At 36.3% G+C, this 57,671-nt stretch carries 54 protein-coding genes (1 of these 54 running past the window's edge); 27 read left to right on the top strand and 27 right to left on the bottom strand.

What is annotated here, in order from left to right; translation table 11 throughout:
* From ACAM30_RS07665 to ACAM30_RS07645, 5 genes are all read right to left on the bottom strand, one after another.
* Positions 1-111, bottom strand: partial view of an NAD-dependent epimerase/dehydratase family protein gene (locus ACAM30_RS07665; protein WP_369617956.1) — the 5' end (the start) only. 714 nt of this gene lie to the left of the window's left edge; 111 of the gene's 825 nt are visible here — the first part of the coding sequence; the start codon lies at positions 109-111; its stop codon lies beyond the left edge, outside the window.
* A gap of 77 nt (positions 112-188) precedes the next feature.
* Positions 189-608, bottom strand: coding sequence for an SRPBCC family protein (locus tag ACAM30_RS07660; protein ID WP_369617955.1), 420 nt, complete (start codon positions 606-608; stop codon positions 189-191).
* 12 nt (positions 609-620) lie between these two features.
* Positions 621-3,026, bottom strand: a complete 2,406-nt coding sequence (locus ACAM30_RS07655) for a M28 family peptidase (protein WP_369617954.1) — start codon at positions 3,024-3,026, stop codon at positions 621-623.
* A 12-nt stretch (positions 3,027-3,038) separates the two neighbouring features.
* Positions 3,039-3,386, bottom strand: a complete 348-nt coding sequence (locus ACAM30_RS07650) for a hypothetical protein (protein WP_369617953.1) — start codon at positions 3,384-3,386, stop codon at positions 3,039-3,041.
* Positions 3,383-4,912 (bottom strand): GNAT family N-acetyltransferase, encoded by a 1,530-nt coding sequence (locus ACAM30_RS07645; protein WP_369617952.1) that lies wholly within the window; start codon positions 4,910-4,912, stop codon positions 3,383-3,385. Before ACAM30_RS07645 ends, ACAM30_RS07650 begins: the two co-directional genes overlap by 4 nt.
* Positions 4,913-5,087: 175 nt before the next feature.
* Here ACAM30_RS07645 and ACAM30_RS07640 point away from each other — a divergent pair, with 175 nt between their 5' ends.
* The gene (locus ACAM30_RS07640; RefSeq protein ID WP_369617951.1) at positions 5,088-5,417 is read left to right on the top strand and encodes a single-stranded DNA-binding protein; all 330 of its coding nucleotides are present in this window, start codon (positions 5,088-5,090) and stop codon (positions 5,415-5,417) included.
* A 61-nt stretch (positions 5,418-5,478) separates the two neighbouring features.
* On the opposite strand, the gene ACAM30_RS07635 is transcribed toward ACAM30_RS07640, so the two are convergent.
* The 11 genes from ACAM30_RS07635 to metG all read right to left on the bottom strand — a co-directional run bounded on the left by ACAM30_RS07635 (position 5,479) and on the right by metG (position 15,702).
* On the bottom strand, positions 5,479-6,171 hold the full coding sequence (locus tag ACAM30_RS07635; RefSeq protein WP_369617950.1) for a DUF2461 domain-containing protein: 693 nt from the start codon (positions 6,169-6,171) through the stop codon (positions 5,479-5,481).
* A gap of 657 nt (positions 6,172-6,828) precedes the next feature.
* On the bottom strand, positions 6,829-7,017 hold the full coding sequence (locus ACAM30_RS07630) for a hypothetical protein (protein ID WP_202702635.1): 189 nt from the start codon (positions 7,015-7,017) through the stop codon (positions 6,829-6,831).
* Between the two features lie 82 nt (positions 7,018-7,099).
* Complete coding sequence (locus ACAM30_RS07625) at positions 7,100-7,618, bottom strand: ferritin (protein ID WP_369617949.1); 519 nt, start codon at positions 7,616-7,618, stop codon at positions 7,100-7,102.
* A 95-nt stretch (positions 7,619-7,713) separates the two neighbouring features.
* Positions 7,714-9,159 (bottom strand): hypothetical protein, encoded by a 1,446-nt coding sequence (locus ACAM30_RS07620; protein ID WP_369617948.1) that lies wholly within the window; start codon positions 9,157-9,159, stop codon positions 7,714-7,716.
* 51 nt (positions 9,160-9,210) lie between these two features.
* A complete protein-coding gene (locus tag ACAM30_RS07615) occupies positions 9,211-9,840 on the bottom strand; it encodes a CatA-like O-acetyltransferase (protein WP_369617947.1) in 630 nt (209 codons plus the stop codon).
* A complete protein-coding gene (locus ACAM30_RS07610) occupies positions 9,840-10,547 on the bottom strand; it encodes an HAD family hydrolase (protein ID WP_369617946.1) in 708 nt (235 codons plus the stop codon). Before ACAM30_RS07610 ends, ACAM30_RS07615 begins: the two co-directional genes overlap by 1 nt.
* 324 nt (positions 10,548-10,871) lie before the next feature.
* Positions 10,872-11,759, bottom strand: a complete 888-nt coding sequence (locus ACAM30_RS07605) for a DMT family transporter (RefSeq protein WP_369617945.1) — start codon at positions 11,757-11,759, stop codon at positions 10,872-10,874.
* 117 nt (positions 11,760-11,876) lie between these two features.
* Entirely contained in the window at positions 11,877-12,152 is a 276-nt protein-coding gene (locus ACAM30_RS07600; protein WP_369617944.1) for a hypothetical protein, read from the bottom strand.
* Positions 12,153-12,356: 204 nt separating this feature from the next.
* Complete coding sequence (locus ACAM30_RS07595) at positions 12,357-13,274, bottom strand: hypothetical protein (RefSeq protein WP_369617943.1); 918 nt, start codon at positions 13,272-13,274, stop codon at positions 12,357-12,359.
* 30 nt (positions 13,275-13,304) lie between these two features.
* Positions 13,305-13,493 carry a hypothetical protein gene (locus ACAM30_RS07590; protein WP_369617942.1) on the bottom strand — a complete coding sequence of 63 codons (189 nt, stop codon included), beginning with the start codon at positions 13,491-13,493 and terminating at the stop codon, positions 13,305-13,307.
* A gap of 151 nt (positions 13,494-13,644) precedes the next feature.
* Positions 13,645-15,702 (bottom strand): methionine--tRNA ligase, encoded by a 2,058-nt coding sequence (gene metG, locus ACAM30_RS07585; RefSeq protein ID WP_369617941.1) that lies wholly within the window; start codon positions 15,700-15,702, stop codon positions 13,645-13,647.
* 460 nt (positions 15,703-16,162) lie between these two features.
* Here metG and ACAM30_RS07580 point away from each other — a divergent pair, with 460 nt between their 5' ends.
* Positions 16,163-16,390, top strand: coding sequence for a CDGSH iron-sulfur domain-containing protein (locus ACAM30_RS07580; RefSeq protein ID WP_070906333.1), 228 nt, complete (start codon positions 16,163-16,165; stop codon positions 16,388-16,390).
* A 149-nt stretch (positions 16,391-16,539) separates the two neighbouring features.
* Positions 16,540-17,670: a DinB family protein gene (locus ACAM30_RS07575; protein ID WP_369617940.1), complete on the top strand. Its 1,131-nt coding sequence runs from the start codon at positions 16,540-16,542 to the stop codon at positions 17,668-17,670.
* 45 nt (positions 17,671-17,715) lie between these two features.
* Here the strand turns inward: ACAM30_RS07575 and ACAM30_RS07570 are convergent, their stop codons facing one another.
* Both ACAM30_RS07570 and ACAM30_RS07565 read right to left on the bottom strand, forming a co-directional pair.
* Positions 17,716-18,618: a PhzF family phenazine biosynthesis protein gene (locus ACAM30_RS07570; RefSeq protein WP_369617939.1), complete on the bottom strand. Its 903-nt coding sequence runs from the start codon at positions 18,616-18,618 to the stop codon at positions 17,716-17,718.
* A gap of 75 nt (positions 18,619-18,693) precedes the next feature.
* On the bottom strand, positions 18,694-19,251 hold the full coding sequence (locus tag ACAM30_RS07565; RefSeq protein WP_369617938.1) for a YdeI family protein: 558 nt from the start codon (positions 19,249-19,251) through the stop codon (positions 18,694-18,696).
* 185 nt (positions 19,252-19,436) lie between these two features.
* Between ACAM30_RS07565 and ACAM30_RS07560 the strand changes: the two genes are divergently transcribed.
* From ACAM30_RS07560 to proC, 11 genes are all read left to right on the top strand, one after another.
* A complete protein-coding gene (locus ACAM30_RS07560) occupies positions 19,437-19,607 on the top strand; it encodes a hypothetical protein (protein ID WP_369617937.1) in 171 nt (56 codons plus the stop codon).
* 70 nt (positions 19,608-19,677) lie between these two features.
* Positions 19,678-20,220 (top strand): hypothetical protein, encoded by a 543-nt coding sequence (locus tag ACAM30_RS07555; RefSeq protein ID WP_369617936.1) that lies wholly within the window; start codon positions 19,678-19,680, stop codon positions 20,218-20,220.
* 325 nt (positions 20,221-20,545) lie between these two features.
* Positions 20,546-21,817 (top strand): serine--tRNA ligase, encoded by a 1,272-nt coding sequence (serS, locus tag ACAM30_RS07550; RefSeq protein ID WP_369617935.1) that lies wholly within the window; start codon positions 20,546-20,548, stop codon positions 21,815-21,817.
* 123 nt (positions 21,818-21,940) lie between these two features.
* The gene (gene lgt, locus ACAM30_RS07545) at positions 21,941-22,765 is read left to right on the top strand and encodes a prolipoprotein diacylglyceryl transferase (protein WP_369617934.1); all 825 of its coding nucleotides are present in this window, start codon (positions 21,941-21,943) and stop codon (positions 22,763-22,765) included.
* 105 nt (positions 22,766-22,870) lie between these two features.
* The gene (locus tag ACAM30_RS07540) at positions 22,871-24,652 is read left to right on the top strand and encodes a tetratricopeptide repeat protein (RefSeq protein ID WP_369617933.1); all 1,782 of its coding nucleotides are present in this window, start codon (positions 22,871-22,873) and stop codon (positions 24,650-24,652) included.
* A gap of 76 nt (positions 24,653-24,728) precedes the next feature.
* Positions 24,729-25,040, top strand: a complete 312-nt coding sequence (locus tag ACAM30_RS07535; RefSeq protein WP_369617932.1) for a DUF4286 family protein — start codon at positions 24,729-24,731, stop codon at positions 25,038-25,040.
* Between the two features lie 77 nt (positions 25,041-25,117).
* Positions 25,118-25,303, top strand: coding sequence for a hypothetical protein (locus tag ACAM30_RS07530; protein ID WP_369617931.1), 186 nt, complete (start codon positions 25,118-25,120; stop codon positions 25,301-25,303).
* 1 nt (position 25,304) lies between these two features.
* Entirely contained in the window at positions 25,305-25,781 is a 477-nt protein-coding gene (locus ACAM30_RS07525) for a nucleotidyl transferase AbiEii/AbiGii toxin family protein (RefSeq protein WP_369617930.1), read from the top strand.
* Positions 25,782-25,855: 74 nt separating this feature from the next.
* On the top strand, positions 25,856-26,641 hold the full coding sequence (gene rsmA / locus ACAM30_RS07520) for a 16S rRNA (adenine(1518)-N(6)/adenine(1519)-N(6))-dimethyltransferase RsmA (protein WP_369617929.1): 786 nt from the start codon (positions 25,856-25,858) through the stop codon (positions 26,639-26,641).
* Positions 26,625-27,974, top strand: coding sequence for a magnesium transporter (gene mgtE, locus ACAM30_RS07515; protein ID WP_369617928.1), 1,350 nt, complete (start codon positions 26,625-26,627; stop codon positions 27,972-27,974). Before rsmA ends, mgtE begins: the two co-directional genes overlap by 17 nt.
* Before the next feature lie 100 nt (positions 27,975-28,074).
* Positions 28,075-28,851: a pyrroline-5-carboxylate reductase gene (gene proC / locus ACAM30_RS07510; RefSeq protein WP_369617927.1), complete on the top strand. Its 777-nt coding sequence runs from the start codon at positions 28,075-28,077 to the stop codon at positions 28,849-28,851.
* Between the two features lie 108 nt (positions 28,852-28,959).
* Here proC and nhaA read toward each other — a convergent pair whose 3' ends face one another.
* Together nhaA and ACAM30_RS07500 are read right to left on the bottom strand one after the other, a co-directional pair.
* Complete coding sequence (nhaA, locus tag ACAM30_RS07505) at positions 28,960-30,105, bottom strand: Na+/H+ antiporter NhaA (RefSeq protein ID WP_369617926.1); 1,146 nt, start codon at positions 30,103-30,105, stop codon at positions 28,960-28,962.
* Positions 30,106-30,267: 162 nt separating this feature from the next.
* Complete coding sequence (locus ACAM30_RS07500; RefSeq protein ID WP_369617925.1) at positions 30,268-30,957, bottom strand: alpha/beta hydrolase; 690 nt, start codon at positions 30,955-30,957, stop codon at positions 30,268-30,270.
* A 334-nt stretch (positions 30,958-31,291) separates the two neighbouring features.
* On the opposite strand from ACAM30_RS07500, the gene ACAM30_RS07495 reads away from it, so the two are divergent.
* The 4 genes from ACAM30_RS07495 (at position 31,292) to ACAM30_RS07480 (ending at position 33,576) form a co-directional block, all read left to right on the top strand.
* On the top strand, positions 31,292-32,239 hold the full coding sequence (locus ACAM30_RS07495; RefSeq protein ID WP_369617924.1) for a 2-hydroxyacid dehydrogenase: 948 nt from the start codon (positions 31,292-31,294) through the stop codon (positions 32,237-32,239).
* 180 nt (positions 32,240-32,419) lie between these two features.
* Positions 32,420-32,803, top strand: a complete 384-nt coding sequence (locus ACAM30_RS07490; RefSeq protein WP_369617923.1) for a DUF4234 domain-containing protein — start codon at positions 32,420-32,422, stop codon at positions 32,801-32,803.
* The gene (locus ACAM30_RS07485) at positions 32,778-33,242 is read left to right on the top strand and encodes a DUF2752 domain-containing protein (protein WP_369617922.1); all 465 of its coding nucleotides are present in this window, start codon (positions 32,778-32,780) and stop codon (positions 33,240-33,242) included. Before ACAM30_RS07490 ends, ACAM30_RS07485 begins: the two co-directional genes overlap by 26 nt.
* 58 nt (positions 33,243-33,300) lie before the next feature.
* Entirely contained in the window at positions 33,301-33,576 is a 276-nt protein-coding gene (locus ACAM30_RS07480; RefSeq protein ID WP_017495912.1) for a TM2 domain-containing protein, read from the top strand.
* 105 nt (positions 33,577-33,681) lie between these two features.
* On the opposite strand, the gene ACAM30_RS07475 is transcribed toward ACAM30_RS07480, so the two are convergent.
* On the bottom strand, positions 33,682-35,484 hold the full coding sequence (locus ACAM30_RS07475; RefSeq protein WP_369617921.1) for a GNAT family N-acyltransferase: 1,803 nt from the start codon (positions 35,482-35,484) through the stop codon (positions 33,682-33,684).
* A 118-nt stretch (positions 35,485-35,602) separates the two neighbouring features.
* Here ACAM30_RS07475 and ACAM30_RS07470 point away from each other — a divergent pair, with 118 nt between their 5' ends.
* The gene (locus tag ACAM30_RS07470; protein ID WP_369617920.1) at positions 35,603-36,364 is read left to right on the top strand and encodes an exodeoxyribonuclease III; all 762 of its coding nucleotides are present in this window, start codon (positions 35,603-35,605) and stop codon (positions 36,362-36,364) included.
* Between the two features lie 109 nt (positions 36,365-36,473).
* Entirely contained in the window at positions 36,474-37,418 is a 945-nt protein-coding gene (locus tag ACAM30_RS07465; RefSeq protein ID WP_369617919.1) for an OmpA family protein, read from the top strand.
* 81 nt (positions 37,419-37,499) lie between these two features.
* On the opposite strand, the gene ACAM30_RS07460 is transcribed toward ACAM30_RS07465, so the two are convergent.
* Positions 37,500-38,108 (bottom strand): GEVED domain-containing protein, encoded by a 609-nt coding sequence (locus ACAM30_RS07460; RefSeq protein WP_369617918.1) that lies wholly within the window; start codon positions 38,106-38,108, stop codon positions 37,500-37,502.
* A 312-nt stretch (positions 38,109-38,420) separates the two neighbouring features.
* On the opposite strand from ACAM30_RS07460, the gene ACAM30_RS07455 reads away from it, so the two are divergent.
* Positions 38,421-39,458: an NADP(H)-dependent aldo-keto reductase gene (locus tag ACAM30_RS07455; protein WP_369617917.1), complete on the top strand. Its 1,038-nt coding sequence runs from the start codon at positions 38,421-38,423 to the stop codon at positions 39,456-39,458.
* 137 nt (positions 39,459-39,595) lie between these two features.
* Here ACAM30_RS07455 and ACAM30_RS07450 read toward each other — a convergent pair whose 3' ends face one another.
* The 5 genes from ACAM30_RS07450 to panC form a co-directional block, all read right to left on the bottom strand.
* On the bottom strand, positions 39,596-41,560 hold the full coding sequence (locus ACAM30_RS07450) for a transglycosylase domain-containing protein (RefSeq protein WP_369617916.1): 1,965 nt from the start codon (positions 41,558-41,560) through the stop codon (positions 39,596-39,598).
* 156 nt (positions 41,561-41,716) lie between these two features.
* A complete protein-coding gene (radA, locus tag ACAM30_RS07445) occupies positions 41,717-43,078 on the bottom strand; it encodes a DNA repair protein RadA (RefSeq protein ID WP_369617915.1) in 1,362 nt (453 codons plus the stop codon).
* A complete protein-coding gene (locus ACAM30_RS07440) occupies positions 43,078-44,232 on the bottom strand; it encodes an alpha/beta hydrolase (protein ID WP_369617914.1) in 1,155 nt (384 codons plus the stop codon). Before ACAM30_RS07440 ends, radA begins: the two co-directional genes overlap by 1 nt.
* Before the next feature lie 204 nt (positions 44,233-44,436).
* A complete protein-coding gene (panD, locus tag ACAM30_RS07435) occupies positions 44,437-44,787 on the bottom strand; it encodes an aspartate 1-decarboxylase (protein WP_017495920.1) in 351 nt (116 codons plus the stop codon).
* Positions 44,788-44,801: 14 nt separating this feature from the next.
* The gene (gene panC, locus ACAM30_RS07430) at positions 44,802-45,680 is read right to left on the bottom strand and encodes a pantoate--beta-alanine ligase (protein WP_369617913.1); all 879 of its coding nucleotides are present in this window, start codon (positions 45,678-45,680) and stop codon (positions 44,802-44,804) included.
* A 78-nt stretch (positions 45,681-45,758) separates the two neighbouring features.
* Here panC and ACAM30_RS07425 point away from each other — a divergent pair, with 78 nt between their 5' ends.
* The 6 genes from ACAM30_RS07425 (at position 45,759) to ACAM30_RS07400 (ending at position 57,604) form a co-directional block, all read left to right on the top strand.
* Complete coding sequence (locus ACAM30_RS07425; protein WP_369617912.1) at positions 45,759-46,565, top strand: glycogen/starch synthase; 807 nt, start codon at positions 45,759-45,761, stop codon at positions 46,563-46,565.
* A gap of 21 nt (positions 46,566-46,586) precedes the next feature.
* Positions 46,587-48,209 carry a DUF4270 domain-containing protein gene (locus tag ACAM30_RS07420; protein WP_369617911.1) on the top strand — a complete coding sequence of 541 codons (1,623 nt, stop codon included), beginning with the start codon at positions 46,587-46,589 and terminating at the stop codon, positions 48,207-48,209.
* A 10-nt stretch (positions 48,210-48,219) separates the two neighbouring features.
* Complete coding sequence (gene glmS / locus ACAM30_RS07415) at positions 48,220-50,070, top strand: glutamine--fructose-6-phosphate transaminase (isomerizing) (RefSeq protein WP_369617910.1); 1,851 nt, start codon at positions 48,220-48,222, stop codon at positions 50,068-50,070.
* Positions 50,071-50,197: 127 nt separating this feature from the next.
* A complete protein-coding gene (locus ACAM30_RS07410) occupies positions 50,198-50,653 on the top strand; it encodes a T9SS type A sorting domain-containing protein (protein WP_369617909.1) in 456 nt (151 codons plus the stop codon).
* Positions 50,654-50,660: 7 nt separating this feature from the next.
* Positions 50,661-57,092, top strand: a complete 6,432-nt coding sequence (locus ACAM30_RS07405; RefSeq protein ID WP_369617908.1) for a polymorphic toxin type 23 domain-containing protein — start codon at positions 50,661-50,663, stop codon at positions 57,090-57,092.
* Positions 57,086-57,604, top strand: coding sequence for a hypothetical protein (locus tag ACAM30_RS07400; RefSeq protein WP_369617907.1), 519 nt, complete (start codon positions 57,086-57,088; stop codon positions 57,602-57,604). The genes ACAM30_RS07405 and ACAM30_RS07400 overlap by 7 nt, the downstream gene beginning before the upstream one ends.
* The last annotated feature ends 67 nt before the right edge of the window (positions 57,605-57,671 follow it).

The raw sequence follows: 57,671 nt of genomic DNA, 5'->3' as shown, positions 1-57,671 counted from the left end.
AATTTTACTGTCAGAAGTTGTCGATCCGTTTACCAGATGTCCTTTTGCTATTAGTTTTTTAGCCAGGGGTAACCCTAGCCAGCCACAGCCCAGAATACTTATTTGTGTCATTTTTTGTTTAAAGCTGCAAAGCTATAAGAATTAGAATTTACCGAAATCTTTTTTGCTGTGTCGATAAATTGTCGTCTTTACGATTCGATTAAAGCTTTTAAGGCTTGTAAAATTGGGTTTTCTTCACCCTGAGGTTTTTCCTGAACTGCTCCGGGACGGTTGTCTTCCTGAACAATCTCGAGCTTTGTTTTTTGATTTTCTTCTGTTAAGACATAACTCATTAGGAAGTAATTCTCGGGTTTGTCTTCTAATTCCGGTCGGGGGAAGAATAAAGAATATTTGATTTTCTGATTGGGGATCATCTCCAAAACAGTTCCCCATTGCTCAAAAACCTGACCTTCCCATTCGTTTCTGAATCTGATTTCATTACCAATTTTCCAATCCGTGATTAAGTCACTGCCGTATTGCCATTGTTTGACCAACTCAGGCTGAGTGAGTGTATTCCAGACTTTTTCTGCCGGAGCATTTAAAAGTACTGTAGAGATATTTGTTGCCATAATAAGTGTTTTTTATTGTGGTTTTACAATTGGCTTTGCAATAGGTTTTAAGCTGTCTTTTTTTATAGCACTACTGTCTTTCACTATTGCTGCGGGTGAAGGAACAGCTGCGGGTGCTGTGTAGCGTTTTATTTTTTGCTGAATGAGTACTGCGTCATTCAATACAAAAGGTGTTGGCATCATCCAATCGCTTCTTGGTTTTACTTTAAGCAGCGGATTCGTCATCAAATCAAAAGAACTTTCAATTAAGTCCATATCCATAACAGCCGATTTGTTGATATAGAATTCCATCACAAGAGGTTCATTGCCTACCACATAGTAACATAAGATTTTCATACCATTGCGTTCCAGACGATTTCCTTTTTGTCCTGAAGCTGTAACTCCATTAGCTTTGAAATTGAAAAAAATCATTTTTGGATTGGCATAAATATCATAACGATTTACCTTTCTGTTTGGGCTGATTTTTATTTTCAGGTATCTGTTATTGCCAACTACACTGTCTTTTAAAAATGCAATGGTTGGTTTTGGTATGTCTACTACGGGAGCAATCGCACTATAAGTAAAACCCGAATTGTATTTACTGGCTATTGGTAATGTATTTAAACCAACAGCATTCTGATTTTTTTGCCCTAAATAAGTTTTGGTCCAATCGTCAAGGTTAACATCATAGGTTGCCCATTGTGCGGAGTTGGTATTGGCATTGTAGATGTAAAGTAAACTGTTTGATTTTGCTTTTCCGCGTTCGTAATTGGAGTGATAACCTGCGTAGACAAAAAAGCCAATTGAAACGATAAAGAAGAAGATGGTCCAAATTCCTTTTTTAGCAAACTGACCAAAGATAGGGAGTACCAGTGTGAAAAGTAATACAGTCAGAATAGCACTGCCGAAAAGGATTTTTAGTCCGAGTCCAACCGGAAACATTACGATAAAAGGTGCGATGATAACGAAGGCTGGAATACTAAACAGCAGGTTGAGACCCAGACTGTAATGTTGGGTTAGAACAAAAACTCCAAACAGTAGTATGCCAAAATATACCGGTATGATCAGGAAACCGGCACCAGCCAGACTATTAGCAATGAATGCATTGATAATGATCCAGAGCAGCAACGGCGCCACAAAATGGTTCATGGTAATTTTAGCTTCTGAGAAATGGTGGTAGAAAGCAAACGTAATAGCGATACTTAGTGTTACAAATGCACCAATATAAGCATGGCCATTGTAAGTGAATCCATTGAGCAAATCAGAATATTGTGGATAAATCTGTAATACAATTTTCCATCCTAAAAATGTTACCAGCCCCGCTATGATAATGGAACCCAGTAAAGGGACAAATCCTTTGAATATCTCTCTGAAAGTGATAACACGTTTTGCTTTTCCTATAAAGATGAAAATAATCAACAATCCTAAAGCAATTATGGTCATCGGCCATACCCATGAAAAAGGATAATTAATGAAAGAGAACGGAGCGGTAAAGTATACATCATCCTCTGTTGAGGTTGTAGCATTTAAATCTACATTGGAAAAATATTTTAATAATGGCATTAAATAAGTTCCCTGATGTGCCAGAGTTGTTTTACTCAGGTGCTGAACATCGTCTTGTTGTGTATGATAATTGTAATGATCGTCAATAAATGCAAAGTTGAATCCCTGAATGTTGCCTTGCTCTCTGAAAACTGTTAAATCGGTATCGTTAGGAAGCATTTTGTAGATGCTGTACATAAGTGAATTTGAGACCGGGTAACTCGTTTTTGCATTAGAAAATTCTTTTACCAGTGCTTGATTTCCTTTGTTGGTTTCCATCAGCATATAACTCGGTCCTGATGATCCTCTGGCCTCAAAGTTAAGAACCAAACCAACGTCTTTCGCCCATGGATGGCTGTTTACAAAAAGAGCCGCCCCATTTAAGCCCAGTTCTTCAGCATCTGAAAAAAGAATGATAATGTCATTTTTATGCGGTTGTTTTGCGTATAAAAAAGCCCGGATTCCCTCCAGTATCGTAGCAACACCTGAGGCATCATCACCGGCACCTTTTGAAAATGAATGCGGAGCACTGTCATAATGGGAAAGAAGTAAAAGTGCTTTTGTATTGTTAGTACCCTTTATACGGGCGAGAATGTTTTTTGATTTTACCAGTATTCCCCAATCATTTAATGTGTAACCTTCCTGTACGCTAGTCTCCAGTCCGATTCGGTTCAGTTCAAGTTTAAGATAGTTGGCTACCAGTTCGTGATTGAGAGAACCTACATAGTGCGGTTTCTGTGCAATAATTTTGACTTGATTTAAAGCTCTGTCCGTAGAAAACTCGGCAAGGGCTTCATCTCCTTTGGAGATTACCTGCGGCATCATTGTGGCGTATATAATACCAAGAATGGCAAGAATGCAAACTATGGCTAGAATTGAGGTCTGGTTTTTTTTCATGGTAGATAGGTACTATATTTCTTTTTTAACAAGCATAAAATAATCATTATCCAAAGAGCGATATCCCTGGTCATACAGGAAATAGTAGGTGTTTCCTGTTTTGGTCTGCAAGATATTGGTAAAGAAATCGAAATCAAAACCTTTGTTTGTCATTTTATCTCTTGTTGCTTTAGATTTCCCGTCGGGGTTTAGTTCGCTCAAAATTCGGTAATTTTTTCGTAATTTGTTGTTTACATTACGCATGAAATTCGTACTGTCTTTATTTATTTTATTATTGTAGGCATTTCGACAGCTGTCTGAGCAGAACTTTTTGTCTTCTCTGCCTACAATTTTTTCAGAGCATTCGAGGCATGTTTTCATGAATCTATCTTTTTAATTTCATACAAATCGGTTCTTCTGTCTTTTAACGTGCGTACACTTCCATGTTCGTGAAGTTGTTTCAGCAAGTTCAAATCAACATCAACTATAAGAGTCATTTCTGTATTTGGAGTTGCTTCGGCTTTTATTCCATTACTTGGAAATGCAAAATCTGAAGGTGTAAAAACAGAAGCCTGGGCATATTGAATGTCCATATTGTTTACTTTAGGGAGGTTACCCACACAGCCGGCAATAGCGACATAACATTCATTTTCGATGGCACGTGCCTGCGAACAGTGTTTCACTCTGGTGTAAGCGTTTTGGGTATCGGTTAAAAACGGAACAAACAAAATATTCATTCCTTCGTTGGCCATAATTCTCGAAAGTTCCGGAAACTCGACATCGTAGCAAATCAGAATGCCGATTTTTCCGCAATCCGTATCAAAAGTTTTAAACTGAGAGCCGCCTTTCATTCCCCAATGGTGTACCTCATTTGGCGTTACGTGAATTTTAGTATAGATCTCCGAAGTTCCGTCTCTCTTGCAGAGAAAGCCAACATTGTAAAGGTTTCCATTTTCCAGATAAGGCATACTTCCGGTAATGATATTGATATTGTACGAAATGGCAAATTCCTGAAAACGCTTTCGGATAGGATCTGAATATCGGGCCAGTTCACGAATGGCTTCGGCTTCAGATAAATGATTATAGTCAGCCATCAGGGGAGCTATAAAAAGCTCGGGGAATAAGGCAAAATCACTTCCGTAGCCCGAAACGACATCGATAAAAAATTCGGCCTGCTCGAAAAATTCTTCAATATTGTTAAGCGGACGCATTTGCCATTGAATCAGTCCCAAACGGATGACACTTTTCTCGAGGTTGATTAATTTAGGACTTTCGTCGTAATACACATTGTTCCATTCTAAAAGTACCGCAAATTCTTTCGATTCTTCGTCGCCTTCAAGGTAATTTTTAATAATTCGCAATACATGAAAGTCATTACTTAACTGAAACGAAAGTACCGGATCGTGTAATTCTTTATGTTTTACTTTGTCGATATAATTTTTTGGAGTGAGCTTTTTAGAATGCTGGGCATAGTTTGGAATTCTGCCGGCAAAAACAATGGCTTTTAGATTTAACTGTTCGCAAAGCTCTTTTCGCGCATCGTACAAACGTCGGCCTAAACGTAAACCACGATAATTAGGGTGAATAAAAACATCGATTCCATAGAGGATCTCTGCATTTTTATTATGGGTAGAAAAAGTATGGTTTCCTGTTGCTTGTTTGTAATTGTGTCTTTTGTCGATTAGCTTTTCATCCACAATCAACGATAAGGCCGATCCAACCACTTTTCCATCGACCAGAATAACGAGTTGTCCCTCCGGGAAAATAGAAAGTAATCTTTTGATATCTTCTTCTTTCCAATACGAATCTGCCATCTCGGGATAGGATTCTACCATAGAATCTTTTAGCTGCTTGTAGTCGTCAAATTCCAAATTACGCAATTCAACTTTATTGATTTTTGTCTGCATATCGTAAGGTTTCTCTCAAATATACAAAATAAATTCCATTTACAAACGGTTACAAATAGTTACAACCGAAAGTAAATACTTGTCTACCGGATAATTGCTGGTGTTCGTCGCATCTTTGTCCTGTTGAATTTGACGAACGAATTCATTTTATACTAACATTTAAATATTATACGCCATGAATGCAATGAAAAACAGAGTACAGTTAATTGGGAATGTAGGAAACGATCCGGAAATTAAAACATTTGAAAACGGTAAAAAATTAGCGCATTTGAGTATCGCTACCAATGAAAAGTATACCAATGAGAAAGGAGAGAAAGTCGAACAAACCGAATGGCACCGTGTTACAGCCTGGGGTAAAACGGCTGAAATTATCGAAAAGTTTGTCGTGAAAGGAAAAGAAGTTGCTGTTGAAGGCAAATTGACCCATCGAAGCTACGATGACAAAAACGGAGAGAAAAGATATGTAACGGAAGTAATCGTAAATGAAATTTTACTATTGAAGTAAATAGTAGAAACATTTGATACTCAAACCCGGCAGGTTTTTAAAACCTGTCGGGTTTAAATTTTTATAATACAGAAGCTCCGTTACTATCTGTTGTTAATATTTCACTCATATAATCAAAAAAAGGCCTCATGTTTTTGAAAGTAGTAAGAGCCTGTTCCAGAAAAAGAGGACTTAGAACCTCTTCATCGGTAAAACGCTTGATAAGCAGAAACGATTTGTAACGGAGTAAATCTATAGCTTCATGGTTTATGTCGTAACCTTTGGGAGCCGTTTTAAGTTGTTCACCCTGCAAAGTCCCAAAAGTATTAACGAATGATTCTGACTGCAATATTTTCTGCATGGGTTGAGAGTCGTGACCAAATTCAGCTCTGATGCGTTTTAGGTCTGCTGCATTTGGTCCCCAAAAACCACCGGCAAGAAAACTGTTCCCTTTTTCAAGATGAAAATAATAACCACCCCGTCTTTCTTTTGTTGCTCTGGTGTAACTGCCTCCCCAAAAGGTTTTGAAAGGAGTTTTGTCTTTAGAAAAGCGAATGTCGCGATAAATTCTGTAAACGCTTTTTTTACCGGAAGCTGTTTCCAGAACATCTGTTTTTGAAAGTTCCTGAAGCAAAGCACCTGCAAAGTTTTCGATATGATTTAATTCGATTAGATATTCTGGCTTGTGTACCTCAAACCAAGGCTTGTTATTATTTTCTTTTAGCAGAGATAAAAAATCAAGTGAGGATTTGGGAATCGTAATTTGGTTTTCCATAAGTAATGCCGCGTCTTTTTTGAGGATCTATATTAAAAATAGGGAAATTCGTTTTAACCGAAGTTGTAACAACGGATAACAACAAAGTTACATAAAGATTTAAGGATTGTGCGAGTGAATTGCAAAAGTTAAGCGCTTCTTCTGGAAGGTCACACAGATGACGCGGATTCGTTTCACGAAGACGCGGATGAAAATGGATTTTCAAAAAGGATAAAATAGAGTATTATCAGATTGCAGATTACGTATTTCATATAATACAAAAAATTCGTTTTTCATCAGATCAAAACTAATACCTGAGGATGAATGATAAAAAAGGAATCAAGAATAAAAGTTGGGAAGGAAAGGGCTGAAAGCCCTAAAAGCAACAGCATTGTGCGCAGCACTATGAATTAGATTAAGGTACAGAATTGCCCTGAAAGGGCAAAAGAAAACTATACATTATAAGTTTCAATAAAGAATAAACTGCTCTTTTATAAAATATAATTGAAAATGATATAAATCCAACTTTTGTGCATAAGCTTCTGCCTTTTCAGGGCGTAACCGATATTCGTTATCGTTACTCATAGTGCTGCGCGCCATTCTATTGCTAAAGCTCTTTCAGAGCAATATTCCCAAAATTAAAAAACCCACCGGTTAGTGGTGGGTTTGTATATTTCGTTAAGCAGTTTTTTTGAATAAATCAAACATAGGACAACGCGAGCAGCGTTTCTTTTCGCTCTTTTTGTATTTCTCACAACAAGAAGATTTGCAGTTTTCCAACCTCTTAATGTTCTCAAGGATAGCAGCTTTATTCTTCTTTTTCTTCTTATCCTTTTTTTTGTCCTTGTCTTTTTCTTTCTTGCTCAATTTTCCTCTGTATTATAAAAACAGAGGCAAATATAGAAGAAAAAAGTTATTTTTAAATGTTCTAAATAAACTTTAACTTTTTTTATTTTGGGTTAATAGCGATCGAGCTCGTAACCGTTAATTGTTGAATATCACGGTCGAACAAGTATAGTCCGCCTTTGTCATCTCCAATTAAGTTAATTTTATCTAAGATTGACTTCGCTGTTGCTTCTTCTTCGATTTGTTCAGAAACATACCATTGTAAGAAATTATGTGTTGCATAATCTTTTTCTTCAAAAGTAATGTGTACCAATTCGTTGATTGATTTTGAAACGAATAGTTCATGATTGTAAAGCTCTTCAAACATTTCTTTGAAAGTCGAATAAGATGTTTTAGGCGCTTTTAGATCAGTAATTTGAGCATGACCTCCGCGTTCGTTTACATACTTCACTAATTTTAGCATGTGTGCACGCTCTTCGTCTGACTGTGTGTACATAAATTGCGCAATTCCTTCCAGTCCGTGTACTTCAGCCCAACAAGCCATAGAAAGGTAGGTTTGCGAAGATTCTGCCTCTATGCGGATTTGCTTGTTTAAAGCTATTTCGATATTTTTTGATAACATAATATTTCTCTTTTATGTAAAGTTAGAAAAAATAATCCATTTCCTTTTTTTTCAAACCTTAAAACATCAGAGATTTGGATTAATTCTCAATAAAATTAAGGCTTTTCAAATGAAAAGGGTTTCGAAAAAACAGCCTTATCGATGATCGGATTTTGTGTTTCATTTTCCGGAAATCCATCGATAAATTTACGCATCTGATATTGTTTTAAAGCAGTATCGTAATACCCTAAAATATAATAATCATCAAATCTGAAAATGTTTTCCAGAATCGCTTTTCTGCTATTGTTTAAAAAGTAATATAAGTTGTCAAGCGCCATTGGTGCCGGATCTTTGGCAATAAATTCTGAATTTTGGTTTAAAGCAGTTTCAAAAAATACGGTTTCGTCGTTTACAACCGGCAAGTAATCCCAGGTGAAAGTATCGTTCATGACTGTGTAGTAAGCTCCGCCGACACGTGGAGTTCCGCCAAGTGTCATAGAAGTACTTGTTCCGTTGTTATAAAGTGATAAACCTATTTCTAAAGCAGCCAGATGTTGCAGAAATCGCTTGGTGTTTTTCAATTCCCGTGGTTTTCTCTCACCGCCTTGCTGAACGAGAAAAGGAGAGGTTTTAAATCGAATCGTGTCTTCCTTTGCTACTCTGGCATTTTTTATAAGTTCGCCCGAATCATAATTTTTAATGTCAAATACCAGTTCATCTTCATTGGCATTGATTTGATAAAGCTTTTTTTCATGATAGAACGAGTTGCTTAGTTTGCGAGGCGTTTTAATCTCGGACTGGGCAATTTTCTTTTCAATAACATCCTGATTGTCCAGATTCAGATCAAAAAGCTGTGTTTCTTTCGGATTATGGTCCAGTGTCAGGATAAGATGATTGTCCTCGAGATAAATTTTACTTTTTTTAGAGGCTTTGTCTAAAGGTGTATAGTCTTCAGGATCAATTTTTATAATCGGATTCTCTTTGATGAGCTGCGAAAAACTTACAGACTGACCTCTTTTGTTTTGGAAAGTAAAAGCAGCAAAATCAAATATCCGCTCTTCTACAATTCCGTTTTTAAAAACATAGGCAGTCAAAGTATGGCTTGCGAGTTCTTTAGACAACAGGTAGAATAGATTGTTGCTTTGAAATTTAGCCACGATATATTCGCTGCCGGAAGGAAACAGAAACTTTAAAATCTTATACGTTTTGGTTTCCAGATAGTATTTGGCGACAAAAATTTCAGAAGATTCTTCGGAAGCCCAATAAAGTGTAGGATTTCCGTCTTCACTAAAACTATAGCCTAATATCGATTTGTTTTCAAGATTGGTACGCGGTACTGTAAATTCATCCTTTAAAAATAAAGCGCTATTGTATCTTAAAATGGTAAGGTTCTGAGTATTTGTAGCAAAAACAAATACATCGTGCGTTGCCTTATTTTCGACATTTACGATTGTATTGTTCTGATCGTACCGCTTAAAATCTAAAGGATAAGAAGCCAACACTGTCTGACTCAACAGTGTTGACTGATAGGTTACTAACAAGAAAAGGAGTAGTTTTTTCATGTGCTTTTATCGACAAAAATTATTCCAAATTTAAACCCTCTTGTATGCGAATTACTGATTCATTAATTCCTGAAAATAATCCACAAATTGTCCCATGTGTAATCCGTCCATCAAGGCGTGATGCACGTGAACAGACATTGCAATGGTTCTTTTTCCGCTAGGTGAAACCATCATTTTTCCGAAAGAAACCTTTGGGCAGCTGTCCGGAAAGGTAAAACTGCGGGCATGCGAAAGCGACGTAAAATTCAACCACGGAATTGCCGAGAAGTGAATTAAATTATCATTTTCAAAAGATCTTGTAAAAAGTCCCGTGGTATTCTGTATGCGTTCTATTTCCTGTAAAGCCGTTTTTTCGAAGGTTTTAAAATCAGGATGGTATTCTATAAATGAAAATCCGAAAGTACCATCTTCACGTCCGATAGTTGCTGAGGCATCGATTTGGTCATTGATGTAGATCTGATCTCCGGAAATTCGGTATCTGAAATTTTCGATTGCATTTACGGCAACCAGTGTTTTGTGCAAATAATAAATAAAAAAGGACGATTCGAGACTTTTGGCCGTTTCGTAGGCCTGCGTACAATCAATCTCAACGGTAGCACCAAAAAAAGGTTCTTCCATTTGAATGAAATGCGCAAAGTGCTCTTTTCTATTCCAGTTTTCTAAGTCTAAAAGTGTTTTCATTACAATAAGTTCTGAAGGATTTCAGTAATTTTTTCAAACGAACTAAAATGTTCGTGTTCTATTTTGTGACTGATTTTTTCGTGCTCCCAAGTGGTGTGAAACGGAATGTGTACCGCATAACCACCAATTCCTAAAACCGGCAGCACATCTGATTTTAAGGAGTTTCCGATCATCAGGAATTCATCTGCCTTAATCTCAAGACGGCCTAATAATTTTTCATAATCAATTTCCTGCTTGTCCGACATTACTTCAATGTGGTGAAAATAATGCCCCAACCCTGAGCGGTGCAATTTGCTGTGCTGGTCTTTCAGATCGCCTTTTGTGGCCACAACCAGTTTGTATTTTCCGTGCAGGGTTTTTAGGGTTTCTTCGACTCCGTCAAGCAATTCGATTGGTTTTTCGAGTAATTCTTTTCCGTACTGGATAATTTTTTCGATAACCTCAATTGGAATGGTGTTGTTGGAGATGGTCATTGCAGCTTCGATCATTGACAAAATATAGCCTTTGATTCCGTAGCCGTACAGCGACAGGTTCTCAATTTCGATTTTGAATAGTTCCTGCGAAATTCCCTGATGTGAAAGATAATCTTCCATCAAAGCGCAAAATTTATGTTCGGTTTCCTGAAAGTAAGGTTCGTTGACAAATAAGGTATCATCGGCATCGAATGCGATTACTTTTAAATTGGGGATTTTGTTTTTATGTAACATAGTTTTTTTGTTTCAAGTTTCAGGTTTTCTTTGTTTCAGGTTTTTCTGCCACGACCCGAGCGGCAGCGAACAGGCAAAGCAATTCACGAATTATTTTATTCTGAGTCTGCATAATTTGCGTGCTAATTTTTAGCCACGAATTCCACAAATGAGCACGAATTTTTATTTTATTGCCATAGATTAAAATGATTTCAAAGATTTCAAAAAGTAATCTGCCAGGCCTGGAGAATCTGCGTGTTAATTTCTTCGTCGCGAATTCATGAAATTAATGATTAAGATAAATAAAAAATCCGTAAAACCGGTGTCATCTGCGAGCCAACAACTCTAACTCTTAGAAAACAGCGTTTTTAATGAAATTGTTTTATCATAGAACGTAATTCTAATTCCGAACAGTAAAATGATTCCGCCGAAAACCATTTGTAAAGTTATTTGTTCTTCCAAAAACAAGCAAGCTAATATCGAAGTAATTACGGCCTGACTCAATAAACTTAACGAAACTCTCGTGGCGCGCATGTGCTGGGTGGCATAACTGATCGAAAGCCAGGCACACAATTGACAAATTACAGCCTGAAGTGCCAGCACAAACCAACCCGTATTCGAGAAACCCGCAAAAGGCTGATCCAGGGCATAACATAGAATTCCTAAATAAATACTCGATGCCAGTAAGCTGATGGTCATAAAAGATAAAACATCGATTTCTGTAAGCGCTTTTTTGCTCACGAGTAGATAAATCGAATAAAGAATACCCGATAAAACTGCAAACAGAAAGGCCTGATCAAAATTCAAATCCATGAAAAACTCAAATCCTACCAGCGTGACCATTCCGAATAAGGAAACCACAGTTCCGATCCAGAAATTAGTGGCAGGTCTGATTTTTAGAAAGAAAAAAGAACCAATTCCTACCCAAAGTGGCGACAAATTGGTTAGCAAAGAAGCCTGAGTTGCACTCGAATCCTGAATGGCGATATTCCAAACTGCGACATCCGAAGAGAATAAAATTCCGCAAAGTACCGCTAATAGTATGAATTTGGTTTTCGGGAGTTTAAAGCTTTTAGTAACCAGTACATAAGGCAAAAGCAACAATACGGCAAAAAACATTCTGTAAAAAGCCGAGATTAATCCCGGAGCCAGTTTTAGTTTGACTAATATTGGAAAAATCGAAATGCAAAGTATTCCACCAATTAGGGCTAATCTTGGTTTTGTGAGTTTCATTTAATGCGTATTTTTAATCCAGAGGCTGATTTTGCTAAGTTCTCACTTTTTTTTAAATAAAACATCAAAAAAGAAACGCGTGAATTGATTACTAATTTCACGCGTTTAAGAGAGTGTTTAAGCTGTAGCAATTTTATTGCTGGCCTCTGCAATTTGCTGATCGCTAAAAGGATCAAGTGCCTGGGTCAGCATTTTAATGGTTTTCATACAGCTTATCATTTTAGTGCGCAGCTCCTGGTTGTCACCAATCTCTGTTTCCAGAATTGCCTCGAAAATCTCGGACAAATATTCCGGTTGTTCTCTAAATTCTCCTTCCATCCAAAGAAAGGAAAGAAATTTTGCCACCGCTGGCAGTACGTCTTGTTGTGTTGGTTTTTGATTTTCTTTTTGCATAATAGAAAATATTAGATACACGAATACCACGCTTTAGGTGTGCAAAACATTCCAAGGAATGATTTAGGTGGTTTCCCATACCTTCACCGTGACGTGGTATACGCTTATGTTAATTTAGATAAGTTTTTAGGATTTCTCCTTGGTAATGTTTTGCAAAGCAAAGATACAACTAAAACTTAAGAAAAGTAGGAAAAGTATTCTTTTTTATTCTCCGGCAGTTAAAAACTTTGTTCCTTCAAAACCAGCAATCAATTTTTGATTATCAACGTGATTAGTTTCAGTTACAATTACTTTTGGTAAAACTTTTAATCCAATTAAGGCATCTGTTCTTGTTTTAACTAAGTGCATGTATTCCTTTCCTTCATCTTCTGTTATAACACCCGCTTCTACTTTGTTCTTAATTTCCTCTCTTACTGATAGACTTTCTAATAAGGAAACATTTTCTAATTTAGCTTTGTAGTGCTTATGATTTATACAGAAATCCCAAAATTCTTTAAAAATAAGGAATAATGATTTAGCAGTTTCAATACCAGTTTTTATACCTAAATTAGTATCACTACCACTATCTAATAAGATAATTTCGGATTCAAATTGCTCTTCACTTTCAATTTTACTAATAACTGAAATCAATTCCTGTAGTGCTGTAAAGATTTTTATATATTTTTCAGTGCTAAGACCTTCCTCTTCAATTACAATTTGAAATAGTAAAATACCTTCTTCAAGATTATTTTCATTGCTTTTTTCTAATGTATCATTCAATAATACTTCTTTAGTAATTTTTAGGGTGTTTATTAGTGAGTTATGAAAATTGAAAAATTTGGAAGAAATAGGATTGCCTAATATTTGTAAAGCTCCAGTGTTTTGTAAAATGATTGTTAAATTAGAAAGATTTTGAGGTGAATAAATGTCATCAGCATCTAAACTATTTAATATTTCACGATATTTGTCATCGTTTTTTAATCTATCAAAATTACTTTTTGATGTGAAAATCGGAGCATTTATTTGAGAATACCCATAACCACTTGGACTGTTAAATCCTTCTTTAAATTTATTGCTTATTTCTTCTGATTGAAGTTCGTTAACAATTATTTCCAAATTTTTTACGAAGTCTAATTTTTGCATATCTCTAGCTTATACATTAAAAAGTTAAAGTTATTTTTGATTATTATTCAACCATTTCCTTATTTCTGAAATTACGTCTTCATTTTTATGAAAATTTCCATTTTCAATCTCTATTCTACTTCTTAGAATCGCTGTTTTTTGATTATTAGAGATTTTAAAAAGTCCTTTCTCAGATGAATCGGAGATGTTTTCAGACGTATCTATAAAATTTGAGTTCATAACTATTTATTTGATGTAATCAAAAATATAATTATTTTGTTCAATTAGATCAAAAAAAGAAAGTTATCTGCCGGATTTTTTGGCTGATAACTTTCTATAAATTTATAAAATTACGGCATTATCAAATTGCCACATTTTCTAATTAAAATAATTAGTTTACCGTTTCACCGTTCGGAGCATCAGCATCCGGATTGATGAAAACCAGTTTTCCTTCGGCATTGGTCGTCATCAGGATCATTCCCTGACTTTCTACACCGCGTAAGGCTCTTGGCGCTAAGTTGGCTAAAACCGAAACACGTTTTCCGATAATTTCTTCCGGTGAAAAGCTTTCGGCAATTCCAGAAACAATCGTACGCACGTCAATTCCGGTATCCACTTTAAGAACCAAAAGTTTGTTGGCTTTAGGCATTTTTTCGGCTTCCAGAATAGTTCCCACACGAATGTCCATTTTGGCGAAATCTTCAAACTGAATAAGATCTTTTTGTGGTTCAGGTTGTTTGCTTTCGGCAAGATTTGCGGTTTTTGTAGCTTCCAATTTGTCTATTTGTTTTTGTATTTCTTCGTCTTCTATTTTTGCAAAAAGCAATTCGGCTTCACCAATTTGGTGTCCGTCAGGAATTAATTCTGAATTTTCAGTAACGTCATTCCATTGCAGTTTGCCTTCATTTCTTAATATTCGGGATAATTTAGCGGCAGTAAAAGGTAAAAACGGCTCAGCCAAAACGCTCAACGCAGCAGCAATTTGCAGAGCCACATACATTTGAGTTTTTACACGCTCCGGATTGTCTTTCATGACTTTCCAAGGCTCTTCGTCAGCAAGATATTTATTTCCTAAACGAGCAACGTTCATCAACTCACCCAAAGCTTCACGGAATCTGTATCGTTCTACCGAACTCGAAATTACAGCCGGATACGCTTTTAGTTCAGCTAAAGCAGCTTCGTCAACCTCAGTAAATTCGTTTGGTTTTGGAATAAATCCGTTGTAATATTTATTGGTTAAAACCACCACACGGTTGATAAAGTTTCCGAAAATAGCAACTAATTCGTTGTTGTTTCTTGCCTGGAAATCTTTCCATGTAAAATCATTATCCTTAGTTTCCGGGGCATTCGAAGTTAGGGCATAACGAAGAACGTCTTGTTTCTCCGGAAATTCTTCTAAATATTCGTGCAGCCAAACCGCCCAGTTTTTAGAAGTCGAAAGTTTGTTTCCTTCCAAATTCAAAAACTCATTTGCAGGAACGTTGTCCGGTAAGATATAGCTTCCTTCGGCTTTAAGCATCGCCGGGAAAATGATACAGTGAAAAACAATATTGTCTTTCCCGATAAAATGAACCAGTTTAGTGTCTTCGTCTTTCCAGTACGGTTCCCAGTCTTTTCCTTCGCGGGCAGCCCATTCTTTAGTAGAGGAGATATAACCGATAGGAGCATCAAACCAAACGTATAGTTTTTTTCCTTCGGCACCTTCAACCGGAACGTCAATTCCCCAGTCAAGGTCACGCGTTACGGCACGAGGCTCTAATCCGGCATCAATCCATGATTTTACCTGTCCGTAAACATTGGCTTTCCAGTCGCTTTTGTGACCTTCTAGAATCCATTCGGTTAAAAATTCAGTATATCGGTCAAGGGGTAAGAACCAGTGTTTAGTCGATTTTAAAACCGGAGTTTCTCCGGTAATTGTCGATTTCGGGTTAATCAAATCGGTAGCATTCAATGTCGATCCGCATTTTTCACACTGATCTCCATAAGCTTCCGGATTGTCACATTTAGGGCAGGTTCCTACCACAAAACGATCTGCCAGAAACTGATTGGCTTTGGCATCGTACAATTGTTCGGTTACTTCTTCAATAAAATCGCCTTTGTCGTACAAGGTTCTAAAGAATTCAGAAGCCGTATCATGATGAATTTTAGCTGAAGTTCTGGAATAATTGTCAAACGAAATTCCAAAATCAGCAAATGATTTACGGATAACTCCGTCGTATTTATCAATAACTTGTTGCGGTGTAACTCCTTCTTTTTTGGCTTTCATCGAAATTGCAACACCATGTTCATCGCTTCCACAAATAAATGCAACGTCTTTTCCTTGTAAACGTAAATATCTTGAATAAATATCTGCAGGCACGTAAACCCCCGCCAAATGCCCAATATGTATAGGTCCGTTGGTGTAAGGTAAGGCTGCTGTGATAGTATATCTCTTTGGATTCTGTATCATAACTCAATTTTATTGAGTGCAAAAATAAGCAATAGAATTGAGATTTTAATATTGCGCGGAGTTTCACAGAGAAAAAGCACAGATTTACTGAGTTTTTAATCTCACAAAGGTGCGAAGACGCAAAGAAATTTACACTATTGTTATGTCATTTCGAGGAACGAGAAATCTTCACATGGTTATTGAGCAATGTTGTAGAGCTTCTTGTGAGGATTTCTCGTTCCTCGAAATGACAACAGTGCGTTTGATGGTCAGGCTGAGTGAAGTCGAAGCCTGACCATACAATTAAACTTCGCGCCTCTGCGAGATTGTTTTCAACCTCTAAAATAGATCTTAGCGAATCTCCGCGTAGCTCTGTGCCATACCCCATAAAATAGAACCAGTTTAAACTAGCATGCCTGCTAAAATCTTCACGATTTATTTCGCAACCTTTGCGTTCAAAAAAAAACAAAAGAGCAATTTTATGAGCAAGACAAAACTTATCATCAATAAAAACGGATCGATTAAAATAGAAGGTGACTTCGAAATCATGGATTCTGAAGGAGCTGTTTACGGACTACAAGGAAGATCGGCATTGGGTCTTTGCCGTTGTGGATTATCGGCAAACAAGCCTTTTTGCGATGGCGGACACCGTAATAATTTCGAACACGAGTCTAAAGCATTCGATTTACCACCAATGAAAACAAACTAAGAACTTCGGTTTGGTTATTTTTTATAAGGAAGCTGCATCTTAACTGATGTGGCTTTTTTTGTTTTTATTTTAGATGATTTACTAAATATGATCAGTTATTTCCTTAAAAAAGTGTGTTATATTTACCTAAATTTTTAAAACTATAAAGAATGAAAAAATTGGTGACCCCATTGTTGCTTTTATGTTTTGTTTTGGCAAGTGCCCAGACGCAAAAGACGGTTTCGAGTGATTGGACCTCTTTCAATCAAACGATAGAAATTCAGTCTCCTGTTAAGAAAAAGTTTAAAGTAATTGCATCAGTAAAAGTAGAAAGTACCGAACCTCAGGCCTGGGCAGGAGTTTGGGCAAGAGTTGATACGAAGAATGAAGAGGAAGGTTTTTTTGATAACATGAGAGACAGACCAATTAAATCAAACGAATGGAAATCTTATACCGTAGAAGGAACGATCGATAAGAACAGTAAATCACTTAGTTTTGGAGGTTTGTGTTTGTATAATGGTAAATTCTATTTTGATAAATTCGAATTGCTGATCGAGAATGAAAAAGGTGTTTTTGAACCGTTGGCAGTTTTAAATCCAAGTTTTGAAACTCCTTTGAAAAATGGTGAAATTCCGAAATGGGGTTTAGGCATTTCAAAAGACGCAAGTGTAAAAGTTAAAGAGTACAAAATTACGCAGGACAAATCCAGTACTGACGGAAAAAACAGTTTGCTGCTGGAAGGAAGCGGGATTAAGCCGCGAGCAGAAGCAAAGATTGGGAATGTGGAAGGAGCATCGCCAAAAATTGGAGATATGATATCGATGCTTGAAGATCTTAAAGCCCGTGTAGAAAGAACAGTGAAGAACATGAATCAGTACGAAATTGATTATTTGCACGACGCCGAAGCGAACCGAATTGGTGCATTAGTGATGCATTTGGCCGCTGCCGAAAAATACTATCAGGTTTTTACATTCGAAAACAGAGATTTTAATGAAGAGGAAAAGAAACAATGGAATGCTGCTTTAAATCTGGATCAGGGTGGGCGAGATGAATTTAAAGGACATGATATTCAATATTATTTAGACATCTACAATGAAGTAAGAGCCAAAACAATTTCGGAGCTAAAGAAAAGAGACGATGCCTGGTTTGCTGAAGTTCAGACCAAGTATGACATGAGTAATCAATATTGCTGGTTTCATGTTATGGAGCATCAGTCGAGTCATCTAGGGCAGATTTTGTTTTTGAAGAAACGTATTCCGCCTCAGCAAAAACCAACCTTACCAAAAGAAATCAAAAAGTAAAAGTTTCGATTTATAAAAAAAAGCTGCATCATGTGCAGCTTTTTTTTATAAGTAAAGTTCTCCCCGCATCGTTATGGTCGAGGAACCACCTACTAAAATATCTTCTTCGCGATTCATTACTTCAATCATTGAGGGCTGTTTTAATCTTACCCCCTGAAGAATTTTGTATTCTTTGTCGGATTTAGTGAATTTCTTTTGTGTTAAAAAGCCAATTAAAGGACCCGCTGCTGTTCCGGTAGCAGGATCTTCATTTATTCCGATAATGGGGTTGAAGAATCTCGTTTCGACGATATGCTCCTGATTTTCATTAGCTATGGTGAAACAATAAAATCCTTCGAATTTATATTCTTTCGAAATTTCGATTAAAAGCTGGTTGTCCGGAACAAAACTATTGAGTATCTCACTGCTTTTTATGGGAACCATTGCATGGGCAACTTCGGTATTGACTATGGTAGGAACAAAAGCATTTACATCTAAATCTTCAATTTTTAAACCAAGTGCGACGGCAATTTTATACGTTGGAATTTCGTCCTTAATGACTGCTGATTTTTGATGCATTTGAACAAGAGGGTAAAAAGTAACCGGATCTAAAGTAACGGTTAACGGAATGGCAGAATGATTCATGATCACAAATTGTTCACTTTCGTTTTGCTCATCAAAAATGGCCATTCCTTTTAAAAGAGCGCCACAGACGGCACCAAGTAAATTATGTCCCGCGCCATCGATCTCGATTCCTGTTGGGGTAAACGAACGAACCATCAGAGCTTTTTCTCTTGTGGAATAATAAACAAAAGAGGTTTCGGAGTAGCCAAATTCTTTAGAAATATCCTGATACGTTTCCAGTTTTAAATTACCATCGGTAAAAACCACAGAAAGCGGATTTCCTTTGTAACTTTCGTTTGAGAATACATCTAAAACGTAATATTCTAGTGCTTTTCTTCCCTCCATTTTTTATTTCTTTTTAACTGAGACTTTTTTAGACGGAATAAAGTTAATATTTATCGTTTAGCAAAGCAACAGCTGCTACAACATTCGTTTTTGTTCAGCACTTACCTGTATGGCTTTTTCTAATCTCGAAAGTTTGGTTTTTTCCTGCTTGGCACTCATGATCCAGTGAATCATTACTTTTCTGTACGAGGGTGCCTGATGGCTAAAATATTCCCAGGCCATTTTGTTAGCCTTAAATTGTTTTTCAAATTCCGGGTCAAGTAGGTAAGCTTCTCTTTCATGCGAATAGATTTTAGATCTTTCTTCGGATCTTAATTCGAAAGCCTTTAAGCCCTCGGGCATCATGAGTCCGGCCTTGGTGAGTTTCTCTACTTTTTTGATATTGATGGCACTCCAGATACTGGATTTTTTTCGGGGTGTAAACCGTATCGTATAACTTTCTTCATCCACAGATCTTCGAACACCATCAATCCAGCCAAAACAAAGCGCCTGATCAACAGATTCCGACCAGGTCATGCACGGTTTTTTGGTACTCACTCTATAAAAACCAACCAGAAGTTCGGTTTCTTTTTGATAATGTTTTTCTAACCATGCTCTAAATTGCTCTTGGGTTGCGAAGAAAGTTGGGGTCATTTTGAATGAAGTTATCGTATAGATTGTAAATATAAAAAACCTTTTTTCAAAGTAACCGAATCTATGTTTCTATGTGTTGAAATAATTTCATTGTGATTTACATAAATCCATAAGAATCAAAATAAGTAATAATCATTTTTATTATTAGTTCTATCTTTGCAGAAGTAATTTAAAGAGTTGAAATCATGGCAAAAGGTCCTGAAAAAAACACGAAAAATAAGGCTTTGCACACCAAATTGCTAAAACGCAAAAAAGCTAAAGTTCAGGAAGAGAAAAGGGCACATGCCTTGCGGCTGAAAGCTTTAGTAGCAAAAATGAATCAGAAAAAAAATACGGATGAATCTGATGCTATTTAGATTGAAATATGTTTCTTTTTAGTTTTAATTTCGTCGAAATTTGCAAAACAATCTCAAAACAAAAATCAAAATGGAAGAATTTGGCAGAATAATAGTTTCTGAAACCGCAATGAACAGTGAGAATCCGCAGGATGTGATTCATTCGAATATTTCAGTAATCAATTTAATGCGTGAAGAAGGTGTCGATGATGAGTTTATCCACGAAGATGCTTTGACGAGTTATTATTTGGATTATTACTGGTCGCAATATACAGAAGGAAATTTTGCACAATTTGTTTATAAATCAGGCTGGAACAAAGAATTAAACGAGCTTATTGAAGAAGGTCTGACTTTAATTGGTGCCGAAAAACACCTGGAATTGTTTCAGCAACAAAGTAAAAAAGTGAGATTGATGAGCAGTGTAAAACTCAATAAATTTCTAGGCGGAAAATTGGAAGGTGTAAACCCAATACGTGATTTACTGAACAACGATACGTTTTACGAATTAGAAGAAAATCTGGTGACACTAAATGCCGATTTCTTAAAAAATCATCCCGATTTCGAAGTGCTTACTGTTGATGATATGTTTGCGACTCTGGAGGAATTTGTGGGACATGAGATTAAGAGGGTTTAGTTTTTTTCTAGGTGCAGAGGTTCAGAGGTTTTGTCACAAAGATTCGCGGAGTTTTTCACAGAGATCCACGAAGTTTATAGAAAGAGCCTTTGGCTCGATACGTATTATTAGGGATGGATTTTAATCCGTCCTTTTTGTCACAGAGATTCACAAAGTCTATAAAAAGAGCCATTGGCTCGACAGATATTGTAGGGATGGATTTTAATCTACTCGCAGAACAACCGTTAAATCATTTTTCCTTATCAAGTTTGTCATGATCTTAGGAAACATTTCCTTAAATTTGCTTCCATTATAAAAAAAATACAATAGTTATAAAAAACAAGCTATGTTACAAATCGCATTTATTAGAGAGAATCAGGAGAAAGTAATCAAGGCTTTAGCAAAACGAAATATCGATGCTAAAAGCGTTGTTGAAGAAGTGGTGCAATTAGACGAAAACCGCCGTGCAGCACAAGTAGAATTAGACAACACTTTATCCGAATCTAATAAATTGTCCAAAGATATAGGGGAATTGATGAAAGCCGGCGAGAAATCGAAAGCTGCAATCCTGAAGGAAAAAACAGTTTCCTTAAAAGAAAAAAGCAAAGAATTGGGCGAAAAAGCAGAAGCTTTAGCAGCCGAATTAACCAATAAATTATACACTTTACCTAATCTTCCTGCTGATATTGTTCCGGAAGGAAAAACACCGGACGACAATTTGAACGTTTTTCAGGAAGGAGATATTCCGGTTTTACACGAAGGGGCACAGCCACACTGGGAGTTGGTGAAAAAATACGATATTATCGATTTTGAATTGGGTGTAAAAATCACTGGAGCAGGATTTCCGGTTTACAAAGGAAAAGGAGCTCGTTTACAGCGTGCTTTGATCAATTACTTTTTAGACAAAAACACTGCTGCCGGGTACAACGAAGTTCAGGTGCCGCATTTGGTAAACGAAGCTTCAGGTTATGGAACAGGGCAATTGCCGGACAAAGAAGGACAAATGTATCATTCAACTATCGATGATTTGTATTTGATTCCAACGGCTGAGGTTCCGGTTACGAATTTGTTCCGTGATGTGATTTTAAACGAAAGCGATCTTCCGGTTTTACATACCGCTTATACGCCATGTTTCCGTCGTGAGGCAGGTTCTTACGGAGCTCACGTACGTGGACTGAATCGTTTGCACCAGTTTGACAAAGTAGAAATTGTACGTGTGGAGCATCCGGATAAGTCTTATGAAGCATTGGACGGAATGGTAGAGCATGTAAAAGATATTTTGAAAGAATTAAAATTACCGTACCGCGTTTTACGTTTGTGTGGTGGCGATATGGGGTTCACATCAGCTTTGACTTACGATTTTGAAGTGTTTTCAACGGCACAGGATCGTTGGTTAGAAATCAGTTCAGTTTCTAACTTTGAGACTTTTCAGGCCAATCGTTTGAAATTGCGTTTCAAAGACAAAGATGGGAAAAATCAATTGGCTCATACCCTAAACGGAAGTTCATTGGCTTTGCCAAGAGTTTTGGCCGGAATTTTAGAAAATTACCAAACTCCGGAAGGAATCGTAGTACCGGAAGTATTACGTCCATACTGTGGGTTTGATATTATAAATTAAGACTGAAATAAAGTTTGCAGTCGCAGTCACAGTGTTCAGTCGCAGCCTCAGTTTGAGTTGAATTGCATTGAACACTGCGACTGAATACTGTAAACCGCGACTGAATACTAAAAAAAGAGGAAGATGGGAGGGATTTTAAATTGGGATACAGATCCCGTTATTTTTTGGATAACCGATAGTTTTCCATTGAAGTATTATGGTGCTTTTTTTGCCTGTGGATTACTGCTGGGCTATGCCATAGTGCGAAATATTTACAAAAAAGAAAATCTTTCGCTGGATAATCTTGATAGTTTATTGGTGTATGTAATCGTCGGGACTATTTTGGGAGCGAGATTGGGGCATTGTTTTTTTTACGAGCCATCCTATTTTTTACAGCATCCAATAGAGATTTTATTGCCAATACAAAAAGTAGCAGGTGTCTATAAATTTGTGGGATACCAGGGGCTTGCTAGTCATGGAGGTTCAATAGGGGTTTTAATCGCTATGGTTTTATATTGCCGAAAGTATAAAGTAAAATTCCTGTGGCTCTTAGATAAAATGGCAATTGGAGTTCCGGTTACAGGAGCTTTTATCAGATTTGGGAATTTTATGAATTCTGAAATTTATGGAAAACCTACCAATGGAAACTGGGGTGTGGTTTTTCAGAGAGACGATTTGATTCCAAGACATCCAACACAACTGTATGAAGCCTTTGCTTATCTGTTGATTTTTGTGATTTTACTAACGATGTACAAATCAGAGAAGATACGAAAAGCGGATGGTTTGATCTTTGGCTATTTCCTGATGTTACTGTTTCTGGCGCGATTTATAATTGAGTTTTTCAAAGAAAATCAGGAAGCTTTCGAAAATAGTATGCTCATTAATATGGGACAAATATTGAGTGTTCCTTTTATTTTAATAGGCCTTGGACTGATTGTCTGGAAGTCTAAGAAGAATGTTCTTGTTTAGTTTACAGTCACAGTTTTCTGTCTCAGTCTGCATGGAATAATGCAAACCGTAAACTGCGACTGAAAACCGAGAGCCGAGACTGAACACTGAAAAAAAAGCTAAAATATGAAAAACAGCATCATCTATATCGTTTTGTTCTGGTCTGCTTTTGCATTTTCACAGAATGAACAGCTTGCACAGTATTATTACGATAAAGGTGATTTTGAAAAAGCTAAAATCAGTTACGAAGAACTTTTAAACAGTTCGCCGTCCAATACACAATATTTTTTAAGAACAATTGACTGTTATCAGCAGTTACAGCAGTTTGAGACTGCACAGAAAGTAATTCAGGACCGTTTCAACAAATACAAACAAGGCGTTTTTTTAGTAGAGTTAGGATATAATTTCCAACTGCAGAAAAACGATGCGAAAGCCAAAAGTTACTACGAACAGGCAATTGAAAAGATTAAAACCAATCCGAATGATGTTTACGGAGTTGGTAATTCTTTTGAGAAGAAAGTATTGCTTGAGTATGCATTACGAGCCTATCAGACAGCCATGTCAATTCAGCCAAATTATAATTTCAATTTTCAGATTGGAATGTTGTACGGACAGTTAGGGCAGACGGATCAGATGATCGAACTTTTGCTGACGGAATCGTACAAAAATCCGCAGAATGCAAATTTAATTCAAACCCAGTTATCTCGTTTCATGAACGGTGAAACTGATAATACAGCTTTTAAAGATGCGATGCGAAAAGCTTTGATTCTGAGAACACAAAAAGATCAGGATGTATTTTGGAATCATTACCTGAGTTGGTTTTATGTACAGCAGAAGGAATTTGGCAAAGCTTTTATTCAGGAAAAAGCTATCTACAAGCGTGACCCGGAATCACTTTCAAGCATTGTTAATCTTGGGCAGTTTGCCTTAAATGAGGATGACAACGATACAGCGGAGGAAATCTTCAATTTTATTCTTCAGACGGCTAAAGATCGCGATTTACTCATTCAGACCAACTCGTCTTTAATGCAGATCAAAATCGATAAAGCGCAGGAAAAAGACTATCCGATAATCAATTCGGAACTACAACAATTGCTTATAACTTATGAAATAACTCCTTTTACCTTATCTTTGCAAATAATTCAGGCGCATTTCCTGGCTTTTAATCTTAAAAAGACGGAAGAAGGGAAGGATATCATTAAAAAAGCGCTGGAATTAAATCTGAATGTTTATCAGCAGGCAGATGCAAAAATGGAGCTGGCAGACATTCTGCTTTTAGAAGAGAAGTTCAATCAGGCGCTTATCTATTACTCGCAAATTCAATTGGATTTGAAGAATGATGTAATGGCACATGAAGCGAGTTTGAAAGCCGCCAAAACAAGTTATTACAAAGGTGATTTCGAATGGGCTTTGAAACAGTTTAAAGAATTGAAGGCGGCAAATACACAATTAATTGCCAATGATGCGCTGGAGTATTTTTTACTGATCAACGACAATACAGTTGCCGATTCGACACAAACGGCTTTGAAGCAGTTTGCCAAAGGCGATTTTTTATTGTATCAGAATAAAAAACAGGAAGCAATTGCTCAGTTTCAGGGAATATTGAAAACGTTTAAAGGACAGGAAATCGAAGCTGTTACAATGTTGCGTTTAGGTAAAATTTATGAAAGCCTGAAGGATTACACCTCAGCGTTGGCGCAGTATCAGCAGATTATTGACCATCATAGCGACGGAATTTATATAGACGAAGCGTTGTTTTTCTCTGCGGAAATTTACAACGATGAATTGCATAATGCCGAAAAGGCGAAGCCTTTATACGAGAAGGTAATTTTTAATCATCAGGATAGTATTTATTTTGTTGATGCCAGAAAAAAATACCGGGAACTAAGAGGAGACAAGAATTTATAATACCGATTATAGGATTATTAGATTATTAGATTTTTCGAATAATCCAACAATCCAACAATCTAACAATCTAGAAAGAATGATTATTTACAACGTTACAAGCAATATACACGAGAGCGTTCAGGAGCAATGGTTAAAATGGATGCAGGAAAAACACATACCTGAAATTTTAGCCACACAAAAGTTTTCTTCGGCAAGAATCGTCAGAGTGATGATTGAGGAAGAAATGGGCGGAATTACGTATTCCGTTCAGTATGTTACAGACAGTAAAGAAACTTTAGAGCGTTATTATATCGAAGACGAACCGGCATTTCATAAAGAAGCTTTGGAATTATTCGCAGATAAAATGCTTTCTTTCCGAACAGAACTGGAAGTGATTTCGGAACATTAAAAGAGATCGTTAGATTGTTGGATTATTAGATTTTTCGAATAATCCAACAATCTAACAATCCAACAATCTAAAAAAAGATGGAGATTCGGTTTCAAACAAAAGAAGAAAGCAACAAACTGCAACAGGAAGATTTCCTGAAGTTGTCTAAAACCGAAAGAGTTTATGCTTTTTTTCGTTTGATGGAACAAGTAAGCAGGTTTCCGGTTAAGAATAAACAGGATAAGAATAAAGATAATTTTCTCATTGTGATTAAACCAAAGTAGGATGTCAAAATTGTGGAATCAAAACATTGATGAATTTATCATTTTAGCCAATAAACACCAGGTTCGTATGCTTATGGTAGGTGGTGGGGCCGTTAATTTTCATGGCTATCAGCGACATTCAGCCGATGTTGATTTCTGGATCGAGACAACAGCAGAAAATTTTAAAAAATTGATTCTTGTTTTTAATGATATGGGTTATGAAATTGATGATTTTCCTGAGAATGTGAAAAGACAAGAACAGAATATATCCGTTAAGTTTTCACCCGCAGACTTAGATTTAGAGTTAATTACCAGATTTTCGGTAAATAAAACTTTTGATGAGGCTTATAAGGATAGTGAAGAAACAACGGTTAATGATAAAACATTTTTAAAGTGGAATGTTTTATCACTGGAAGATCTGATTACAAGTAAGATTAAAGCGAACAGAGCTAAAGATTTACTTGATATTCAGCAGCTTCTCGAAATAAATAAGAAGTAGATGACTTGATTTTTGGATTATTCGATAATCTAACAATCTAAGCAGTCTGACAATCTAAGAATCTAGAAAAGAGAATGGAAAAAGTAAAAGCTAAAAAACATTTAGGACAACATTTCTTAAAGGATGAAAGTATAGCCAAAGCAATTGCAGATACTCTAAGCCTGAACGGATATGATGAGGTTTTAGAGATAGGACCGGGGATGGGTGTGTTGACTAAGTATTTGCTTGACAAACCAATTAATACACACGTGATCGAGATTGACACAGAATCAGTGGCGTATTTAGGTGAGAATTATCCAAAATTAAAAGATAACATTATCTCTCAGGATTTCCTGAAGTACAATATCAATGAGGTTTACGAGAACAAGCAATTCGCTATTATCGGAAATTTCCCTTATAATATTTCAACACAGATTGTTTTTAGAACTTTAGAATTTAAACATCAGATTCCGGAATTTTCGGGGATGTTTCAAAAAGAAGTTGCAGAACGAATCTGCGAGAAAAAAGGCTCAAAGGCTTACGGAATCTTATCCGTTCTGGCTCAGGCTTTCTATACTACAGAGTATCTGTTTACGGTAAATGAAAACGTCTTTATTCCTCCGCCCAAGGTGAAATCGGGTGTGATGAGAATGACCCGAAAGGAAGATTATAGTCTTCCATGTGGAGAAAAACTGTTTTTCACAGTAGTGAAAATGGCTTTTCAACAAAGACGAAAAACATTACGTAACAGTTTGAAAACATTAAATTTAACTGATAAGTTGCGAGAAGACACTATCTTTGATAAACGTCCTGAACAGCTTAGCGTAGAAGAATTTATTGAACTGACTCAAAAAATAGAAGCCGATGGAGTTCAAAGTTAGCAAAGACTTAATTCAACAATTAGAAGAGCACATTGTTAAGAAAAATGACAAGGAACTTGAAATTTTACTTAATGATTTGCACCATGCCGATATAGCCGAGATTCTGGACGAGCTGGATTTCGACGATGCGACCTATATTTTTAAGGTTTTAGATAGTGATAAAACGGCCGAGATTCTTCTGGAATTAGAAGATGATCTTCGTGAAAACATTTTAAGCCGTCTGTCGCCTAAAGAGATTGCAGAAGAGCTCGATGAGCTGGAAACCAATGATGCGGCCGATATTATCGCCGAGCTTTCGCAGGACATTAAAGCAGAGGTAATCTCGGAGTTAAATGACGTTGAGCACGCAAAAGACATTGTCGAGTTATTGCGTTACGACGAGAATACTGCCGGAGGTTTGATGGGGAAAGAGCTGGTGAAAGTTAATGAAAACTGGAATGTTCTTACCTGTGTCAAAGAAATGCGTATTCAGGCCGAGAATGTTTCCAGAGTACATTCAATTTATGTCGTTGATGATGAAAATCGTCTGAAAGGCAGACTGTCTCTTAAAGATTTATTAACCACTTCAACCAAAACGCAGATCGGAGATATTTACATCAGAAAATTAAATTTTGTAAATGTCGATACCGAAGATGTCGAAGTGGCACGTATCATGCAAAAGTACGACTTAGAGGCCATTCCGGTGGTAGACGAGTTAGGCCGTTTGGTTGGAAGAATTACCATCGATGATATCGTAGACGTAATCAAGGACGAAGCCGATAAAGATTACCAGTTGGCAGCGGGTATTACACAGGACGTTGAATCAAACGATAGTGTTTTGGAATTGACTAAAGCACGTTTGCCGTGGCTTTTAATTGGAATGGTGATCGAAATTGTGGCCTCATTTGTATTAAAAGGAAACGAAACTACTTTTCAGAAATATTCAACCCTGATTATTTTTGTGCCTTTGCTTTCGGCAACAGCCGGAAATATTGGAGTTCAGGCATCGGCAATCGTTGTACAGGGTTTGGCAAACGGAACACTGAAACAATTCAGCAGAGGTTATTTTAGTAAAGAAATTACCGTTTCGATGATTTCAGGAACAATAATTTCATTACTTCTGTTAGGATATCACTCGGTAATGTACCAACAATACTTAGTAGGGATGGCCATTTCGATTTCGATGATCGTAGTAATTCTGTTTGCAGCGACCTTAGGAACATTAGTACCACTGTTTTTGCATAAAAATAAAATCGATCCCGCTATTGCAACAGGACCTTTTATTACCACAACCAATGACGTATTTGGTATTATGCTCTACTTCGGAGTAGCCAAACTTATTCTTGGATTTTAAGTTTTTGCAACAAATTAATTGATTAAGAGTGATTATTGATCTCTAAAATCGGTGTAATTTGTAGCCGAATAATTCGCTATTAACCAGCCAAATAAAAGCAATGAAAGTACACATCATAGGAGGCGGAAACCTCGGGGTTTCTATTGCCTTGGGAATTGCTAAATTCTCTCAAAATAATCAGGTTACCGTTACAAGAAGAAACACGACCAGTATTCAGTATTTATCAGAGTATGGAATTACGGTTTCCTCAGATAATAAACACAATATTCAGGAAGCTGATGTGGTTATTTTAACAATCAAACCGTATCAGGTAGATGTTGTTTTAGCAGAGATCCTACCGGTTATTAAAGGAAAAACAATTGCTTCGGCGGTAAGCGGATTGTCATTGGATATGCTTCAGTCTAAAACCAATAATGAATTTGTAGTAGTTAGAATTATGCCCAACATTGCAGCGCAGTTTGGAGAATCGGCAACCTGTATTTCTTTTCCTGAACCAGACAGAGAAAAAGCATTGCCGATTGTTGAATTATTTCAGGATTTAGGGACTGCTCCGGTAATCGACGAAAAATTGATGGACGCAGCAACCGTTCTTGGAGCTTGTGGAACGGCATATGCTTTAAGATATATTCGTGCTTCTATGCAGGCAGGTATCGAAATTGGATTTGATTCTAATACGGCTTTGGCTATCGCTGCACAAACAGTCAAAGGAGCGGCAAAAATGTTACTGGAGGAACAAGTACATCCGGAACAATTAATCGATCGTGTAACAACGCCTCAGGGGTGTACAATCGTAGGTTTAAATGAAATGGAGCATAATGGTTTCAGTTCATCACTAATTAAAGGAATTAAGACTTCTTTGAAGCAAATTAAAGGTTAGGATAAAGAAATTCCAATATTAAAAATTCCAAATTCCAAGTTTTAGTAAATTGGAATTTGGAATTTTTTATTTTGTAACGCTTTTCCGGATTGATTTTCTTTTAAAAGACTAAACTTTCTTTTTCTTCGACAAAGTAAATTTTAGATAGAATAATCCTAAGAGCCCCGAAAGTACAGAAGCAATAAGAATAGCAATTTTAGAGAAAACAATAATTTCAGGATCTTTAAAAGCCAGAATAGTGATAAAGATGGACATGGTAAAACCAATTCCGCCCAGCATTCCGGCACCCAGTACATGAGCCCATTTTAAATTTTTAGGCAAACTGCACAATCCAAGACTTACACCAATAGCCGAGAAAAGTAAAATCCCTAAAGGTTTACCTACTACAAGACCCAGAATAATTCCCAATGTATTAGAATGATTCAAGCCTTCATGCCAGTCCGACTGGATAGCGATACAGGTATTCGCAACAGCAAATAATGGCAGAATAAAAAAGGCAACCGGTTTGTGTAGAAAATGCTGCAATTTATAAGAAACAGAATTTTCATCACCATTTCCAAACGGAATTACAAAAGCGAGAATTACTCCTGTGATGGTAGCATGAACACCTGAGCTTAGCATGAAATACCACATTACAACACCTCCAATAAGATACGGGATAAGGTTGTGAACTTTTAAACGATTCAAAACAAACAAGAAAATCCAGATTCCTAAAGCAATGGCAAGATTTACAAATGCGATTGAAGTGGTATAAAATATGGCAATTACAATTATGGCGCCCAAATCATCTATAACGGCTAAGGCAGTTAAAAAAACTTTGAGTGACGAAGGAACTTTTTTCCCCAGAAGAGACAAGATTCCAATTGCGAAAGCGATGTCGGTTGCCATGGGAATTCCTGCTCCGTTTTGAGTTGCTGTTCCGAAATTTAAAATCAGAAAAATAGCCGCAGGAACTGCCATTCCGCCTAATGCCGCTATAATAGGCAGAGATGCATTTTTTATATCAGACAGTTCACCGTGATAAATCTCTCGTTCTAATTCTAACCCAATTAACAAAAAGAAAATAGCCATTAAACCATCATTAATCCAGTGCGTGATCGAATGTCCGTTGAAATCTTTCTCCCAGAAAGCAATATATTCCGTTTGAAAAGATGAATTGGCAAGATAAAGCGATATGATGGTGACAAAAAGCAGGAGTAGTCCCCCCGATTTTTCATTGTTGAAGAAGGCTTTAAAAGTTTTTGTTAATTTCATTTTTATAAAAGTTCAGTGAATTTAGAAGGGATTTTTTGGAGGCATATATTTCCAAAGTTAAAAAAAAAAAGAACGAATAAAAAATTCAGGGGTATCGCGGGATCGGCCGTTACTGTCTTATTAAATAAAAAACCGCTAAAGATTAGCGGTTTGGAGTGTTTTTTAGAATGTAGCAGCTGCTTCTAAAATTAAGGCCGTCACTTCTTTGGGGTGTGATGCTAAAGAGGCGTGTCCCGCATCGAGGCGAATGATTTTTTTAGGGTTTATTCGCTCCGCCATTTCTTTTTCTGTTTCAGGCGGAATCATATTGTCGAAGTTGGAAATTTGATACCAGCTTGGTTTGTTTTTCCATGCCGGTTCACCTGCGATATCTCCAAAACATTGTCCGTGAATAGGCTTTTGAGCCAGTGATAAAACCAGTGTTTCTTCTTTGTCTAAATCTTGCGCAAAAGCTTCATGAAACTCATCGTACTTAATCCATAAAAAGCCTTTTGAGTCAGGATAGATACTGGCTCCGCCTGATCCGGCTCTGCGTCCTAAAAGAGCTCCCAGACTATCTCCCTTATCAGGAGCAAATGCTGCAATGTAAACCAAGCCTACCACTTTATCATGATGTCCGGCACCCGAAATTACTGCTCCTCCATAAGAGTGTCCCACCAGAAGTACTTTTCCTTCCTGGGCGTCAATCAGATCCTGAGTTTTATTGATATCATCTTGTAAAGAAGTCAAAGGGTTTTGAACGCTTCGAACTTTATACCCTTCTTTTACTAATCCCGGAATTACATGTTGCCAGTGTGAACCATCTCCCCAAGCACCGTGAACTAAAATAATGGTTAAATCTTTTGTTGCCATAATTACTGTTGTTTAATTGATTAAAAATAGAATCGTTAATTTAAAATTCAATATGTGATGTAGCAAAATGGAGCGAGTTGTCCTCTGAAGTAAAAATCTATGTATAAATATATGAAATTAAATTATTCGTTAATGTTAAGATATAGAGAACTTTATCTTGTAACTGTTTTAATTTCAGTGGCTAAGATTCTTTTTGGGAAACAGGGGAACTACTACAGTCAGATTTTTTAAAGCCATTTTTCTTTACATCTCTGAAAACTCCGGAAGTTAATAATCGAAACAGAAAATTTAAATAAAGAATAAGCTGTATTTTTGTTTTATAAAATAGAGTACAATGAGTATAAAAATTCTTCATATTGACAGCAATCATCCAGTTTTATGGCAACAATTGGAAGATGCAGGTTTTGAAAATCATGCCGATTATAAATCTTCTAAAGAAGAAATTGAAGCGAAAATTGCGGACTACAACGGAATTGTGATCCGAAGCCGTTTTAAAATTGACAAAACCTTTTTAGACCACGCGACCAACTTAAAATTTATTGCTCGTGTTGGGGCTGGCCTGGAAAGTATTGATTGCGAGTATGCCGAAACAAAAGGAATTCATTTAATTGCTGCACCGGAAGGAAATCGCAATGCAGTTGCAGAACATTCGCTGGGAGTGATTTTATCCTTGTTTAATAATCTCAATCAGGCAGATGCCGAAGTGAAATCAGGACATTGGAATAGGGAAAGTAACCGCGGTCATGAATTGGATGGTAAAACAGTGGGGATCATCGGTTACGGAAATATGGGAAAAGCATTTGCGAAAAAACTTCGTGGTTTTGAAACCGAGGTATTGTGTTACGATATTCTGGATAATGTAGGAGATCAAAATGCGAGACAGGTTACATTGGCAGAACTACAGCAAAAAAGCGATGTGCTGAGTCTTCATCTTCCATGGACTCCTGAAACCGATAAAATGGTGGATCAAAGTTTTATAAATGCTTTTTCAAAGCCCTTTTGGATTATAAATACCTCACGCGGTAAAAACATTGTCACAGCAGATTTAGTAGAGGCGATGAAAGCTAAAAAGGTTTTAGGTGCTGGTCTGGATGTTTTGGAGTATGAGAAATTATCTTTCGAAACCTTATTTCAGGAAGAAAGTACTCCGGAAGCCTTGCGATATTTAATGGAGTCTAAAAATGTTTTGCTGACGCCTCATATTGCCGGTTGGACATTCGAAAGTCATGAACGACTGGCTCAGGTGATAGCCGACAAGATTAAAGTGATCTTCAATAGGTAGTGCTGTAGGATGAGATTCAAATTTAACTTCCTTTTTACAATTAAATAACGAGTTTTTTCTGAAGAGTTTTTGGGTTATAATTAGTTTTTAAAATTATTTTTTAATAATATTGTTTCTAAATAAGGAGTAACCGAAAATCCCAAGAGTAGGACATAACCAATTAATTTTAACTAGTAAAAAATGGAAAACGATTTTAAAGAAACGTCAAATAATTTTAATGACCAAATTCCGGTATTCAAAGTAGATCCAATAATGGTGTTACTTTTTAGTTTTTTAACTTGCGGATTGTACTTGATTTATTGGAATATTAAAGTATCTGAGGTTTTTAATGCCGTAGCAGGAAAAGAGGTTATCTCTCAGCCAATTGCAATATTTGCAGGATGCTGTATGCCGGTAAATATTTATTTTTATTATTTAGCTGGTAAAGAAGCGTTGCCAAAAGTTTATCAAAGAACCGGAGAGCTTCAAAAAGACCAATCAACTTTATTAATTGTTTTAGGGTTCTTCTTTCCTATGGCAGCAGCAATGATTGTACAAGGTGATATCAACAGATTATACAAATAATAGTAGAATAAAACGTAAAATTTACGGAATTATCGGTGCAGCAATTACACTGATAATTCCGTTTTTTTTAATGCTGGACAACCATAATGATCATCTGGAAACGGATCAGTCGTTTTGTCCTTTTAAAATGGTAACCGGTTTTCCTTGTCCGGGTTGCGGGATTACCAAATCATTGGTTTATTTTTATGAGGGTGATATTTATAAATCACTCAGTTACCATATTCTGGGGCCGTTTGTAATTGTATTTTGCTGGCTCACCATCATTATATTGACTACTGAAATTATTACTAAAAAAGAGTATTTTTCAAGGCTGCTGTTCAATAGAAAATTAGCTTACAACATGGCTTATTTTTTAGGCTTTTATCATTTGATCCGATTGGTTCTTTTTATCAGAGAAAGCTCTTTTGATGATATTTTGCATCAGTCCATCTGGTTTTAAGTCTAAGAATTCCATCCGCTTAAAGTTGAGTTTAGAATAACTAAAAAACACTATAAAAATGGAAAACAGTAAAACAGAACATTGGAATAATCCTCCGGTTCATCGGGAGGAGAATAAAAAAGTAGTGGCGGGAATCCTGGCAATTTTATTAGGAGCGCTGGGCATTCATAAGTTTTATTTAGGATACAATAAAGAAGGTGTTATTCAGCTTATTCTCGGATTTATTTTCGGAATAGGAGGTATAATCGGTGTGATCGAAGGAATAATCTATCTGACCAGATCCGACGAAGAGTTTTATCAAACCTATCAGGTTGGGCAGAAAGGCTGGTTTTAAGTGTCTGAATCCTTCAAGAAAACAAATAAAAAATTCCAAATTCCAATAGGCTGAGCTCTTTTTGGAATTTGGAATTTTTTATTTGGAATTTGAAACTATTTTTGATTAATCCTCTTTCTCGGATATTTTGCGTTCTAATTCTAGTTGGAATTCTTCAATAACCGGTTTCATGGTGCTTTCCGGAATATCTGCTATTCTAATGTACATTAAACCGTCTATAGCATTATTAAATAAAGGATCGACGTTAAAAGCAACTACACGGGCATTTTGTTTGATGTATTTCTTGATCAAAACAGGCAAACGTAAATTTCCTGGTTCCAGTTCGTCGATAATCTTGTCAAACTTGTTCAGGTCAGACTCGGCTTCGTCAAAGATGAAATCTTTATCAGCGTCCTTTAGTTTTACTTTATAAGCCTTCTTCGGGTGAATGTACTGTGCGATATACGGATCATAATAGTTAGACTTCATAAACTCAATCATTAGCGATTTTGAGAAGTCAGAAAACTGATTACTGATACTTACACCACCAACTAAATACTTGTGTTCCGGATGACGTAAGGTAGTATGGATAATACCTTTCCATAACAAGAACAAAGGCATTGGTTTCTGTTGGTATTCACGCGTAATAAAAGCACGACCCATTTCGATCGATTTGTGCATCATATCATGAAGTTCCGGTTCGAATCTGAAAAGATCCGTTAAGTAGAAACCTTCAATTCCGTATTTTGGGTAAATTTCAGAACCTAATCCCATACGGTAAGCTCCTGCAATTTTTTTGGTCTCATCATCCCATAAAAACATATGGTGATAATATTGATCGTATTGGTCAATATCTATAGATTCATTGGTTCCTTCACCCACTTCACGGAACGTAATTTCGCGTAAACGGCCTATTTCGTGTAAAATGTTTGGGATTTGTTTGGCACTTGCAAAAAAGACTTCGTAATTTTTGCTTTGTAAAAATCTCGAATCGCTATCTCTTAAAGCCTGAACTTCATCAATCAGTTTTGATTCGCTTGCAGGCGTTACGATCTTTTTAGGTGCTTTCGGAATTTTTAAGCTTGCGGTGTCCAGTAACTTGCTGTCTTTCTCAAATGGATTGGCCAGCATATAGGTTTTCTTTCTTAAGAATTCAGAATATTCTTCAAATGATTCAATTTCATTCTGTTCATTTACCGAGATCGGTTTTCCAATACGAACTTTAATTACACGGTCTTTTTGTGTAAGCAGCTCCGAAGGTAATTTTGCGGTACGTAAAGTATCATCAATTTTAGAAAGCCAGTAAAACAGCTTACTGTTTTTGGCATGGAAATAAATAGGAATTACCGGAACTTTGGCTTTTCTGATTAATTTCAAAGCACCTTCTTCCCAAGGTTTGTCAACCATTAACTTTCCGTCTTTGTACGTCGAAACTTCTCCGGCAGGGAAAATTCCCAATGGCTTTCCATCACTTAAGTGGCGTAAGGTTTCTTTGATACCCACCACGCTTGATTTAGCATCCTTATGATTTTCAAAAGGATTAACGGGCATGATGTATTTTTTAAGCGGAACAATTCTATGCAGTAAAAAGTTGGCAATAATTTTAAAATTAGGCTCTCTTTCAAGCATTAATTTTAAAAGTAAGATACCATCAATTCCTCCCAGAGGGTGGTTTGAAATGGTAATATAGGCACCATCTTTCGGTAAACGTTTTAAATCTTCTTCGGGAATTTCAAATTTGATTTCCATCTCATCCAAAATCCCGTTTAGAAATGCAACATCCTCTAAATGCTTGTTGTGATCGTAAATTTTATTTAGAGTAGATATTTTAAGGACTTTCATAAGAAGCCAGCCCGAAAAAGTACCCAAAACTCCGTACTTATCAACATTTATCGCTTTTGCAACTTCTTTCGCGGTAACTAAACCCATGTACTATTTTTAATTTATTAAGAGGAGCGAACAAAGATAACAAAAAACTCTACTTTTCGCTGTTTCAAATGCAAACTTTCCACTTTTTTATTACATTTGAAATCCTAAAAAAACGCTGATGAAAATTATTTCTTATAATGTAAACGGAATACGTGCCGCAATAACTAAAGGTTTTATTGAATGGTTGAAACAAGCCAGTCCCGATGTGATTTGTCTTCAGGAAATAAAAGCTACTGAAGAACAGATTCCGGTTGAGGAGATTACCGCAGCAGGTTACCCTTATCAATATTATTATCCAGCAACTAAAAAAGGATATAGTGGTGTTGCGATCTTGTCTAAGACAAAACCCAATAATGTGGTGTACGGAACCGGAATTCATCACATGGATTTTGAGGGGCGTAACCTTCGTGCCGATTTTGATGACTGCTCTGTAATGAGTTTGTATCTTCCTTCAGGAACGAATATTGAAAGACTGGATCATAAATTTATGTTTATGGACGATTTTCAAACTTATATTAACGAATTAAAATTGACAGTTCCGAATCTGATTATTTGTGGTGATTACAACATTTGCCATGAGGCAATTGATATTCACGACCCGGTTCGAAACAAAACCGTTTCAGGGTTTTTACCGGAAGAACGTGCCTGGTTGGATGCCTTTATGAAATCAGGTTTTATAGACAGTTTCCGTCATTTTAATAAAGAACCACATCATTATTCCTGGTGGAGTTACCGTGCAGGAGCCCGAGGAAATAACAAAGGCTGGCGTATCGATTACAATCTGGTGAGTAATGTTATGGAGCACAGGTTAAAACGAGCAGTCATTCTTCCCGATGCCGTTCATTCCGATCATTGTCCTGTTTTAGTCGAAATCGAGTAAAAGTGGTATTGTTATTGTGGAATGAATTGCAGTTTAAATTTAAACATCATCATTGTTATTAAATTCTAAACATTGCAAGATTATTAATACCCTCCAAATAAAACAAAAAATGATTAAAAAGGCCTCTGTCGGATTACTGGTCGCAGCTCTGTCTATGACTTCATGTGTATCTAAGAAAATTTACAACGATCTTGAAACCAAGTATTCAGATCTGAAAAAAGAAAACCGTGCAATTGCTGATGAAAATGAAAGTTTGCAGAAATCAAAAAATCAGTTAGAACTCGATCGTGATGCTTTAACAAAAGATTTAACTGCAACTAAAGCAGATCTTGAGAAACAAAAAGCCGATCTGGCTGCTCAGCAGAAAAAATACAAAGTACTTCAGGACTCTTACAATGCTTTAGAGAAAAACAGTAACGATGCTTTAGAAAGTAATATGGCTAAAAATCGTGAACTGTTAGCACAGCTGGAGGCTAAATCTAAAAAATTAGCCGAAGAACAGGCTCGCTTAGATAAAACAGCAAATCGTCTGAACGAATTGGAAGCGATGATTGCCGCAAAAGAAGAGGCAATGCGTAAATTGAAAGAAACCCTGTCTAAAGCATTAACCGGTTTTGAAGGAAAAGGACTTACCGTAGAACATAAAAACGGAAAAGTATATGTTTCGATGGAAAACAAATTACTGTTCAATTCAGGAAGCTGGGCTGTTGGTGTTGAAGGTAGAAAAGCTGTAGTGGAACTTGGAAAAGTTTTGGGTGATAATCCGGATCTTTCGGTTTTAATTGAGGGACATACCGATGATGACCCTTACGCAGGTTCAGGGCCAATTGCTAACAACTGGGATTTGTCTACCAAAAGAGCGACTGCAATTGTAAATATTTTAAGCGAAAATGCTAAAATCAATAAGCAAAAATTAACGGCAGCGGGCCGAAGCGAATTCTCTCCGCTGGCAAGCAATGCCACTCCGGAAGGAAAAGCAAAGAACCGCCGTATCGAGATCATCTTAACACCAAGATTAGATGAGATTGCAGAGATGCTTAATAGTATAAATTAAGAAGCTAAGGTTCTAAGGAGCTAAGTTTCTAAGATTTTAAAAAAAAAGGTTCAAGTTTTTACTTGAACCTTTTTTGCTTGTTTACAATTTTGCTTTAATATTTAACGTATAATCTTCGACCTGTCCATACTCAAAAGTTCCGCAGCCAGTTCCAAATGGAGGATCAGTAACGGGTGTACCAGGGAGAGATAATATACTTCTCAGCTCGATTCTCATTCTGGTAGAACCTAGCGATGCTGTAGAGGGGATCGTAATCGTTCCGCTTACCGGATCGGTCCCTTGTTTACTTTTCCAGACTGTTTCTCCCGGATCAGTGAAATCGCCATCTTGATTGTAATCGATGTAGACAAAAAATTGTACGCCAAAGCCATCTTTTCCATATTGACTGTAAAGACCAGGTGTAAGTGAAATAGTATTGCTTGAACCTAATGCGAAATTGCCAGATATGTTAGTGAAATCTTCATAACCTCCTTTGCCTGTTGAAGCATTGTTGATACTGCCAAAAACGACTTTATCTAATCGTTCTTCGCTGCTGATCTTTCCTGCTGATTCACAATACTTAGGTGGTGCTGATACTACCGGATCCTGTTTTACTTCTTCTTTTACTTGTTCTGGAGGTGTTTTAGTGTTCTCTTCACTCGAACATGCAAAAACGGAGAAAGCAAGAATTCCCAGAATAATTTTTTTCATTTTGTTTGGGGTTTAAGTTATTAAAAATTTATAGGGCAATTGTTGTTCAGAGCAACTGTATGTTGCTGTGAGCAAGTAAATTTATAGAGACTATTCTTAAACATTCTTTTAAAAGAAATGTCTGGTTGATGACTTGCAACAATTGGGGCGCTGTAGGTGCTAAAAGGTAAAATCTAACCTTATCTTTTTTTTAACTTTTGAGAGATTTTCATTTGAAGAATCGCTTCGTATCTTTGAGTTTTAATAGTTGGATGCTGAAAGCTTAAAATCTTAGCAACTCAGCTCCTTAGTAACTTAGAGCCTTAAGAAAAAATGAAATACACCACTTTACCCCATACCGACATAAAAGTCAGTAAAATAAATCTCGGAACAATGACTTTCGGGCAGCAGAATACAGAAGCCGAAGGACACCAGCAAATGGATTACGCATTGGAGAGAGGCGTTAATTTTTTTGATACTGCCGAAATGTATTCCGTTCCCGCACGTGAAGAAACTTACGGAAGTACAGAGAAAATTATAGGAACCTGGTTCAAGAAATCGGGAAATCGTGACAAAGTGGTATTGGCTACCAAAATTGCAGGTCCAAACCCTGCGTTCACCTACATGCGTGAAAAGGGTGATTTTTCACCGGCAAGTATCAAATATGCTTTAGAAAACAGTTTAAGACGTCTGCAGACTGATTATATCGATTTGTATCAGATGCATTGGCCGGAGCGAAAAACCAATTGTTTTGGACAGCGTGCTTTTAACGGTCACGACGATGTTTGGGAAGACAACTTCAGAGAAGTACTGGAAACATTTGACGGCTTAATTAAAGAAGGTAAAATAAAACATATTGGAGTTTCAAATGAGAATGCCTGGGGAATGATGCGTTTTTTAGAAGAGAGCAAATACCAGAACCTTCCAAGAATAAAAACCGTTCAAAATCCGTATAGTTTGCTGAATCGTCTTTTTGAAGTAGGTTCTGCCGAAGTTTCAAAGTATGAAAATGTGGGATTATTGGCTTATTCTCCTTTGGCCTTTGGAGTTTTAACGGGTAAATTTTTAACCGGAGAAACGCATCCAAATGCCAGAATCAATCTTTTTCCGCAATATACACGTTACAACAGCGCGCAAAGTACACAAGCTACAAAGTTATATCAGGAAATCGCGATTAAACATGGTTTAACCTTAACTCAATTAGCAATGGGATTTGTGTTGCAGCAGCCGTTTTTAACAAGCGCTATTATTGGTGCTACAACTATGGAGCAGCTAAAAGAAAATATTGATACAATTGATGTAGTACTGTCAGAAGAAATCATAGCCGAAATTAATGCTGTTCAGGCCATAATTCCTGATCCGGCTCCTTAAAAATAGTATTTAACCGCAAGGTTCGCAATGTTTTAATTAAGATGGATAATAGAAAAAGCACACAAAGATTTTAACTCATAATAAAAAATCTTTGTGTGCTTTGCGTATATCTTAGCGAACGTTGCGGTTAAATTCAATTATAAATCAAACTCATCGTCAACAGCCAAAGAATCATTCTTCACCGCTGTAGAATCCGGAGCTTTAATTTTTATAAAGGAACGTGCATTTCCCGAAATGTAAACAGGCAATTGTCCAAGTGTGTCTTCAGGAATTAACAAACCTCTTCTGAACATTAGATTCTTTAAGAATTTTTGATTTTTCAAGGCATAATCCTTTAAATTGCCCTGATCGTTAAACTGATACATGAATTTTCTGGGTTTCGGAATAATTGTTGCCAAGTAGAGGCATTCATCAACATTCAGATTAGCGGGGCTTTTCTGGAAGTAAAAATGACTTGCTTCTCCAATCCCGTACACATTAGGACCCCATTCGATAATGTTGAAATAAACTTCCAGCATTCTTTCCTTGCTCACAACTCGATTGTTCTCTAAAATGTAAACCAGTAAAATTTCTTCCAGCTTACGGGAAAGTGTTTTTTCTCTGGTCAGGAAAACGTTTTTAATCAGCTGCATGCTGATAGTGCTCGCGCCGCGTGAGAATTTTTGGGTTCTGATGTTTTTCAGAATAGATTGTTTAAAAGCTTCATTGATAAAACCACGATGTGAAAAGAACGACGGATCTTCAGTCGTTAGAACACATTTTCGTAAATAAGGTGAAATCTGATCTAAAGGTGTGTAGTTAGGGTTTGCGTTCCCCACCAAAACCGGACGCTGCAGTACATTTTGAATAATGGCGCGATAAACAAACTCTCCATTCAGTTTGTTAAGATCCGCTTCGCCGTATTTTGTGATTTTTAAACCTTCTTTGTTGAGTTTACTGTCAAAAACTAACGCATTCGGTTTGTTTTTATTGAATTTAAAATCAAGTTTGTAGTCAAAATTTCCATCAGCTTCCATTCCTTCAAAATGCGTAAACAAGCCTTCAGGCAGCGAAATGATAAAGTCCTGAGCCTTCATTTTGGGAATGTTTACTTTTAAAGTATAAACAGTATCTTTCTCGGTATCATAAGAAACATAAGGATGCAGTTTGATTTTATTCAATTGCATGGTTGAAGTGCTGTCGATCGAAATAAAGCTATCTCCCAATAAGAAACGATAATCAAAACGTGCATTTTTGATCACAACATCTTTGCTGGCAATTTTTGGGTGATTGATTTTTAAATTGGTGATTGATGTATAACCGTCAAGGTGCAATTCACTGCCGTCTTTTTCTATATTCTGTACATTCAGACGAATGGAGTCAAAGCTGGCTTTTAAGTTGTAGCGTTCGTCTAAGTAGGGAACACGAATAGCTCCGGTGTCGAGATTAAAAAAACGAATGTCGGCTTTTTTGTTTCTCGGATCAGCAAAACCTTTTATGTTCCAGCGCTGATCAAAATCTTTGCTTTGAACATGAAGGTCCGTTTCGAGCTGTTTGTTGTCTAAAATCAGTTTATTGACAGCGACAGACGTTTTTTTGCCATTGTCATCAATTCTGAAATTTAAATTCTCCAGCTTCATATCGGTCGGGACCAAATTTAGAAGCTTCGAAATGATGCGATAAGCAAAGGTGGCGTATTTGCGTTTTTCGTTTTTGTCTGAATCTGATTTGTCTTTTTTTAAGAAAGCATCAAAATTGCGAACATTTCCTTTTTTAACCAGTTGGATGTAGCCGTTGTTGATTTTTAAAGTTCCAATCTGAATATCACCAATCAATAGATTAGCGAGACTGATACTGGTTTCTATTTTTTGAATATGACAAAGAGTGTCAGCATTTTTAGGAACCAGAATCACGTTGGTTAATTTTATACCGGACAAACCGTCAAATGAAGCTGATTTTACGGAAAATGTACTGTTGTATTCCGAATTCATTTTGTTGGTTACTTTGGCGATAGCTTGTTTCAGAAGTGAATCGCGGAAAAAGTAAAATCCTAAAAAAAGCACTACCAATACTAATGCAAGTATTAGGAGTGCTTTGTATATTTTTTGTTTTGGGAATTTCATAAAGTTAATTTCATAAAAATTGCGCTTATTCGCAAAATGAAAAGTTTTCAGACTGTTAATTTCTTGAATTAGATTGACACGAATAGATTTGAGTTTGCAATAAATTTAAATAAAAAATCGTGTTTAATTGGTGCAATTCGCAGCAAAAAAAATGAATTAACCAAAAAGAATACTGGCCACATCTTCAATTTTAGCCACCAATTCAATTTTGATTCCTGTATTTTTTAACGCAATTTTATTGTATTTGGATACAAAGATAGTACTGAATCCAAGTTTTTCGGCTTCCTGAATACGCTGGTCAACACGATTTACCGGACGAATTTCACCTGATAGTCCAACCTCTCCGGCAAAACAGAATCCTTTGGTTACCGGAATGTCTTCATTGGAAGATAAAATTGCAGCAACAACTGCCAAATCAATAGCAGGATCGTCAACAGAAATTCCACCCGTAACATTCAGAAAGACATCTTTGGCGCCTAAACGAAATCCGGCTCTTTTTTCCAAAACTGCCAGAATCATGTTCAGTCTTTTGGCATTATAACCCGTTGTACTTCTTTGGGGAGTTCCGTAAACTGCTGTACTCACCAACGACTGTATTTCGATCATCAAAGGACGCATGCCTTCCATAGTTGTAGCAATCGCAGTTCCGGACATTTCTTCGTCTTTGTGGGAAATCAATATTTCAGAAGGGTTAGATACTTCGCGTAAACCACTGCCCAGCATTTCGTAAATCCCTAGTTCGGCTGTGGAACCAAAACGATTTTTTAACGAACGTAAAATTCGGTACACATGATTGCGATCGCCTTCAAACTGTAAAACCGTATCGACCATATGCTCGAGGATTTTAGGTCCGGCGATATTTCCGTCTTTTGTAATATGTCCGATCAGAATAACAGGAATATTGGTTTCTTTAGCAAATTTAATGAGTTCGGCAGTGGTTTCTCTGATTTGAGAAATGCTTCCTGCTGTAGATTCAATATAATCGGTATGTAAAGTCTGAATTGAATCGATAATTACAATTTCAGGCTGTATGGCTTCAATTTGTTTGAAGATATTCTGCGTTTTTGTTTCCGTCAAAATGTAGCAATTGTCGCTATTGGGAGTGATTCTCTCCGCGCGCATTTTGATTTGCTTCTGACTTTCCTCGCCGGAAACGTATAAGGTTTTGTAAGGTAGTTTAAGTGAAATTTGGAGTAAAAGCGTACTTTTTCCAATACCCGGTTCACCACCCAATAATGTTAAAGATCCCGGGACAATTCCGCCTCCCAAAACACGGTTTAATTCACCATCAGTAGTATTCATTCGAATTTCCTGTGCCGAATCAATTTCATTAATTTTTAAAGGACGAGGAGCTTTACCGCCTGGAGTAGGTTCGCTCTTCCAGGCTACCTTTTCCTGTTTCTGAATAATTTCTTCAGCAATAGTATTCCATTCTTTACAGGCATTGCATTGCCCTTGCCATTTGGCATATTGAGTTCCGCAGTTCTGGCAAAAAAAGGAAGTTTTAACTTTTGACATTATTTGGTGGTTTTTGCTAATGCATTCATCTGGTCCATTTTCTCGTACATCAAATCTTTATTCAAATCACCTATTGGTTCCATTTGAGAAGCATTTTGGTATTTTTTAGAAGCTCTTTTAGGATCTCCCATTTTTTCGTACATCAGTCCTAATTCATATTCTCCCAACATGGCTTTCGGATAGTTTACGTTTCCAATTTCAGCCATCTTGCCTAATTCATCATAAGCATTCTTTTTTAGAATAAGATTTTCAATTACTTTGAAATCACTTATTCTCACTGGAATCTGAACTCCCAGAACTTTAGACATCGTATTGTATTTGTTTTCTAAATAATCAGCATATCCCGTTTCCAAAACAGCAATTTTATTGTTGTATTCGAAGGAATTAATAGGCTTGTAAACATCAAAAATTTGATATAAGGCACTAGGGATTGCATGTAAAACCTGAGTATAGTGAGTGGTGCCTTTGAATAAATCGTATTTGTAGCTTACTAACGGATTATTGGCAATTTTTATATTGCTGTCTAACTTTTCGATAGGTTCTTTGAGTTTTTTATTGTCTCCGTCAGCTACAGAAAGATAATAGAATACTGGTTCTGTAACTTTAGCAAGTTTCTCCGGTACTCTAATTTCCATTTTATTGGCCAGTTCAGGACTAAAAGCAATGTAGGCATTAAAAAGAGGCTGCTCTTTGTAAAGGTAAAAATTAATGAAACTGGCGGTTACGTCATGTCCGGCAATAATTCTGAAAGGAGATGTGCGGTATTTTTTCTCAACATAAGGAACTAATTCAGCCCCTACAAATTCAAAAAAGTTTGCTCCTTTTTCAAATGGAAGTCCGGTATTTTGATCAATTGTAGTATCGTCTTCGCGTTCGTCGTTTTTGTTTTGATGGACACCGATAATGATCATCTCAGGTAAGTCTCCCCAATACGTACCATAACTTACGGCGCCGGAAAAGGGATCGAATAAATAATCGCCATCCAGTAAATACAAAACGGGATATTTTTTATCAGGATTAGCGTCGTAAGATTCCGGAAGTCCAATGGTTATTCTTCGTTCTTCTCCGAGCTTTTCGGATTTAATGTTGTCAAATTTTTTCTGCGAAAAGACAGAAATTGAAATTAAAGTAATAAGTAGGTAAACTTTTTTCATGATTTGGGCATTTCAGTGAGTTAAAAAGTATTGAAATAATGTAGCAATATAACATTTTATTTGCTCTTTTAGTATTGTAGGAATTTTAAAAAACAGCAAGACGCTTTTGTTATTAAAGTCAATATTGAATTTAAACCAATAAAATAGTGTTTGTGTCAATTGGGAGTTGCACAAACTAAGCTGAATAAAGTGTAAAAGGAAAGACTAGGTTAACGAATTATCGTTTTCATTTGGGAAAATGATCCATGGTTTGAAAGTTTTAGCTTCTTCAAACTCCAGGGTAGCATAAGAGATGATAATGATAATGTCGTCTTTTTGAACCTTTCTCGCGGCAGGTCCGTTCAGGGTAATTTCTCCTGAATTTTTCTCTCCTTTGATTGCGTAAGTTTCAAAACGTTCGCCATTATTAATGTTTACAATTGCTACTTTTTCGCCTTCAATAATGTTTGAAGCTTCCAGTAAAGTTTCATCAATAGTAATGCTGCCAATATAATTTAAATCGGCTCCGGTTACTTTAACTCGATGAATTTTAGATTTTATAACTTGAATTTGCATGGTGCAAAGGTAAATTAATTTAATGAAATGGTGTCAATCAACCTGATAGAATTAACAAATACCGCTATAAAGGCACGGTAGTTTTTGTCTTTATCTTTGTATTCTATAGGTAATAATGTGGATTCATCAGCAATGACGAAATATTCGAGGTTGAATCTTTCGTTGTCTTTGAAAGAATTTTCGACAAACTGAATCGTTTCTTCAGAAGTGCCTTTCTGAAATATTTCTTTTGCTTCCGTAAGTACTTTAAAAATTATAGCTGCTTCTTTTCGTTCTTCAGCCGTTAAGCGTTCGTTTCGGGAACTCATGGCAAGTTGGTTGTCTTCTCTGAAAATAGGACAGCCCACAACATTTACAGGTAAATGATTTTTTTCGACCATTTTTTTAACAATCTGCAGCTGCTGAAAATCTTTTTCTCCAAAATAAGCATTGGTTGGAGTCACGATTTCGAATAAACGTTTTACGATAGTTCCGACTCCGTTAAAATGACCTGGTCTGAATTTTCCTTCCATCTGATTTTCTAAACCGTCAAAATCAAAAGCTTCAGAAACGGTGTGTCCTTCATAAATATCTTCTACACTCGGAGCGTATAGGATCATTTTGTCACTTAAACCTCTCATTTTCTTCACGTCTTCTTCCAAAGTACGTGGGTATTTTTCGAGATCTTCAGGATTATTGAACTGAGTTGGGTTCACAAAAATACTCACAACAGTATCGTCATTTTCTTTCAGTGATCTTTGCATTAAAGCCAGATGCCCTTGGTGTAAAGCTCCCATTGTGGGTACAAATCCAATAGTGGAATTTGCGGTTTTGATAGTTTTCAAATAGGCTATCAAAGCTACTTTACCGTAGAAAATATGCATGGCAGTATTATTAAAATTTAGTGCAAACATAATATATTAGTTAATAACTGCATAAAATTTTGTAATTTTGCAACGTTTTTATTACCAAAAATTAAGTAAAATACTATTATGAAAGATAAGAGGATATTATATGTATCATCTGAAGTCGTGCCTTATCTGGCTGAAAATGAGGTTTCTTTAATGTCTTATGACGTTCCCAAAATGATTAACGATCAAGGAGGTCAGATTAGAATTTTCATGCCAAGATATGGAAATATTAATGAGAGAAGACACCAGTTACACGAAGTAATTAGACTTTCAGGAATGAACTTGGTAGTGAATGACTTAGATATGCCATTGATTATTAAAGTTGCTTCTATTCCGAAAGAAAGAATTCAGGTTTACTTTATTGATAATGATGAATATTTTAAACGTAAAGCAACTTTTGCTGATGAAGACGGGGTTTTGTATCCTGATAATGATGAAAGAGCTATCTTTTTTGCAAAAGGAGTTGTTGAAACTGTAAAAAAACTAAACTGGGTTCCGGATATCATCCATGTTCACGGTTGGTTGGCTTCGATGTTGCCTATTTACATGAAGCACTATTATAAAAATGAAGCTTTATTTTCTGAAACCAAGATCGTAACGTCGGTTTACGGACAATCTTTTGATGAAAATCTGGATTTGGAAATGATTAATAAAGTGAAATTTGACGGGGTTCCACATGAATCAGTTGCTGATCTGGAAACACCTAACTACGAAAATATCTTAAAAGCCAGTATATTGCATTCTGATGCTGTAATTATAGCTTCTGAACATGTATCTCCAAGTTTAACAAAATTTATAGAATCTTCAGGAAAACCTTTTTTACCTTTCGCCACGAAAGATGCATTCGCTGATGCGTATACAAATTTCTACAAAACGATGGGTCTTTAAATTTTAACTTTATTATTACACATGTACAATACTTCTTTTATTAAGAAAATACTATTAGTTGCAACAGTTGTCCTTTTATATTCTTGCGATAAAGATTTTAATGCGATTGGTGATGGCTTGATCGGAGATGATCACTTTGGTCTGGAATCTGAAAAATATGAAGTTTTAGCTTATAATCAGGAAGTAACCCCAATCCAGTCAAACGGATCGGTAAATTATGGTTTAGGTATTTACGATAATGCAGTTTTTGGCAGTTCGACCGCCAGTTTTGTGACTCAGGTTAGTTTAGACACGTATGCACCTACTATTGGTGATGCACCGGAAATTGTAAGTGTGGTGCTTAGTGTTCCTTATTTTAATCATGTAAAAACGGCAAACAGTGACGGAAGCCGAACTTTTGTACTGGATTCTATTTATGGAGCCTCTAATGGTAAAATTAAATTAGGGGTTTATGAATCAGGCGTTCAAATGCGTAGTTCTTATTTTGACGGAGGGGCACAATTTGCGCAGTTGTATAATACAGACATGGATACAGATACAGGTGTAGACAGTTATATCAATTTTGATAAATCTAAAAAACCTTATGTTGCTACCGGGAAGCCTTTAAATGATGACCCTAACGTAGCACAAAATGAGGAGTTCTTCTTCAATGCAAGCGAGATAACGGATGTAACTACAGACCCTGCAACAGGTAAAGAAACGAGTACTAAAGTTGCGCCTGAAATGCGCCTGAATCTGAATAAAGCTTTCTTTTTAGATAAAATTCTTAAAGCTCCGGCTGCTAAATTGGCTTCTGCCGATGTTTTTCAGGAGTATTTTAGAGGGTTGTATTTTAAAGTAGAGCGTTCAGGAAGTAGTCCGGCTAATATGGCTTTGCTGAATTTTGCAACAAATGGTAAAATTACGATTAAATACAAGGCTAAGACGGCTATAACAACAGATCCCGATGCTACAATGGAGGATAAGACCTTAGTTATTAAGCTAACAGGTGCTTCGGCAAGTTTGCTTAAAGAAGGAAAAGACCCTGCTTATGCCAGTGCGATAGCAAATCCGAATAAAACGACAGGAGACGACAGGCTTTATTTAAAAGGAGGACAAGGATCGTTAGCAGTACTGGAACTGAATGGTTTTGGTGCTAAACTGGATGAAATCAGAACAAAAAAGTGGTTAGTGAATGAAGCTAATTTAGTTTTTTCTATCGATAGTGATAAAATGACCGGTACTTACGAGCCTAAACGAATTTATTTGTATAATCTGGATGATAATGTGCCTATCGTAGACTACGTAAATGATCCGACTTCTTCCTCTAATCCGTTAGTGAATAAGGCAATATATAGTGGGATTATTAATGTAGATCCTACGACCAAAAGAGGTACTACCTATAAAATTAGATTAACCAATCATATTCGTAATATGATTAAGAATGCAACTGTGAAAAACGTAAAGTTAGGTTTGGTGGTGACAGGTGATGCAAGCACAATAGCTTCTAACAAATTAAAACTAAAAAACAGCGTTATCTCAGAGGTACCTAGAGCCTCAGTTATTAGTCCATTAGGGACGGTATTATTTGGAGGCACTTCAAGTACAACTATTCCAACAGGGAAGAAATTGCAGCTTGAAGTTTACTACACGAAACCAAATTAATAATTAATATATGTGTGGAATTGTTGGATATATCGGTCATCGAGAGGCTTATCCTATTGTAGTCAAAGGATTAAAGCGACTCGAGTACAGAGGATATGACAGTGCCGGTGTTATGTTGTATGACGCTGAATCAGGGATAAAACTTTGTAAAACAAAAGGGAAGGTTTCGGATCTTGAGGTTAAAGTTAAAGAAAGCTTAGACACAGCCGGAAGCATAGGAATTGGACATACACGTTGGGCAACTCATGGAGTTCCAAATGATGTAAATTCACACCCGCATCTTTCTAATTCAGGAGAGCTGGTTATAATTCATAATGGAATTATTGAGAATTATGCGCCACTTAAAGAAGAATTGATAAAGAGAGGTTATACTTTTAAATCAGATACAGATACCGAAGTTTTAGTGAACTTAATTGAAGAAGTTCAGAAAAACGAAGGATTGAAATTGGGTAAAGCGGTTCAGATTGCCTTAAATCAGGTGGTAGGAGCTTACGCAATTGCTGTTTTTGATAAAAAGAACCCAAATGAAATTGTAGCAGCCAGATTGGGTAGTCCATTGGCAATTGGTGTTGGAGAAGGAGAGTATTTTATTGCCTCTGATGCTTCACCGTTTATTGAGTACACTTCAAACGCGATCTATCTTGAAGATGGTGAAATGGCAAACATTAGATTGCACAAACCGCTAAAAGTTAGAAAAATTAAAGATGATTCATTAGTAGATCCTTACATTCAGCAGCTTCAAATGAACTTGGAGCAAATTGAAAAAGGAGGTTATGATCATTTCATGTTGAAAGAAATCTACGAGCAGCCAAGCGTTATAAAAGACACGTACAGAGGAAGACTTCATGCAAATGAAGGAATTGTTCAAATGGCTGGTGTTGAAGATAATTTAGAGAAATTCTTAAACGCAAAACGTATTTTAATCGTTGCTTGTGGTACTTCATGGCATGCCGGTTTAGTTGCTGAATACATCTTTGAAGAATTCACACGTATTCCGGTTGAAGTAGAATACGCATCAGAATTCAGATACCGTAATCCAATCATCAACAAAGACGATGTTGTAATTGCGATTTCTCAATCAGGAGAAACGGCAGATACGATGGCGGCTATTAAGTTGGCGAAAGAAAACGGAGCGTTTGTTTTTGGAGTTTGTAATGTCGTAGGTTCTTCTATTTCAAGAGAAAGTCATGCCGGTGCTTATACGCATGCGGGACCAGAAATTGGAGTAGCATCGACAAAAGCCTTTACAACTCAAATTACAGTTTTAACCATGATTGCATTGCGATTAGGTAAAGCCAAAGGAACCTTGTCAAATACTGATTTCCATACCTACTTACAAGAATTAGAAATCATCCCTGAAAAAGTTGCAGAAGCATTAGAAACGAACGACAGAGCAAAAGAAATTGCGGCAGCATTTAAAGATGCGCCAAATTGTTTGTACTTAGGACGTGGTTACAATTTCCCTGTAGCATTGGAAGGAGCATTGAAGCTTAAAGAGATCTCGTACATCCATGCTGAAGGTTATCCTGCTGCTGAGATGAAACACGGACCAATTGCTTTGATTGATGAGCATATGCCGGTTATCGTTATTGCACCTAAACAAGGGCATTATGATAAAATTGTAAGTAACATTCAGGAAATCAAATCCAGAAGTGGTAAAATCATCGCGGTAGTTACCAAAGGAGATACGCAAGTTCGCGAATTAGCGGATTATGTGATCGAAATCCCTGAAACTTCAGATGCATTGTCACCATTGATTACAACTATACCGTTACAATTACTATCTTACTACATTGCAGTAATGAGAGGTTGTAATGTTGATCAGCCACGGAATTTGGCGAAATCGGTTACAGTAGAATAAAAAATATTCTTTAAAATATATAAGTATTTAAAAATGCGAGGCTTAGGTCTCGCATTTTTTTTGGTTAATTTTTGTAGGAGGGTGGTTGCGGGTTTATATTTGCAAAAAATTCGTCAAAAACGATTATATGAAAAAAATATTACTTTTTATTAGTTTTCAATTTTGCTTATTAGCCTCTGCACAGCAAAAAATTACTTTTAATTATGATGCGGCAGGCAATCAAATTGTAAGAGAACTTTGTTTGTCAGGTTGTTCTCAATCCGCTAAAAAGGTAGAAGAAGTTAAAGAAATTGAAGCTTTAACTGAGGATGATTTATTAAAGTTTTCCCCTGAAGATGTGATCTCTTATTATCCAAATCCCGTTAAAGAAGAACTGTATTTGCAATGGCAATTAGGAGAGGAAAATTATGTCACTTCCGTTCAGGTATATAATACGGTGGGACAGCTACTACAGACTTACGGAGGAAATGAAAGAAGGAATAGTTTAAATATTCCTTTTCAGAATTACCCGGGTGGTGTTTATCTTGTTCTGCTTTCTTATAAAGACGGAGGAGAGAAATCGATTAAAATTATCAAACAATAAATTTTACATGAAGAAGTTTTATTTTGCCCTTGCATTTTCATTCATGGGTTTATTTATTTTTGGACAAACGGGATCAACAGGTTATTCGACAGAAGTAGGAATCACTGAAGGAGAATTATCTGTTTCTTTATCCGGAGCAGCAAATTATACAGTTCCAATAGCAGTTCCTCCTGGTATTAATGGGGTCGTGCCACAAATAAGTTTGACGTACAATAGTCAAGGCGGGAATGGTGCAGCGGGTTATGGTTGGAACATTTCTGGAGTATCTATTATTAGCAGAATTCCGTCAACTAAATTTCATGATAATATTATCGATCCGGTAGATTTTGATAGTTACGATAGATTTGCCTATAATGGGCAACGTCTAATTTTGAAGAGCGGGACTTATGGCGGAGATGGCGCAATATATGAAACGGAGAATTTTTCAAATGTTAAAATTACCTCGTATGGAGTTCATCCAAACGGAGCCAATTATGGCCCGGCATATTTTAGAGTGGAGCATCCCGATGGATCAAAAGCATTTTATGGAAATTCCAGTGATTCTCGCTCTATTACTGATTGGGCAATAACATATTGGGAGAATGAGCAAAACGTAAGAATAAGTTACAGTTATCTTCTTGAAAACAATGTATTGGAAATAGCATCTATAAAATATGGTACTTTATCTACGACTACTCCAATTAATGCAATTAATTTCAATTATGATTTAAAAACTAGACCGGAACAGGTATATATTGCAGGGCAAAACTTAAGAAGAACTAAGAAAATATCAAGTATAAATGTAATTGGTAATGGCATAGGTTTTAGGAATTATTCTTTGGATTATTTTTCAACATCACTAGATTATGATCAGTTAAAGCGAATTACTGAAAAAAGTGGAGACAATTCAAAAAGTTTAAATCCAACAGTATTTGAATACGGTGAAATTGGTACAACAATAGATGCAAAACCTACAGTTTCTCCATTAGTCTTAGGGGAGATAAATTCCAATAATTCGGCTACGGTATCGGGAGATTTTGATGGTGATGCAAAAATGGATTTTGTTTTGTATTCTACAACTGTTGGGGTAAATATGCAGAAAGAATTCTGGATGTTTACAGGTATTGATAATAATTCTTCTATATCTACTATCAAGGTAGATTCTGGATATTTTGGAACGATTTTTCCGTCAAATGGATTGACTAGTGATAATAAGAAGTATCATTATCAGGGTGTCACTATATCTCAGGGTGACGAAGCAAATCATAATGCAATAAATTTTAAAACTTATTATAAGTACTCAAATAAGGTGCTTCCAGATTATACCAAACAGGCTGTATTTCCTGAAAGATGGATACAAAATTGTACTGAATCATCTAGTCAGGGTGGCGCAAAATTTTTTTTCAGTGGGGATTTTAATGGAGATGGGTTAACAGATGTAATGGCACTCGATCAGGACATACAAGAACTTTTTTGTGAACCTGATCCATACGGTGGACCAGATCAGTTTATCTATTCGACAAATTCACCCAGTCAATTTTACTTTGTAGATTTAGATAGAAGAAAAACGTCAAATTTTGTAAATTATGCTGGTACATTACAAGAGTATTTTTTAAGTACTGATAGTAGAATTGAAACTTTTGATGTTAATGGTGATGGAAAGACGGACATACTTCATTTTAAGAATGGTAAAGTTTACGTTTATACTCTAAATAATGATAATCAACTGGAGTTTTTGTGGAAAACACTAGATCAGGATATCAAAATTTCTCAGGCAATATTATCCGGAGACTATAATGGAGATGGTAAAATGGATTTTATCATTGCAAAAAGTACAGGTCTTAATGCAAATGAATATGTGAAATTTTTGTCAACAGGAATCGGTTTTGTGAAAACTACTGAGACATATGCATTTGTGAATAGAGGTTCTAGTTCTGATCGTGATGGGGTTACCACACGTAATTTTATTCCTTTGGATATTAACGCTGACGGAAAGACTGATATAGTACAATTTACGACCGCATTTGGAAGAGTGTTTGATGGCGGGAGAGTTTATATTGATGTTTTTAAGAATGCAAATGATTCTTTTTTACCATCTGTGACTTATGATACGACGCCACTGAAAGCTATAAGAAGTTATCCTTTACCTGTGTTTTTGTCTCCTAAAACAAATAACCAGTACTTATCGGTAGGTGTAATCAGCAATAGTCAGTTATATTCATTCGACTCAAAGAATGATTTTAGTAAGGAAGTATTATTGAATAGTATAACTACAGGAAATGGTGTTAAAGAAACTGTTACTTATAATTCTTTACAACAGGATCAGTATGAGCCGCTTTATGTACCTACTATCTTTACTGAAACTTTTCCAAATGTAGATATTATTGTTGCACCAAGTTTTAGAGTTGTATCAATGCTTGAAAAGCAAAGTAAGGATGTTTACAAAAAGCAGCGTTATTTTTACTCAGGTGCAGTTTCAAATGTAGAAGGTTTGGGATTCTTGGGTTTTAGATCAACGGTTAAAACTAATTGGTATGATAAGGAGGAGTCAATCATTTCCAGTTTATCTAAGAATGATATAAGTTTGAGAGGAGCAAACGTAGAGAATTATACAGTATTAGGTTTACATTCTCCTCTACTACCAAATCCTAATGCAGTAAGTATTTCGAGTACAATTGTCAAAGATAAAAATTACACGGTAGTAAAAACAGATAATCTGGTGGCTACACAAAGTATTGTATTAAAGCCGGATACCTGGATAAAACCGGAAACAGGTCATACATTTTCAGCAAAAATAAACGAAGATGGTAACGCTGGAACATCAATTAACACACCTGTTAGTTTTATAACTAAATCACTGCTAGCTTATGAAAGTGAATTGTTAGCAAATAAGGTTTTCAAGATTAAAAACATTAAAACGAAACAGTTTAATGTTTTAGAGGATACTGGTTCAGAGACTTTTGTAGAGTATGATACTAACAATAATCCGTTAAAATCTACTGCGCTTTTAAAAGAATCCGGAAGCACAGTTCAAACGACCATCTCAAGTGTTACTTATGTTCCTTCTACCGTGTCTCCTTATGTGGTTGGTAGACCTTCAGGTAAAAATGAGAGTATAGCCGTTTCCGGGGATACTATGACTAGTGAAGAATTGTATTACTACCAAAATGGTTTATTAACCCAGATTAAGAAAAAAGGAACTAATACAGATTATATCGTTGAAGATAATCAACATGATACTTTTGGTAATATTATTCAAAAAACAATTACTGCATCTGGACTTCCGGCTAGAGTCACCAGTTATGGATATGATCCATCAGGAAGGTTTTTAACGCGAAGCACGGATATTGAAAAGCTGTCGACAACTTTTGTTTATAATACCGACGGGACATTAGAATCTGAAACAAATCCTTATGGGTTAAAAACATCTTATTTGTATGATTCCTGGTCCAAAAAGACAACAACTACGGATTATCTGGGGAAAAAGACTAGTTATCTGTATTCCCGTTCCGGTTCAAAAACTATTGTTACATCGACTGCTGATGATGGAAGTGTTAGTGAGCAAACATTTGATGATTTAGGCAGAAAAGTAAGGTCGGGAAGTAAAAATGTTATGGGGACTCTCGCTTATGTTGATTATTTGTATGATATCCATGATCGAAACTATAAAGTGAGTGAGCCTTATTTTGGGTTAACGGGAACTCAATGGAACGAAACGAAATACGATATTTACGGAAGAGTTTTTCAGAGTATAGCCTTTACCGGAAAAACTACAGATATAGTTTATTCAGGACGTACATCGACAGTAAGCGACGGAACAAAATCAAAAGCTACAACAAAAAATGCAATGGGCAATGTGGTATCGATGACAGATACACCAGGTGGAACGGTTAAATACACTTATTTTGCGAATGGAAATCTAAAAGAATCAGATTATGATGGAGTAAAAACTACGATTAAACAGGATGGATGGGGAAGAAAGACAGAATTAAAGGATCCATCTGCGGGTACCTTTACTTATGCTTATAATGCGTTTGGAGAAACTGTAAGTGAGACCACACCTAACGGAACGACTGCTTACGTAATAAATGATTTTGGGAAAGTAACGCAAAAGACAGTTGATGGGACAAATACGAAGTCCATAACAACGTATGACTATGATTCTTCGAGTAAATTATTGTTAGGTAGTGAGTTTAAAGATTTTAAAAATGGATCGACTTCTATTTCTAAAACAATTGTTTATGATGATTCAAAAAGAATCCACCAAACAGTGGAAAAAACACCGTACGCTGAATTTACAAAAGAATTTGGGTATGATGAGTTTGGAAGAGTATCTACAGAAATCTCTATTGCAAGAGCAGGAGGGAAATCAAGTTCGAAAACAATTAAAAACACATATAAAAATGGATCGCATTGGCAAATTCTGGACAATGACACCAGTGCTGTTTTATGGCAAACCAATACAGTAAATGAGAGAGGTCAACTCGTAAATGCGCAAAATGGACCAACAACGATAAATAATATTTATGATACTTATGGTTTCGCTTCTCAATTTAAATACGATAAAACATCAGGATCTTCAAATATTTTAACTTTAAATACTCTTTTTGATGCTAAAAGAGGTAACCTGATCAGTAGGAGTAATAGTCAGTTTGGTCGAAATGAAAGTTTCAAATACGATGCACAAGACCGATTAACTGAATATACGAACGGTCAGGGCGTACAGGAAAAACAATTGTATGACGATCAGGGAAGGATTACCGAAAATAATTTAGGGACTTATAGCTACTCAAAAGATAAACCTTATCAGAATAATGCAATAGCTGTTACTCCTGAAGCATTAACATATTATACTGCAAAACCGAGACAAATTATAAGCTATAATGTATTTAACAGTCCGGTACAGATTGAGGAAAAGGATATCGACAAAGTAAGTTTTACTTACAATGATAATGACAGTCGTACTGCGATGTTTTATGGAGGTTTGCAGGATGAGAAATTAGACAGACCTTTGCAAAAATACTATTCTGAAGACGGTAGTATGGAAATTAAGTTTAACAAAACAACGAGTGCTTATGAGTTTATTACCTACATAGGTGGAGATGGGTACTCTGCACCGATTGTATTAAAAAGCAATGGTACAGCGCAGGATTACTTATATTTGCAAAGAGATTACCAGGGTTCAATAGTAGGGATCGTCAATCAGACAGGTAATGTTGTTGAAAAACGTTTGTTTGATGCCTGGGGAGCTATTGTAAGTGTACAGGATGGGTCAGGCAATGTACTCACAGGATTGACTGTTTTAGACAGAGGTTACACAGGCCACGAACATTTACAGAGTGTAGGGCTTATCAACATGAATGGTCGTATTTATGATCCTAAACTGCATCGTTTTCTACAACCGGATAATTTTGTGCAGGATCCTTTTAATACACAAAATTATAATAGATATGGATATTGCTGGAATAATCCATTAAAGTATACAGATCCTAGTGGTGAGTTTATATGGGTTCCTATAGTGATAGGAGCTATGGTTGGTGCAATAAGTGGAGGTGTTGCGTATACTGCGAAAGCTATTCAAACAGGAAATTGGAATATAGGACAATTTGGAATGGCTGTTTTGGGAGGAGCGGTTATTGGTGGTATTACAGGAGGAATTGCACCTATGAGCGTTGTGGGGGTTAGTATGGGCAATGTAGTTGCTTCTGCATTTATTGGAGGAATGATGCCTTCTTATGGCGTACAGGTTGGGGATTGGAGTTTTAGTATTTCCCCAAGTATTGCTTTTGGTAATACTATGGGTATTGGAGCTAGTTTAAGTGTAACTTACAGCAGTGGTAATTTTAGTTTCTCGGCAGGAGTAGGAATTATGAGTAATAGCAATTATAACGGATTAGGCAAAAACGGTATGGAAATACGCAAATCTATATTGGCTAGTTATGATGATGGAAAAAACGGAGTTTCGTTGGGCAGTAATATTTGGGGAGGAGATTTTGCACAGAGAACCGGAGTGGTAGGACTGCATTTTGGAGATTTTAGAGCGATGTATGAAAATGATGGCGGACCTGTCTTAAAGAAAGGTTTTGGTGATGCTGGAGATAGTTACAGAACCGCCGCTTTGAATTTATCCGTTGGAAAATTTACCGCTGGATTCAATTTATTTACAGGGAAAAGAGAGAATATTCCAGAAGGGAAGTCGCCTGAAAACAGAAGTATTGATGGTTATGGTCGCAAATATACCTATGGTAATGTTGATGAAAGAGGAACAAAATATAGGCTAGGTGCTTTAACTGTCGGATATGGTAGTTACAGAGTTGGAGTAAACAGTGAACATGTTCGGCACGCAATCCAAGACAGAGTGATTCATGGGATGATTCATGACCAAGGATTTCAAAATCAATCTTGGGATTGGAAAGGATATAGTCAGTACAGAACTTCTAATGGCTTTACATCATGGTAAGATTTTTAACTATTATTTTTGTGATTTTATGTTTTAGTTCATGTATGAGATACAATGAATATGGATATTATAGAGTTGGATTGTCAAAATTCACTATCAAGCCTAATACAAACAATCTAGCTTATACAATAATAGATACTACTGTCATCTATAGATTTATTAAGGACGAAAGAATAAACATAAGTGGTTCGGGAATTCCTAGATATTATAAATTTTATTCAAACGGTAGAATTGCAGAATTTTATGATAGAAATGTAAATTTAAAAACAGGAAATATCCTAGATGCTAAAAAAGGTCATATGGGGTATTATAATCTAGATGAGAAAAACTTTGTTATTCAATTTTATAATAGCAATGCAAATGCTTCTGAATTAACCAGCGAAACTATTTTAATTAAAAATGACACTTTAATTTCAATTAAGAAATATTACAATCCTGATGCTGAAATAAAATCATTTTTCATAAAAGAGGATATTCCTAATTATATTAGAATTACGAAACCCGATTGGTAAAGTAGTAAAACATAAAAAAAATCGCAGGATTTGCGAGGTTTTTTGTGTTTTATAACATTGCTACGTT

Origin of the sequence: Flavobacterium sp. CFS9 (genome assembly GCF_041154745.1) — a bacterium.
In the GTDB taxonomy this organism is placed as follows: Bacteria; Bacteroidota; Bacteroidia; order Flavobacteriales; family Flavobacteriaceae; genus Flavobacterium.
This window is presented reverse-complemented; position numbering and strand designations above follow the sequence as displayed.

Bases quoted from the DNA above. Each gene is read 5' to 3' on its own strand.
- ACAM30_RS07660 (WP_369617955.1), bottom strand. From the start codon at position 608: ATGGCAACAAATATCTCTACAGTACTTTTAAATGCTCCGGCAGAAAAA.
- ACAM30_RS07655 (WP_369617954.1), bottom strand. From the start codon at position 3,026: ATGAAAAAAAACCAGACCTCAATTCTAGCCATAGTTTGCATTCTTGCC.
- ACAM30_RS07650 (WP_369617953.1), bottom strand. From the start codon at position 3,386: ATGAAAACATGCCTCGAATGCTCTGAAAAAATTGTAGGCAGAGAAGAC.
- ACAM30_RS07645 (WP_369617952.1), bottom strand. From the start codon at position 4,912: ATGCAGACAAAAATCAATAAAGTTGAATTGCGTAATTTGGAATTTGAC.
- ACAM30_RS07640 (WP_369617951.1), top strand. From the start codon at position 5,088: ATGAATGCAATGAAAAACAGAGTACAGTTAATTGGGAATGTAGGAAAC.
- ACAM30_RS07635 (WP_369617950.1), bottom strand. From the start codon at position 6,171: ATGGAAAACCAAATTACGATTCCCAAATCCTCACTTGATTTTTTATCT.
- ACAM30_RS07625 (WP_369617949.1), bottom strand. From the start codon at position 7,618: ATGTTATCAAAAAATATCGAAATAGCTTTAAACAAGCAAATCCGCATA.
- ACAM30_RS07620 (WP_369617948.1), bottom strand. From the start codon at position 9,159: ATGAAAAAACTACTCCTTTTCTTGTTAGTAACCTATCAGTCAACACTG.
- ACAM30_RS07615 (WP_369617947.1), bottom strand. From the start codon at position 9,840: ATGAAAACACTTTTAGACTTAGAAAACTGGAATAGAAAAGAGCACTTT.
- ACAM30_RS07610 (WP_369617946.1), bottom strand. From the start codon at position 10,547: ATGTTACATAAAAACAAAATCCCCAATTTAAAAGTAATCGCATTCGAT.
- ACAM30_RS07605 (WP_369617945.1), bottom strand. From the start codon at position 11,759: ATGAAACTCACAAAACCAAGATTAGCCCTAATTGGTGGAATACTTTGC.
- ACAM30_RS07600 (WP_369617944.1), bottom strand. From the start codon at position 12,152: ATGCAAAAAGAAAATCAAAAACCAACACAACAAGACGTACTGCCAGCG.
- ACAM30_RS07595 (WP_369617943.1), bottom strand. From the start codon at position 13,274: ATGCAAAAATTAGACTTCGTAAAAAATTTGGAAATAATTGTTAACGAA.
- ACAM30_RS07590 (WP_369617942.1), bottom strand. From the start codon at position 13,493: ATGAACTCAAATTTTATAGATACGTCTGAAAACATCTCCGATTCATCT.
- metG (WP_369617941.1), bottom strand. From the start codon at position 15,702: ATGATACAGAATCCAAAGAGATATACTATCACAGCAGCCTTACCTTAC.
- ACAM30_RS07580 (WP_070906333.1), top strand. From the start codon at position 16,163: ATGAGCAAGACAAAACTTATCATCAATAAAAACGGATCGATTAAAATA.
- ACAM30_RS07575 (WP_369617940.1), top strand. From the start codon at position 16,540: ATGAAAAAATTGGTGACCCCATTGTTGCTTTTATGTTTTGTTTTGGCA.
- ACAM30_RS07570 (WP_369617939.1), bottom strand. From the start codon at position 18,618: ATGGAGGGAAGAAAAGCACTAGAATATTACGTTTTAGATGTATTCTCA.
- ACAM30_RS07565 (WP_369617938.1), bottom strand. From the start codon at position 19,251: ATGACCCCAACTTTCTTCGCAACCCAAGAGCAATTTAGAGCATGGTTA.
- ACAM30_RS07560 (WP_369617937.1), top strand. From the start codon at position 19,437: ATGGCAAAAGGTCCTGAAAAAAACACGAAAAATAAGGCTTTGCACACC.
- ACAM30_RS07555 (WP_369617936.1), top strand. From the start codon at position 19,678: ATGGAAGAATTTGGCAGAATAATAGTTTCTGAAACCGCAATGAACAGT.
- serS (WP_369617935.1), top strand. From the start codon at position 20,546: ATGTTACAAATCGCATTTATTAGAGAGAATCAGGAGAAAGTAATCAAG.
- lgt (WP_369617934.1), top strand. From the start codon at position 21,941: ATGGGAGGGATTTTAAATTGGGATACAGATCCCGTTATTTTTTGGATA.
- ACAM30_RS07540 (WP_369617933.1), top strand. From the start codon at position 22,871: ATGAAAAACAGCATCATCTATATCGTTTTGTTCTGGTCTGCTTTTGCA.
- ACAM30_RS07535 (WP_369617932.1), top strand. From the start codon at position 24,729: ATGATTATTTACAACGTTACAAGCAATATACACGAGAGCGTTCAGGAG.
- ACAM30_RS07530 (WP_369617931.1), top strand. From the start codon at position 25,118: ATGGAGATTCGGTTTCAAACAAAAGAAGAAAGCAACAAACTGCAACAG.
- ACAM30_RS07525 (WP_369617930.1), top strand. From the start codon at position 25,305: ATGTCAAAATTGTGGAATCAAAACATTGATGAATTTATCATTTTAGCC.
- rsmA (WP_369617929.1), top strand. From the start codon at position 25,856: ATGGAAAAAGTAAAAGCTAAAAAACATTTAGGACAACATTTCTTAAAG.
- mgtE (WP_369617928.1), top strand. From the start codon at position 26,625: ATGGAGTTCAAAGTTAGCAAAGACTTAATTCAACAATTAGAAGAGCAC.
- proC (WP_369617927.1), top strand. From the start codon at position 28,075: ATGAAAGTACACATCATAGGAGGCGGAAACCTCGGGGTTTCTATTGCC.
- nhaA (WP_369617926.1), bottom strand. From the start codon at position 30,105: ATGAAATTAACAAAAACTTTTAAAGCCTTCTTCAACAATGAAAAATCG.
- ACAM30_RS07500 (WP_369617925.1), bottom strand. From the start codon at position 30,957: ATGGCAACAAAAGATTTAACCATTATTTTAGTTCACGGTGCTTGGGGA.
- ACAM30_RS07495 (WP_369617924.1), top strand. From the start codon at position 31,292: ATGAGTATAAAAATTCTTCATATTGACAGCAATCATCCAGTTTTATGG.
- ACAM30_RS07490 (WP_369617923.1), top strand. From the start codon at position 32,420: ATGGAAAACGATTTTAAAGAAACGTCAAATAATTTTAATGACCAAATT.
- ACAM30_RS07480 (WP_017495912.1), top strand. From the start codon at position 33,301: ATGGAAAACAGTAAAACAGAACATTGGAATAATCCTCCGGTTCATCGG.
- ACAM30_RS07475 (WP_369617921.1), bottom strand. From the start codon at position 35,484: ATGGGTTTAGTTACCGCGAAAGAAGTTGCAAAAGCGATAAATGTTGAT.
- ACAM30_RS07470 (WP_369617920.1), top strand. From the start codon at position 35,603: ATGAAAATTATTTCTTATAATGTAAACGGAATACGTGCCGCAATAACT.
- ACAM30_RS07465 (WP_369617919.1), top strand. From the start codon at position 36,474: ATGATTAAAAAGGCCTCTGTCGGATTACTGGTCGCAGCTCTGTCTATG.
- ACAM30_RS07460 (WP_369617918.1), bottom strand. From the start codon at position 38,108: ATGAAAAAAATTATTCTGGGAATTCTTGCTTTCTCCGTTTTTGCATGT.
- ACAM30_RS07455 (WP_369617917.1), top strand. From the start codon at position 38,421: ATGAAATACACCACTTTACCCCATACCGACATAAAAGTCAGTAAAATA.
- ACAM30_RS07450 (WP_369617916.1), bottom strand. From the start codon at position 41,560: ATGAAATTCCCAAAACAAAAAATATACAAAGCACTCCTAATACTTGCA.
- radA (WP_369617915.1), bottom strand. From the start codon at position 43,078: ATGTCAAAAGTTAAAACTTCCTTTTTTTGCCAGAACTGCGGAACTCAA.
- ACAM30_RS07440 (WP_369617914.1), bottom strand. From the start codon at position 44,232: ATGAAAAAAGTTTACCTACTTATTACTTTAATTTCAATTTCTGTCTTT.
- panD (WP_017495920.1), bottom strand. From the start codon at position 44,787: ATGCAAATTCAAGTTATAAAATCTAAAATTCATCGAGTTAAAGTAACC.
- panC (WP_369617913.1), bottom strand. From the start codon at position 45,680: ATGTTTGCACTAAATTTTAATAATACTGCCATGCATATTTTCTACGGT.
- ACAM30_RS07425 (WP_369617912.1), top strand. From the start codon at position 45,759: ATGAAAGATAAGAGGATATTATATGTATCATCTGAAGTCGTGCCTTAT.
- ACAM30_RS07420 (WP_369617911.1), top strand. From the start codon at position 46,587: ATGTACAATACTTCTTTTATTAAGAAAATACTATTAGTTGCAACAGTT.
- glmS (WP_369617910.1), top strand. From the start codon at position 48,220: ATGTGTGGAATTGTTGGATATATCGGTCATCGAGAGGCTTATCCTATT.
- ACAM30_RS07410 (WP_369617909.1), top strand. From the start codon at position 50,198: ATGAAAAAAATATTACTTTTTATTAGTTTTCAATTTTGCTTATTAGCC.
- ACAM30_RS07405 (WP_369617908.1), top strand. From the start codon at position 50,661: ATGAAGAAGTTTTATTTTGCCCTTGCATTTTCATTCATGGGTTTATTT.
- ACAM30_RS07400 (WP_369617907.1), top strand. From the start codon at position 57,086: ATGGTAAGATTTTTAACTATTATTTTTGTGATTTTATGTTTTAGTTCA.